This is a genomic window from Acinetobacter halobius (assembly GCF_044130335.1).
GTDB lineage: Bacteria > Pseudomonadota > Gammaproteobacteria > Pseudomonadales > Moraxellaceae > Acinetobacter.
In genome coordinates this window covers 1-57671 of the sequence record NZ_JBIQOD010000019.1, presented here as the reverse complement: position 1 = coordinate 57671, position 57671 = coordinate 1, and the positions used below count along the sequence as shown (strand labels likewise).

58 protein-coding genes, 4 tRNA genes and 1 riboswitch (1 of these 63 running past the window's edge) are annotated in these 57671 nt (G+C 41.1%); of the genes, 37 read left to right on the top strand and 25 right to left on the bottom strand.

Annotation, left to right across the window (positions count from 1 at the left end; translation table 11 throughout):
* A protein-coding gene (locus tag ACE01U_RS14445; protein WP_395579800.1) for a DNA primase crosses the window boundary here: on the top strand, window positions 1-529 show its final stretch. Its footprint begins 1364 nt before the window's first position; the window shows 529 of its 1893 coding nt (coding positions 1365-1893); its start codon lies off the left edge, out of view; its stop codon occupies window positions 527-529.
* A 25-nt stretch (window positions 530-554) separates the two neighbouring features.
* Here ACE01U_RS14445 and hemA read toward each other — a convergent pair whose 3' ends face one another.
* Window positions 555-1838, bottom strand: coding sequence for a glutamyl-tRNA reductase (gene hemA / locus ACE01U_RS14440; protein WP_395579799.1), 1284 nt, complete (start codon window positions 1836-1838; stop codon window positions 555-557).
* Between the two features lie 77 nt (window positions 1839-1915).
* Here hemA and ACE01U_RS14435 point away from each other — a divergent pair, with 77 nt between their 5' ends.
* The 11 genes from ACE01U_RS14435 (at window position 1916) to panD (ending at window position 8003) form a co-directional block, all read left to right on the top strand.
* Entirely contained in the window at window positions 1916-3625 is a 1710-nt protein-coding gene (locus ACE01U_RS14435; RefSeq protein WP_086208256.1) for a tetratricopeptide repeat protein, read from the top strand.
* A 5-nt stretch (window positions 3626-3630) separates the two neighbouring features.
* Window positions 3631-4212: a lipoprotein insertase outer membrane protein LolB gene (lolB, locus tag ACE01U_RS14430; RefSeq protein ID WP_086208097.1), complete on the top strand. Its 582-nt coding sequence runs from the start codon at window positions 3631-3633 to the stop codon at window positions 4210-4212.
* An 11-nt stretch (window positions 4213-4223) separates the two neighbouring features.
* Window positions 4224-5054 carry a 4-(cytidine 5'-diphospho)-2-C-methyl-D-erythritol kinase gene (gene ispE, locus ACE01U_RS14425; RefSeq protein WP_291374843.1) on the top strand — a complete coding sequence of 277 codons (831 nt, stop codon included), beginning with the start codon at window positions 4224-4226 and terminating at the stop codon, window positions 5052-5054.
* A 1-nt stretch (window position 5055) separates the two neighbouring features.
* Window positions 5056-5130, top strand: a tRNA-Gln gene (locus ACE01U_RS14420).
* A 28-nt stretch (window positions 5131-5158) separates the two neighbouring features.
* A tRNA-Gln gene (locus tag ACE01U_RS14415) sits at window positions 5159-5233 on the top strand.
* Window positions 5234-5252: 19 nt separating this feature from the next.
* Window positions 5253-5327: transfer RNA gene (locus ACE01U_RS14410), tRNA-Gln, on the top strand.
* A gap of 89 nt (window positions 5328-5416) precedes the next feature.
* A tRNA-Gln gene (locus ACE01U_RS14405) sits at window positions 5417-5491 on the top strand.
* Between the two features lie 36 nt (window positions 5492-5527).
* The gene (locus tag ACE01U_RS14400; RefSeq protein WP_086208099.1) at window positions 5528-6481 is read left to right on the top strand and encodes a ribose-phosphate pyrophosphokinase; all 954 of its coding nucleotides are present in this window, start codon (window positions 5528-5530) and stop codon (window positions 6479-6481) included.
* Between the two features lie 101 nt (window positions 6482-6582).
* Window positions 6583-6879 carry a 50S ribosomal protein L25 gene (gene rplY, locus ACE01U_RS14395; RefSeq protein ID WP_058870099.1) on the top strand — a complete coding sequence of 99 codons (297 nt, stop codon included), beginning with the start codon at window positions 6583-6585 and terminating at the stop codon, window positions 6877-6879.
* Between the two features lie 18 nt (window positions 6880-6897).
* Entirely contained in the window at window positions 6898-7479 is a 582-nt protein-coding gene (gene pth / locus ACE01U_RS14390) for an aminoacyl-tRNA hydrolase (protein WP_004695508.1), read from the top strand.
* A 143-nt stretch (window positions 7480-7622) separates the two neighbouring features.
* Complete coding sequence (gene panD, locus ACE01U_RS14385) at window positions 7623-8003, top strand: aspartate 1-decarboxylase (RefSeq protein ID WP_004695506.1); 381 nt, start codon at window positions 7623-7625, stop codon at window positions 8001-8003.
* 64 nt (window positions 8004-8067) lie between these two features.
* Here panD and ACE01U_RS14380 read toward each other — a convergent pair whose 3' ends face one another.
* Window positions 8068-8670 (bottom strand): GDYXXLXY domain-containing protein, encoded by a 603-nt coding sequence (locus tag ACE01U_RS14380; RefSeq protein ID WP_086208100.1) that lies wholly within the window; start codon window positions 8668-8670, stop codon window positions 8068-8070.
* Window positions 8667-10451 carry a DUF2157 domain-containing protein gene (locus tag ACE01U_RS14375; protein ID WP_395579798.1) on the bottom strand — a complete coding sequence of 595 codons (1785 nt, stop codon included), beginning with the start codon at window positions 10449-10451 and terminating at the stop codon, window positions 8667-8669. Before ACE01U_RS14375 ends, ACE01U_RS14380 begins: the two co-directional genes overlap by 4 nt.
* Window positions 10452-10712: 261 nt before the next feature.
* Window positions 10713-10875, top strand: a riboswitch (FMN riboswitch).
* Between the two features lie 105 nt (window positions 10876-10980).
* On the opposite strand from ACE01U_RS14375, the gene ribB reads away from it, so the two are divergent.
* Window positions 10981-11640, top strand: coding sequence for a 3,4-dihydroxy-2-butanone-4-phosphate synthase (gene ribB, locus ACE01U_RS14370; RefSeq protein WP_086208101.1), 660 nt, complete (start codon window positions 10981-10983; stop codon window positions 11638-11640).
* A 62-nt stretch (window positions 11641-11702) separates the two neighbouring features.
* On the opposite strand, the gene ACE01U_RS14365 is transcribed toward ribB, so the two are convergent.
* Window positions 11703-12317, bottom strand: a complete 615-nt coding sequence (locus ACE01U_RS14365) for a LysE family translocator (protein WP_086208102.1) — start codon at window positions 12315-12317, stop codon at window positions 11703-11705.
* Between the two features lie 84 nt (window positions 12318-12401).
* Window positions 12402-12887, bottom strand: coding sequence for a DUF1289 domain-containing protein (locus ACE01U_RS14360; RefSeq protein ID WP_086208103.1), 486 nt, complete (start codon window positions 12885-12887; stop codon window positions 12402-12404).
* Between the two features lie 180 nt (window positions 12888-13067).
* Between ACE01U_RS14360 and trhO the strand changes: the two genes are divergently transcribed.
* The 4 genes from trhO (at window position 13068) to ACE01U_RS14340 (ending at window position 15643) form a co-directional block, all read left to right on the top strand.
* Window positions 13068-14000 carry an oxygen-dependent tRNA uridine(34) hydroxylase TrhO gene (gene trhO / locus ACE01U_RS14355; protein ID WP_395579797.1) on the top strand — a complete coding sequence of 311 codons (933 nt, stop codon included), beginning with the start codon at window positions 13068-13070 and terminating at the stop codon, window positions 13998-14000.
* A 209-nt stretch (window positions 14001-14209) separates the two neighbouring features.
* Entirely contained in the window at window positions 14210-14509 is a 300-nt protein-coding gene (locus tag ACE01U_RS14350; protein ID WP_086208105.1) for a hypothetical protein, read from the top strand.
* An 80-nt stretch (window positions 14510-14589) separates the two neighbouring features.
* Window positions 14590-15204: a DedA family protein gene (locus ACE01U_RS14345; protein ID WP_119063160.1), complete on the top strand. Its 615-nt coding sequence runs from the start codon at window positions 14590-14592 to the stop codon at window positions 15202-15204.
* A 22-nt stretch (window positions 15205-15226) separates the two neighbouring features.
* Complete coding sequence (locus ACE01U_RS14340; protein ID WP_086208107.1) at window positions 15227-15643, top strand: ABZJ_00895 family protein; 417 nt, start codon at window positions 15227-15229, stop codon at window positions 15641-15643.
* A gap of 55 nt (window positions 15644-15698) precedes the next feature.
* Here ACE01U_RS14340 and ACE01U_RS14335 read toward each other — a convergent pair whose 3' ends face one another.
* Window positions 15699-15923: a DUF2798 domain-containing protein gene (locus ACE01U_RS14335; RefSeq protein ID WP_119063161.1), complete on the bottom strand. Its 225-nt coding sequence runs from the start codon at window positions 15921-15923 to the stop codon at window positions 15699-15701.
* 92 nt (window positions 15924-16015) lie between these two features.
* On the opposite strand from ACE01U_RS14335, the gene ACE01U_RS14330 reads away from it, so the two are divergent.
* The gene (locus ACE01U_RS14330; RefSeq protein WP_395579796.1) at window positions 16016-16897 is read left to right on the top strand and encodes a LysR family transcriptional regulator; all 882 of its coding nucleotides are present in this window, start codon (window positions 16016-16018) and stop codon (window positions 16895-16897) included.
* A gap of 49 nt (window positions 16898-16946) precedes the next feature.
* Here ACE01U_RS14330 and ACE01U_RS14325 read toward each other — a convergent pair whose 3' ends face one another.
* Both ACE01U_RS14325 and ACE01U_RS14320 read right to left on the bottom strand, forming a co-directional pair.
* Window positions 16947-17471 (bottom strand): YecA/YgfB family protein, encoded by a 525-nt coding sequence (locus tag ACE01U_RS14325; protein WP_086208110.1) that lies wholly within the window; start codon window positions 17469-17471, stop codon window positions 16947-16949.
* A gap of 70 nt (window positions 17472-17541) precedes the next feature.
* The gene (locus ACE01U_RS14320; RefSeq protein WP_004982817.1) at window positions 17542-17751 is read right to left on the bottom strand and encodes a PA3496 family putative envelope integrity protein; all 210 of its coding nucleotides are present in this window, start codon (window positions 17749-17751) and stop codon (window positions 17542-17544) included.
* A 434-nt stretch (window positions 17752-18185) separates the two neighbouring features.
* On the opposite strand from ACE01U_RS14320, the gene rpoD reads away from it, so the two are divergent.
* The 6 genes from rpoD to ACE01U_RS14290 all read left to right on the top strand — a co-directional run bounded on the left by rpoD (window position 18186) and on the right by ACE01U_RS14290 (window position 24763).
* Window positions 18186-20072 (top strand): RNA polymerase sigma factor RpoD, encoded by a 1887-nt coding sequence (gene rpoD / locus ACE01U_RS14315; protein WP_086208111.1) that lies wholly within the window; start codon window positions 18186-18188, stop codon window positions 20070-20072.
* Between the two features lie 125 nt (window positions 20073-20197).
* On the top strand, window positions 20198-20485 hold the full coding sequence (locus ACE01U_RS14310) for a YbeD family protein (RefSeq protein WP_086208112.1): 288 nt from the start codon (window positions 20198-20200) through the stop codon (window positions 20483-20485).
* A gap of 161 nt (window positions 20486-20646) precedes the next feature.
* Window positions 20647-21309 carry a lipoyl(octanoyl) transferase LipB gene (lipB, locus tag ACE01U_RS14305; RefSeq protein ID WP_086208113.1) on the top strand — a complete coding sequence of 221 codons (663 nt, stop codon included), beginning with the start codon at window positions 20647-20649 and terminating at the stop codon, window positions 21307-21309.
* Window positions 21310-21438: 129 nt separating this feature from the next.
* Window positions 21439-21918, top strand: coding sequence for a hypothetical protein (locus ACE01U_RS14300; RefSeq protein ID WP_395579804.1), 480 nt, complete (start codon window positions 21439-21441; stop codon window positions 21916-21918).
* A gap of 1 nt (window position 21919) precedes the next feature.
* Window positions 21920-23104: an iron-containing alcohol dehydrogenase gene (locus ACE01U_RS14295; RefSeq protein ID WP_395579795.1), complete on the top strand. Its 1185-nt coding sequence runs from the start codon at window positions 21920-21922 to the stop codon at window positions 23102-23104.
* A 264-nt stretch (window positions 23105-23368) separates the two neighbouring features.
* Window positions 23369-24763 (top strand): APC family permease, encoded by a 1395-nt coding sequence (locus ACE01U_RS14290; protein WP_395579794.1) that lies wholly within the window; start codon window positions 23369-23371, stop codon window positions 24761-24763.
* 65 nt (window positions 24764-24828) lie between these two features.
* On the opposite strand, the gene ACE01U_RS14285 is transcribed toward ACE01U_RS14290, so the two are convergent.
* Entirely contained in the window at window positions 24829-25383 is a 555-nt protein-coding gene (locus ACE01U_RS14285; RefSeq protein ID WP_151706754.1) for a flavodoxin family protein, read from the bottom strand.
* A gap of 95 nt (window positions 25384-25478) precedes the next feature.
* A complete protein-coding gene (locus ACE01U_RS14280; protein ID WP_227509227.1) occupies window positions 25479-26201 on the bottom strand; it encodes an SDR family NAD(P)-dependent oxidoreductase in 723 nt (240 codons plus the stop codon).
* 176 nt (window positions 26202-26377) lie between these two features.
* On the opposite strand from ACE01U_RS14280, the gene ACE01U_RS14275 reads away from it, so the two are divergent.
* Window positions 26378-26764: a winged helix-turn-helix transcriptional regulator gene (locus ACE01U_RS14275; protein WP_395579793.1), complete on the top strand. Its 387-nt coding sequence runs from the start codon at window positions 26378-26380 to the stop codon at window positions 26762-26764.
* 24 nt (window positions 26765-26788) lie between these two features.
* Here the strand turns inward: ACE01U_RS14275 and ACE01U_RS14270 are convergent, their stop codons facing one another.
* The 8 genes from ACE01U_RS14270 to rplU form a co-directional block, all read right to left on the bottom strand.
* Window positions 26789-27268 carry a tRNA (cytidine(34)-2'-O)-methyltransferase gene (locus ACE01U_RS14270; protein ID WP_110974389.1) on the bottom strand — a complete coding sequence of 160 codons (480 nt, stop codon included), beginning with the start codon at window positions 27266-27268 and terminating at the stop codon, window positions 26789-26791.
* A gap of 32 nt (window positions 27269-27300) precedes the next feature.
* Window positions 27301-28677, bottom strand: coding sequence for a siroheme synthase CysG (cysG, locus tag ACE01U_RS14265; RefSeq protein ID WP_086208120.1), 1377 nt, complete (start codon window positions 28675-28677; stop codon window positions 27301-27303).
* 76 nt (window positions 28678-28753) lie between these two features.
* Window positions 28754-30025, bottom strand: a complete 1272-nt coding sequence (serS, locus tag ACE01U_RS14260; RefSeq protein ID WP_395579792.1) for a serine--tRNA ligase — start codon at window positions 30023-30025, stop codon at window positions 28754-28756.
* 100 nt (window positions 30026-30125) lie between these two features.
* Entirely contained in the window at window positions 30126-30938 is an 813-nt protein-coding gene (locus tag ACE01U_RS14255; RefSeq protein WP_395579791.1) for an RsiV family protein, read from the bottom strand.
* 133 nt (window positions 30939-31071) lie between these two features.
* A complete protein-coding gene (lolA, locus tag ACE01U_RS14250; protein WP_086208123.1) occupies window positions 31072-31770 on the bottom strand; it encodes an outer membrane lipoprotein periplasmic chaperone LolA in 699 nt (232 codons plus the stop codon).
* Between the two features lie 219 nt (window positions 31771-31989).
* Entirely contained in the window at window positions 31990-33804 is a 1815-nt protein-coding gene (locus ACE01U_RS14245) for a YadA-like family protein (RefSeq protein ID WP_395579790.1), read from the bottom strand.
* A 181-nt stretch (window positions 33805-33985) separates the two neighbouring features.
* Entirely contained in the window at window positions 33986-34240 is a 255-nt protein-coding gene (gene rpmA / locus ACE01U_RS14240) for a 50S ribosomal protein L27 (protein WP_086208124.1), read from the bottom strand.
* Between the two features lie 19 nt (window positions 34241-34259).
* Complete coding sequence (gene rplU / locus ACE01U_RS14235; RefSeq protein WP_004695441.1) at window positions 34260-34571, bottom strand: 50S ribosomal protein L21; 312 nt, start codon at window positions 34569-34571, stop codon at window positions 34260-34262.
* Window positions 34572-35036: 465 nt separating this feature from the next.
* Here rplU and sdsA point away from each other — a divergent pair, with 465 nt between their 5' ends.
* The 9 genes from sdsA to ACE01U_RS14190 all read left to right on the top strand — a co-directional run bounded on the left by sdsA (window position 35037) and on the right by ACE01U_RS14190 (window position 46875).
* On the top strand, window positions 35037-36014 hold the full coding sequence (gene sdsA, locus ACE01U_RS14230; RefSeq protein WP_086208125.1) for an All-trans-nonaprenyl-diphosphate synthase: 978 nt from the start codon (window positions 35037-35039) through the stop codon (window positions 36012-36014).
* 33 nt (window positions 36015-36047) lie between these two features.
* Window positions 36048-38102 (top strand): site-specific recombinase, encoded by a 2055-nt coding sequence (locus ACE01U_RS14225; protein WP_086208126.1) that lies wholly within the window; start codon window positions 36048-36050, stop codon window positions 38100-38102.
* Between the two features lie 146 nt (window positions 38103-38248).
* The gene (locus ACE01U_RS14220; RefSeq protein ID WP_086208127.1) at window positions 38249-38860 is read left to right on the top strand and encodes a phosphatase PAP2 family protein; all 612 of its coding nucleotides are present in this window, start codon (window positions 38249-38251) and stop codon (window positions 38858-38860) included.
* A 25-nt stretch (window positions 38861-38885) separates the two neighbouring features.
* Complete coding sequence (locus ACE01U_RS14215; protein WP_086208128.1) at window positions 38886-40130, top strand: efflux RND transporter periplasmic adaptor subunit; 1245 nt, start codon at window positions 38886-38888, stop codon at window positions 40128-40130.
* A gap of 12 nt (window positions 40131-40142) precedes the next feature.
* Window positions 40143-43322: a multidrug efflux RND transporter permease subunit AdeJ gene (adeJ, locus tag ACE01U_RS14210; RefSeq protein ID WP_086208129.1), complete on the top strand. Its 3180-nt coding sequence runs from the start codon at window positions 40143-40145 to the stop codon at window positions 43320-43322.
* On the top strand, window positions 43322-44779 hold the full coding sequence (gene adeK / locus ACE01U_RS14205) for a multidrug efflux RND transporter AdeIJK outer membrane channel subunit AdeK (RefSeq protein WP_086208130.1): 1458 nt from the start codon (window positions 43322-43324) through the stop codon (window positions 44777-44779). The genes adeJ and adeK overlap by 1 nt, the downstream gene beginning before the upstream one ends.
* A 103-nt stretch (window positions 44780-44882) precedes the next feature.
* Window positions 44883-45239 (top strand): YbjQ family protein, encoded by a 357-nt coding sequence (locus ACE01U_RS14200; protein WP_119063175.1) that lies wholly within the window; start codon window positions 44883-44885, stop codon window positions 45237-45239.
* A gap of 3 nt (window positions 45240-45242) precedes the next feature.
* Window positions 45243-45680, top strand: coding sequence for a YbjQ family protein (locus ACE01U_RS14195; RefSeq protein WP_395579789.1), 438 nt, complete (start codon window positions 45243-45245; stop codon window positions 45678-45680).
* A 160-nt stretch (window positions 45681-45840) separates the two neighbouring features.
* Window positions 45841-46875, top strand: coding sequence for an agmatine deiminase family protein (locus ACE01U_RS14190; RefSeq protein ID WP_395579788.1), 1035 nt, complete (start codon window positions 45841-45843; stop codon window positions 46873-46875).
* A 79-nt stretch (window positions 46876-46954) separates the two neighbouring features.
* Here the strand turns inward: ACE01U_RS14190 and ACE01U_RS14185 are convergent, their stop codons facing one another.
* On the bottom strand, window positions 46955-47761 hold the full coding sequence (locus ACE01U_RS14185) for an SDR family NAD(P)-dependent oxidoreductase (protein ID WP_110974400.1): 807 nt from the start codon (window positions 47759-47761) through the stop codon (window positions 46955-46957).
* A gap of 12 nt (window positions 47762-47773) precedes the next feature.
* Window positions 47774-48448: a hypothetical protein gene (locus ACE01U_RS14180; RefSeq protein ID WP_110974404.1), complete on the bottom strand. Its 675-nt coding sequence runs from the start codon at window positions 48446-48448 to the stop codon at window positions 47774-47776.
* Window positions 48449-48631: 183 nt separating this feature from the next.
* Between ACE01U_RS14180 and ACE01U_RS14175 the strand changes: the two genes are divergently transcribed.
* Together ACE01U_RS14175 and ACE01U_RS14170 are read left to right on the top strand one after the other, a co-directional pair.
* Window positions 48632-51526 (top strand): valine--tRNA ligase, encoded by a 2895-nt coding sequence (locus ACE01U_RS14175; protein WP_395579787.1) that lies wholly within the window; start codon window positions 48632-48634, stop codon window positions 51524-51526.
* Between the two features lie 57 nt (window positions 51527-51583).
* On the top strand, window positions 51584-52156 hold the full coding sequence (locus ACE01U_RS14170) for a toll/interleukin-1 receptor domain-containing protein (protein ID WP_314369714.1): 573 nt from the start codon (window positions 51584-51586) through the stop codon (window positions 52154-52156).
* A 17-nt stretch (window positions 52157-52173) separates the two neighbouring features.
* On the opposite strand, the gene ACE01U_RS14165 is transcribed toward ACE01U_RS14170, so the two are convergent.
* The 5 genes from ACE01U_RS14165 to ACE01U_RS14145 all read right to left on the bottom strand — a co-directional run bounded on the left by ACE01U_RS14165 (window position 52174) and on the right by ACE01U_RS14145 (window position 56569).
* Window positions 52174-52788, bottom strand: a complete 615-nt coding sequence (locus tag ACE01U_RS14165; RefSeq protein WP_395579786.1) for a TIR domain-containing protein — start codon at window positions 52786-52788, stop codon at window positions 52174-52176.
* Window positions 52778-53371, bottom strand: a complete 594-nt coding sequence (thcA, locus tag ACE01U_RS14160) for a Thoeris type III anti-phage system protein ThcA (protein ID WP_395579785.1) — start codon at window positions 53369-53371, stop codon at window positions 52778-52780. The genes ACE01U_RS14165 and thcA overlap by 11 nt, the downstream gene beginning before the upstream one ends.
* Window positions 53356-54537 (bottom strand): Thoeris type III anti-phage system protein ThcB4, encoded by a 1182-nt coding sequence (gene thcB4, locus ACE01U_RS14155; RefSeq protein WP_489752747.1) that lies wholly within the window; start codon window positions 54535-54537, stop codon window positions 53356-53358. Before thcB4 ends, thcA begins: the two co-directional genes overlap by 16 nt.
* 87 nt (window positions 54538-54624) lie before the next feature.
* A complete protein-coding gene (locus tag ACE01U_RS14150) occupies window positions 54625-55647 on the bottom strand; it encodes a molecular chaperone DnaJ (RefSeq protein ID WP_395579784.1) in 1023 nt (340 codons plus the stop codon).
* A 160-nt stretch (window positions 55648-55807) separates the two neighbouring features.
* Window positions 55808-56569 carry a ferredoxin--NADP reductase gene (locus ACE01U_RS14145; RefSeq protein WP_086208140.1) on the bottom strand — a complete coding sequence of 254 codons (762 nt, stop codon included), beginning with the start codon at window positions 56567-56569 and terminating at the stop codon, window positions 55808-55810.
* Window positions 56570-56654: 85 nt separating this feature from the next.
* Between ACE01U_RS14145 and gigC the strand changes: the two genes are divergently transcribed.
* Window positions 56655-57533 (top strand): LysR family transcriptional regulator GigC, encoded by an 879-nt coding sequence (gene gigC, locus ACE01U_RS14140; protein WP_086208141.1) that lies wholly within the window; start codon window positions 56655-56657, stop codon window positions 57531-57533.
* Window positions 57534-57671: the final 138 nt, after the last annotated feature.

The window sequence follows — 57671 nt, the reverse complement described above, 5'->3', positions numbered from 1 at the left end:
AACGGGCTCTTTCCGTTATTTATTGAATCAATCCTTTAAAGAAAAACTCGGTTTTGGTCGCCGTTGGACGCCTCAAGTTAGCAACGACGCCTCGTTGTCATTTAATATTCGCACCAAAGATGAAGACTTCGCGCTCGCCGTTTTGATCCATCATCCGTTTTTGTATATTCACTTTGAAACCTTGCGCGCTTATCTACCTGAAGATGAACTTTTGGCACATGTGCTACAAGTCTTAGATGGCATCTTTGATGATTTGCCCGATGACCAAGAACTGGCAACCTATTATGTTTTGGGTGCGTGTAGCCGTTATGCCAATGCAATTGCCGATATTATGCAGCGCACCAACATTGAAGAACTAACCAAAACACCAGAACTGGCGGATAAACTGGCTAGTGAATATGCCCTGTCGCTTGAAGAAAAATATTTAAAACTTAAACTTAAAGCCCCAAATTCATTAATTGAGACACGAAATTTAAAACATAAACTCTTTGAACTGACCAAAAAAATAGGCTTGAGACTGATTACTTAAACCGATTAGATTTTTGTATTTGGATTTACTTTTTAGTTTTACGTCGTTTAGCAAAAGTCTCATTTAAACAATTTTGCATATGTTCAAAATAACTTGGATCTTCAGCTTTAGCTGCTTCACGTAGCATAATCGAGGTTGGATGCAGTAATTTCTGTGTCAGACGATGTGCAAAATCCTGCATCACCTGTTCTGCTTGTTCCCCTTTTGCAATACGAGCTAATGCGAGTTGTAACTCTTCTTGTCTTAACTGTTCACCTTGCTCGCGATAGGCATGAATGGTTTCGCCTGCTAGATTGACTTTTTGCTGTGTCACCAACTCCGTTGCCAGTTGATTCACCATCACCTCAGCTTCAACCGCCGCCTGGCGACGCTGAGCAAGGTTTTCATCAATCACCGATTGCAAGTCATCCACGCCATATAAATAGACGCCATCCAAACTTTCAACTTTCGGGTCTATATCACGCGGAACAGCCAAATCCACCATTAACATTTGTTGATAACGACGCTTTTTTAAGGCCACCTTCACATCTGGATAATGAATGACTTGATGCAAGCTTCCCGTACAACTAGAAATGACATCTGCGCGTGAAAGATTGTTCGCCAGTTGATCAAACTCAATAATTTCAACATCTACCCGATGTGCAATTTCCTGAGCCAAACTTTCAGCCCGCTCACGGGTACGGTTACAAATCAGGATTTTTGCGACTCCCATTTCAGCCAAATGCTTTGCCACCAAACTATTCATTTCACCCGCAGCAACCACCATGACCGTCAACTTTTCAGGTTTACTAAAAACTTGCAAAGCAAGCTGAGCAACAGCATAGCCCATGGATACAGCATGACTGCCAACGGCTGTTTCCGAGCGTACACGCTTCGCTGCATAAAAAGCATATTCAAAAATTCGGTTTAAGTGAGGGGAAACGGTATGTGCCGATTTAGCGAGCGACAGTGCAGATTTAACCTGTCCCAAAATTTGCGGCTCACCAAGCATAAGTGAGTCTAAACCACTTGCAACACGCATTAAGTGTGTCACGGCCTGCGCGTTTTCATAACGATATACATGATTCAACAGTTGTTTAACATCTATACCATTTGCTTGGGCGAGCCAGTTTAATACCATATCTGAGTTTTCAGACATAGCATACACTTCTGTTCTGTTACACGTAGACACCACCACCATTTCATTTAAGTCATGGTTTTGGCCTTGTTGCTCAAGCAGTTGCGTTAACTTTTCAGGGTTAAATGCAATTTGTTCACGCAACTCTACGGAGGCGGTTTGATGGTTGACACCCAATGCAAAGAAAGACATATCAGATCATCATTTCGCTAAATTTATGCTATTGTGCAATAACGGTGTCATAAAAAGCATACTTGGATCAAGAAAAATTGCGTCAAACACATTGCCGACTGAGCGGCGCGAGAATTAAGCAATATTCTACCACATTCTTACTCGTCGGTAGCATGGCATCTAGTGCTCATCTTAGAGCAGCTGGAGAATTTTCGCTATCTAATTATGATGCAATTCAACAAAGTATGATTGCCGAATTTGCACTGGCCTACCAAGATAATGCAACGGCATTGCATAATTATACGGTCCTTGCGATTAAAAGTAATTCCACGACCATTAAACAACGCGCTTTAAATATTGCCCTTGAACAAAATGACTTACGTGCCGCACTCGACATTGCGACGCATTGGGTGGTGCAAGAACCCACTGACGTTCCTGCATTATTTTATCTATCCCACATTGCACTGAAAGCGCATGAATATGAGCTTGCTGCTGAAACATTAGACAAAATTCTCAATATCGACGCAAATGCCGATTTGGAACAAATTTTTGCAGGAATTGCCCCAGAAGAACCTGAAGATCAAGAAGTCTTAATTCAAGCCTTGCGTTCAAGTAAAGAGCGCAACAACCCCTCTATTTTAGCTCTGATTGCAGGTTTAGAAGCGCAAAATGGGCAGCTTGAACAAGCACTAATCACGATCAATAAAGCCCTAAAAAAGCGTGGTCGTGTTACAGGCTATATTCTTATGAAAGCCAATTTACTCAGTGCTCTGGGTCTAGAGGAAGAAACGCGTAATTGGTATGCAAAATCGAGTCGTAAGCACCGTGACAATGTCGAAGTTCGCTTAGCAGAAGCTAAATACTTAATTAAAGTAAATGCTTCCAATGAAGCCTTAGGCAAACTTGAAAGTCTTATTAAAAAGTGGCCTGATAATGAAGATGCCTTATTTATTGCCGGTTTAACCAGTATTGACCTAAAACAGTACGAAAAAGCAGAAAAATATTTGGTTGAACTACGGAATTCAGCCGAATATCAAAATGAAGCCTACTACTACCTTGCTGTAAATGCTGAACGAAAGCAACACTTTGAAACAGCAAAGGCCTACTATCGTTTAGTCGATGGTAGCTTGTATACGGTGTCACGTCGTAGCCTCATCAGTATTTATAGTGAACAAAATAAACTCAATGACGCACTGCGTTTTTTAACCCAAGAACGGGTCAATTATCCGCAACATGCAAGTTTTTTGTATCAAGCACAAGCCGATATTTTAAAGCGTATGAATAACAAAGCTGCTGCTATGCGTCTATTGGATGAAGCGATTAAAAATATACCCGATGACCCTGAGCTGGTCTATTCTGAAGTGCTGATGCTAGATGCACATACAGACAAGGAAAAACTTGAAAAACTGCTCAATCAACTTTTAAGCATTGAGCCCAATAGCCCGACATACTTAAATGCATACGCTTACACTTTAGCATTACAAAACAGACGCTTAGATGATGCTCGAAGATTTGTTGAACACGCTTTAGAGTATGCCCCTGAGCAAGCTTCCATCTTAGATACTCTAGGCTTTATTTGTTATTTACAAAATGACTTTAGCACCTCAGCCAGAGTCTTAGAAAAAGCCTACATTCTCAGTGGTAGTGTCAATATTGGAGTGCGTTATGCACGTTCTGTATATATGTTAGGTGATCTGCAAAAATTCTCTACGGTGTTACAACAACTCAAACAAAAACATCCAAATGATCCTCAATTGGATCAACTCAATACTTTATTGTTACCCCAACAACTGAAAAAGAGCTCATAGTTTTTATGCGTATTTTCTCAAATCTGAGTTTAAGCCTACTTGCTGCAAGTAGCTTGGCACTAACAGGCTGTCAACAATTTACCAAACCGCAGCTTGATCCAAACACCATACAAACCGAAACAGATCAACAATTTAGCTTACAAGGTAAAATTGGGGTACGTACACCTGAACAAACAGGTAGTGCTTTTTTTACCTGGGTACAACAGCAACAAGAGTTTGATATTGAACTGAGTGGCATTTTAGGTGTGGGTAAAACACAAATTACAGGCCGTCCGGGTGAAGTCAGCCTCAATAGTGCTAAAACTGGGTTGATTCAAGCAGAAACCCCCGAAGAACTCTTAAAAATAGCCACAGGTTGGCAAGCACCGATCACCCATTTGGTCAATTGGGTTCAAGCCAAACCTGCGACAGTTCAGGCTCAAATAAAAAGAGATGCTGAAAAACGTGCAACTCAAATTGTTGAAGATGGCTGGAACGTGGAACTGAGCTATAACGAGCAAGCTAAAATGCCAAATCGGTTGATTTTAAAACAAGCACTTGAAAATGGTGCAGAAAACCGTATTACAATGGTCATTCAAAACCGTTAATTTGCTTCGTTATGATCCGTGTCCCAGCTCCATCAAAACTGAATTTGTTTTTGCACATTACAGGTCGACGTGAAAACGGCTACCACGAGTTGCAAAGTATTTTCCAACTGGTCGATTTATGTGATTGGTTAGAATTTGAGTCTCGTCCGGATCAACAGATTTATATTGAAGGCTTAAACAGTGTCGATTTGAATCAAAATTTGATTTATAAAGCGACGCAGATACTTAAACCGTATGCACAAACAGCTACCGGTTTATCTATTCATCTTGAAAAAAATATTCCAATGGGTGCAGGCTTAGGTGGAGGTTCATCGGATGCTGCAACGACATTAATCGTGGTCAATCAACTGTGGCAGTGCGGACTCAATACTGAACAATTAGCAGACTTAGCCGTTCAGTTGGGTGCGGACGTTCCCATCTTTGTACATGGCTTAAATGCATGGGCTGAAGGCATCGGTGAACACTTAACATTCATAGACTTAGATCAAAAACAATACATTGTGTTAAAACCTGACTGTTTTATCAGCACTCAACTGCTTTTTTCACAAAAAACGTTGACAAGAAACACGAAGAGCTCTACATTTTGCGCCTATCAGTTAAAGCCGTCTGATTTTGGAAATAATTTTGAGCCTTTGGCAAGAAGTTTATATCCAGAAGTAGATGAAGCGATGCAATATCTCGACCAGTTCGGTGTTGCAAAACTTACAGGTACAGGTGCTTGTGTTTTTACTGAAGTAACGAATGATATAAACATTGATGATGTTCTGGCAAATGCACCATGTAAAGCTTACTTGGTCAATAGTTTGAACGAGTCACCAATGCGACATTTCAAAGTTACCTGATAGGGGTATCGCCAAGTGGTAAGGCACCGGTTTTTGATATCGGCATCCGTTGGTTCGAATCCAGCTACCCCTGCCATTTTATTTCACCTGTAGATGACTGTACTAGGGGTATCGCCAAGTGGTAAGGCACCGGTTTTTGATATCGGCATCCGTTGGTTCGAATCCAGCTACCCCTGCCATTTTACAGTGATCAAATTTAGGGGTATCGCCAAGTGGTAAGGCACCGGTTTTTGATATCGGCATCCGTTGGTTCGAATCCAGCTACCCCTGCCATTTTCTAAAAAAGACAGAGCATACTTTGCTGTTTGACTGTTAATTTACCTTGACAAAAAGACGCAAAAATATTAAAGTTCTGCCGCATTAGGGGTATCGCCAAGTGGTAAGGCACCGGTTTTTGATATCGGCATCCGTTGGTTCGAATCCAGCTACCCCTGCCATCTAATTTCCAAATTGCCAACCGCCAAGGGTGCTTCATGCCCAATCTTGTCGTTTTTAGTGGATCTGCACATCCACAATTCGCCCAAAAAGTCGTAAGCCACCTGCACATCCCTCTAGGTGCTGCATCTGTAGGTCAATTTTCTGACGGTGAAATTGCTGTCGAAATTACTGAAAATGTTCGTGGTAAAGACGTATTTATCGTACAGCCTACTTGCGCCCCAACGAATGATAACCTTATGGAAATCCTCGTCATGGCCGATGCTTTGCGTCGTGCAAGTGCTGGCCGTATTACCGCAGTGATTCCTTATTTCGGTTATGCGCGTCAAGATCGTCGTCCTCGTTCATCACGTGTTCCAATTACTGCAAAAGTTGTCGCAGATATGCTGACAACTGTAGGAATTGACCGTGTGGTAATGATCGACCTTCACGCTGACCAAATCCAAGGTTTCTTCGATATCCCTGTAGACAACATCTACGGTACACCAGCGCTTTTAGCTGACCTTCGTCAACAATCACATGATAACCTCATGGTGGTTTCTCCAGACGTTGGTGGTGTCGTTCGTGCCCGTGCTGTTGCTAAACAAATGGGCGATATTGACCTTGCTATCATCGACAAACGTCGTCAAAAGGCAAATGAATCACAAGTCATGCACTTGATTGGTGATGTTAAAGGCCGTGACTGCGTCATCGTAGATGACATGGTGGATACTGCTGGTACGTTATGTAAAGCTGCTGATGCATTGAAAACATTTGGTGCGCGCAAAGTGGTTGCTTATGCAACTCACCCTGTTTTATCAGGTAAGGCTATCGAAAACTTGAAAAATTCTGTGATTGATGAATTGGTTGTTACAGACACCATTCCTCTTTCTGAAGAAGCTCAAGCTCTTGGTAAGATTCGCCAAGTTTCAGTTGCGAGTATGGTTGCTGAAACAATTCGTCGTATTAACAACGAAGAATCTATTAGCGCAATGTTTGATTCTTATCTATAATATAGCGCTGAATTTTAAAAGCCCTGCTCTGTGCAGGGCTTTGTCTCACTAGGTCGGTCGCAGATCTAGTTTATTTAAAACTTAAATTAAGGATGTCTATCATGGCAAACTTCGTATTAAACGCTCAAGCGCGTGAAGCAGCTAACCAAGGGAAAGGTGCGAGCCGCCGCCTTCGTCATGCTGCTCAAGTTCCAGCAATCATCTACGGTGGTGCTGCTGAACCTGTAGCTGTTACTTTAGAACTTCGTGAGCTTGTTAAAGCTTTAGAAAGCAATGCTTTCTTCGAAGAAGTTGTTGAAATCAAAGTTGGCGATAAAGTTGAAAGCGTTAAAATCAAAGCGTTACAACGTCACCCAGCTAAAAACACACCTATGCACGCTGACTTCGTTCGCGCATAAGTGTTATTGGTGTAATTAGTGTCAAATATTTCACTGATTGTTGGTTTGGGCAACCCAGGTTCTGAGTATGCCCAAACCCGCCATAATGCAGGCTTTTGGTTTGTTGAACGCCTTGCAGAACAATATGGCATTACGCTAAAAAAAGACCCAAAATTCAATGGAATGAGTGGGCGTGGTAATATCGAAGGTCAAGACGTCCGTCTGTTATTACCCACAACCTTTATGAACCTTGTTGGTAAAAGTGTTGTTCCCTTCGCAAAATTCTACAATATTGCTCCAGAAGCAATACTGATTGCTCACGATGAACTCGATATGAACCCTGGTGTCATTCGCCTAAAAACAGGTGGTGGTCATGGTGGACATAATGGTTTACGTGACATAGTTCCTCATATCGGCCCAAACTTCCATCGCTTACGCATTGGAATTGGCCATCCAGGCTCAAAAGAACGTGTTTCAGGACATGTCCTGAGCAAAGCACCAAGCAATGAACAAAATTTAATGGATGACGCAATCCATCACGCATTAGCTCGCACTAAAATGCTAGTGAATGGTGAGATTCAGCCAGCCATGAATCAAATCAATGCTTACAAACCGAACTGATAAGTCAAAAATTTGTTGAACGCTACTGCTTGCCATAGTGTCTTTTTAAAGGCAAAATGCGCTTGCCTGATTGCTTATCCAGCAAGTTCAGTTTGATTTAACCATAAGATAACGATCTTAGGTCCACTCAGGAGACGCTCGTCATGCTATCTCGTTTATTAAAAGCAAAAATCCACCGTTGTGTTGTTACTCAAGCTGAACTCCATTATGAAGGCTCATGTGCAATTGACGGTCTTTTATTGGATTTAGCCGGTATCCGCGAATATGAAGAAATTCACATGTGGAACGTGACAAATGGTAAGCGTTTCAGTACCTATGCAATTCGTGGTGAAGAAGGTTCTGGTATTATTTCAGTCAATGGTGGCGCAGCACATCAAGCTGATGTAGGCGACCTAATGATTATCGCGACCTTTGGTGATTTTACAGAAGCTGAAGCAAATGCACATAAACCACGCTTGGTTTATGCAAATCCAGATAACACTGTAAGTCACATGGCAAACTGTATTCCAGTACAAGTGGCTTAAACCCAATAGATTAAAAAAATCCGCTGCGTGCGGATTTTTTTATCAGCAGAATCATACCATTGTATCAAGTTGGATCAGAACGAAATCCGCTCAGCCAATCCCGTTTACTCTCACAGCCTAAATCTTGTAGCTGATTACCTTTCAATGCCGTAAGTATCGCATTGCCCTGCTCATCGACTTTAAACTCAGCATATTCTGCCTGCTGATAACAATCGGCTAAACCTTCTGCAAATAAAAAACTTCTCGATGCAGGATAAAGCTGGTTATAACGATTATTCGGGTTTTGTAAAATCAGTCGAGCTGTCCGAACATTTTTAGGCGACTCAAAATAGCTATGGATCACGCGCCTATGTGCATCGAGTTCAACATAAGTGAGCACCGAAGACTTGTTGTTAATCACTTCATCAAAATAATGACCTGAAAAAATCTGATCTTCTTGATTGATGTTGGCTTGGTTGTTACTTTCTGGGTTTGAATGCTGTGGCGCAAAATAAAGTTGATAATTTAGTGCCATATAATCACCCTGAATAATCGAACGTGGGTCTACAGGTTGCAAACGCACATATATGCTTTGACTATGGTTTATGTGCCATTCATTTTTAAAGATTAAGCCTAAAAATACCGCGATGCTAAGTAGTGCCAAAACAAGAGGAATCATTTTTTTCATACCCCAAACTCCTCTTTTTGCTTAAATATAGTCAAGCTCAATGTCAGTAAGAGCAACATCAGCCCTGACAAAAACATGCTTAAACTTTTAATCAGAAAGGTCACATCAAGGGAATAATATAAAAACCCTAAAATTACAGCGAAAGTTGCCAGTGCAAATCCATAGATCACTTTATCTTGTGTTTTTAATGCCCATGAAATGATGGCCAAACAAATAAAAATATCGAAATAGCCATAAAAAATCAGTCCTGCTGCGAAAGCAACCAAAATGAAGTGCGCAAATAAATGAAACTGCTTTTGAATATGTAAAAAGACAAAAAGTACAAACCATAAAATCGGCAGACCAAAAGCCAATATCGGAATGTGCTCAATTTTCGCTAATTCATATTTCCCAAATAAAGTATAAAAGCCCATGGAAAATAGAATAACTCCAAGTGCTGCAAGCAATACACTACGTTGATATTCAGTTGGCTGTATAAATTTTATAGTCAGAATTCCCAGATAAACAACATAATTCCAAAGCGCTAAATAGACAAAATTCTCAACAATATTACGCCAACTGAGATGTGCATTAATATCCCAAATACACGCCACACCTGCTACATATAAACCCAAAATTTGAACAAAAACAAAGAACCAATGTGTACGCATAAAATAGGCGAGTGCAAGCATCACCAATTGTAAAAATAGAATAGGTATAATTTGATTCATCAAATCAACGGTGTGAAAAATCACCGCAATTTGCCCTGCAACCCAGAGACAATAAGCAAATTGTCTTAAAAACAAACTTTGTTTAGCTTTCAACAAATAAGCTGCCAAAGCTACAAAGACAATACCCATAATTAAAGAGAAATTCCCCCAAAAGGTCAGCATCAACGTAGCAAAGACGATGCCCGCAATCCAAGCTCCTACCGCAAGTGGAATAGCATTGAAGCGACTATGTGGAATAAATTTAATCAACAGATAAGTGATAGAAGCAAACCACGCAAAAATAATCAGTGCGATAAAAAATAATTCAAAAATTTCATTCTGACCAAACCACTCCGTCACCGCTTTCACAATGACCAAGGTAAAGCTAATGCCCAAGCCAACGGCTGAAAGTGCGCTACATAGCTGATCTTTATTTTGATAATAGTAAGCCAGTGAAATGCCCAACAAGAGAAAAGACACGATGAAATAAAGAATGTTTTTATCTGCATAGAGATACATCGCCATATGCCAAACCGAGAGAATGGCAAACCACAGCAAGAATAAATAACGGAGTTTCGAATAATATTTATTGCAGAGATAGAATTGAATCAGTGCAAATACATGAATACTGATTAAGAAAAGATCTGGATATTGATCTCCCCAAAAGGTTTGAATAAAAAACAGAAACAATGCCAATTGGCTGGTCATACATAAAAGGAAAAACATCCCGATATTCGGACGATATAACCACGGTAAAAGCAGCACAGACCAAAGTAGAAATAATAAATAGCTGTCAGCACCCGTTTGATAAATTTGACCAATCACAGCCAAGCTTAAACCAATCATCAAACCACAGATACTATGTAAACACTGCACTAGAAAATCATGTTTTGTCAGCCACAGGCTGCAAACTGCGCTAAGGAATAACAACAACTGAGGAATAGCCAGTTGAATATTCTTTGGCAACATAAACCAATTGGCAGCAACCAAATACAACATACTGACCGCAATCAGTGTAAAACCAAAAACTTGAAGATGCTTGATGAAGGACTCAGCATTCCAAGGATAATCGTATTGTTGAATTTTAATCACTCCCACCCCCTCTCTTATTTTTATCTTGATCATTTCAAATCATTCAATCTGTAGAAAACGTCTTATTCATGTTTATGGTTCTTCTCAAGTATTCATTTTTAAACATTAAACTCATACTAAGTGAAATCATACACAGAGAGTGTTGGTCTTTAGCAAACCAATAACATAAACAACCCTATAGCAAAAATTGTTCTATGTATAAAACTGATCATTCTAAAACTCCCCCTGTTTTTATAAATATTTAGCACTATAATGGGCTTACATCGCTTCAGGGCGGGGTGCAATTCCCCACCGGTGGTAAGTTCAGTTGAATGACTCAGACTGAATCAGCCCACGAGCCAGCCAAGCAGAAATCATCTGTTTGGCTCGCAGATTTGGTTCAACTCCAAAGCCGACGGTATAGTCCGGATGAAAGAAGACGACGTGACCAATAGAATCTCAGGTGCAAACCTGTGAGGATTTATTGCTACGCCAATTTTTCAAAGTCCTGAAATGTTCAACCGTACTTTAATTTTACGCGAGCGTTTCAATGTCTAGTTTGATTCAACCCGAAATTTTCTTTTCAGCCCTTTCTCCAGCTGAACAACGTATCCAACAAGCTTTAGAAGATATCCGCCAAGGTAAACCTGTTTTGGTGATGGATGACTTTGACCGTGAAAACGAAGCCGACCTCATTGTGGCTGCCGAAACTCTCACCGTCGAAACAATGGCACGTATGATTCGTGATGGTTCTGGCATTGTCTGTTTATGTCTGACCGATGAATTGGCCGATCACTTAGAGCTTGTGCCTATGGTGTCAGATAACTCGAGTCAGTTCAAAACAGCATTCACTGTAACCATTGAAGCTGCAACTGGCGTGACTACTGGTGTGTCTGCACAAGACCGCACTACCACAGTCAAAGCCGCGATTAAGGATGGGGCTATTGCCAGCGACTTAAACCGCCCCGGTCATGTATTCCCACTTCGTGCACGCCAAGGCGGTGTGCTCACCCGTCGTGGTCATACCGAAGGGACAATTGATTTAGCACGTTTAGCAGGCTTGAAGCCAGCAGGTGTCTTGTGTGAACTGACCAATGCCGATGGAACTATGGCCTCAGGCATTCAAGTGTTGGCTTATGCACAAACGCATCAGTTGACCGTAATCACCATTGAAGAATTGGTGCAGTATCGCATTAAACACGGAGTCTAATTTTTAAGCTCACAATCAAAAAGCCTCCGTGTTGGAGGCTTTTTGATACAGTACCATCAACATCAAGCAAAGACAGTATAAATACCATAGAGCGCAATGCTGACCAATATCGCGCCACAAACACCTAACAGCTTATTGTACAAAGCGGACTGCGAGAGTTTATTAAAACCCAAATAAACCAAAGACAAGGTGCTGAAGTCTAGAATAATCCAGAGAATGGTCAATAGTACAAGGCTGACATCGACATCGCTGGTAACCCCGATGAACTGTGGGAAAAATGAAGCAAAGAAAATAATATCTTTCGGATTGGAAATACCCACCAAGAAACCTTGCTTAAAACCTCCCTGTACCGCAGTTAACTGCACAGGTGCAGTATCAGGTTCTTGCGCAACAGCTTCTTTTAAAATTTGAAAGCCTAAATAGGCAATATATAAGCAGCCTAAAACTTTAATGGCATTTAGCCAATGCTCTGCAATATTTAAAAAGCCTTTTAAAATCAGCACTGACAAAACAATAAGGACTAAAGAGGCTAAGTTCGTCCCAAAAATGGTTTTTAAGGCTTGTTTATATCCACCTTTTAGACCTGCACTGGCAACCAGTAACATCACTGGGCCAGGTGTTGCAATCATGACCACCACAGCCATACAGTACAGCATGAGTTCAAATACATTTACCATCTAAAAATCCTTTCCCCCAGCCCACGCTCACATACTCTATTTCAGTGACATGAGTATTCTTTTTTATACAAAAACAAAGAGGACTTATTCGTCCTCTTCGGTATGGATGAGATGTTGCCGAATGGCATCAGCGCGTAAAAAAGCCAAATCATAACTGGCTGTCGCAAGGGCAAGAACACGGCGTTCAAATTCTTGCCAAAGTGGTTTCACTTGCTGTGCCTGAATACCTAAACCACTCTCTTCTGTAAAACTCTTATTCTTTTCACACACTTTCAAAGCATGATAAAGCTTACGTCCTTTTGATGCATCGGGACGCAAACGAACACGTTTGGATAAAACAAAAGCTTCGACCTGCTGTACATCTGCAAATGGCAACATCGGTACTAAAATTTGATCTAGTTGTGCATCTAAGCGTTGCCAAACTGAACTATGCTGCTCCGAAGTGTAGGTATTCCACTGAATTACCTCATGATTAAAACGACGGCAGCCACGACACACAGAATCACCAAATACCGTTGAACAACGCCCTGCACATGGGGTCAAAGAGGCAATTCGACGATCTGTACTCAAAACATACTCCTGATAAGCAATCTACCAAAACAAAATAGATTTTGTCTTCGGCAACTGAATATACACGCTCACCTACAACTTGAGAAGCCATTTAAAATGTTTACTTATCTCGCATCTTGGTTGAATTCCATGTAAAATGTGGGCCTTAAAATTATCTATCAAAATACATTGGAGTACTCAATGAACGCTACTGTAGAACAGCTTGCACCTGTAGAACAGCAAGCGACGACTGGTTGGGTTGTTGCCGCACTTTATCAATTCAAAGAAGTTCAAGATCCTACTGATCTGCAACAACGTCTTTTAGACTTGGTAAAAACCATCAACCTATGTGGTACTCTGATTGTTGCTGGCGAAGGTATTAACGGTACTGTTGCTGGTAATCGCGCTTCGATTAACACTATTCATCAATTCCTTCTAAATGAAGGTTTCAACGATATGGAATACAAAGAGTCTGACAGTGCAGACAAACCATTTCGTAAGATGAAAATCAAACTTAAAAAAGAAATCGTCACTTTAGGTGTGGAAGTTAAACCACGCGATTTAGTCGGTCACTACCTTGATCCGAAAGAGTGGAATGAACTGATTGCGCGCGATGATGTCATTTTGGTCGATACCCGTAATGACTATGAATACAAAGCAGGAACGTTTAAAGGTGCCATTGACCCGAAAACGGAAACCTTCCGCGAATTCCCTGATTATGTAAAACAAAACTTAGAACAGCATAAAGATAAAAAAATTGCGATGTTCTGTACAGGCGGTATCCGCTGTGAAAAATCTACATCATTACTTCTTCAAGAAGGTTTCAATGAGGTTTACCATCTTAAAGGCGGGATCTTAAAGTACTTAGAAGAAACCCCTGCTGAGGAAAGCATGTGGGAAGGTGAATGTTTTGTATTTGATGGTCGTACAGCTGTCACACATGGTGTCGAAGAAGGTCTAAACATTAAATGCCATGCTTGTGGTTGGCCACTTCTTCCAGTAGAAGCTGAAGAAACCAGTTATGAACACGGCGTATCATGCAAATACTGCATTGATAAAACCACTGAAAAACAAAAAGAAGGCTTCCGTATGCGCCAGTCACAAATTGCAGCAGCAAAACGTAAACGCCTTTGATCATTTGCTCGCTTTATCCAAATAAGCCCTCATTTGAGGGCTTATTTTTTTATATAGTTCACGTTTTTAAAATTATTTAACAATTTTGTCATGGCGTTCTGATAAATCTAATTCATACTGTACAAATAATAACCTAAAGTGGTGTACTAAAAGTCTCCACATAACAATAAAAATGACGTTCCTAAACGACGAAACATAGGATAATTGCTATGCATAAAATGATCCTTTCGCGCCATCGCGATCTAATTCGTAATGCTGCAGCCAACCGTATTGAACAATATCACCATACCAGTTTCAATCAGATTAAAGCCAAGCTTGAACAACGTACACATTTGTTTATTGTGGTTTTGGGCATGTTGATTGGTTCAAGTATCTCACTTGGGATTGGCTATCACTTAGACTCAACGATCTTCAATTATGGGCTACTCATTCTTATTCCGATTGTATTCGCTTACACTTTACGCAAAGTATATATTCACACCCTGACACATACGCGTTTTGATGAATAGCAAAACAATACATTGCAAATCTTTACCCACATGCGATAAGTCCTTAAGATAACTTATCGCATTTATTTTTCACACGTTTTATGAATCTCACCGAGTGGATCATCGCTATCATGGAACAATTGGGCTATGTCGGAATTGCCCTACTCATGTTCCTTGATAATGTCTTCCCGCCCATCCCATCCGAGATCATTATGCCCTCTGCAGGTTACTCAGCATCTCAGGGGCAGCTCATTTTAACTGGGGTCATTATTGCAGGATGTATCGGTTCATTGCTTGCAGCAGCTCTACTGTATTGGGTTGGTTATCAGTTTAAACAAGACAGCATCTTTAGATGGGTTGACCGCTATGGAAAATACTTATTTATTAAATCCAGCGATATCAAAAAATCTTTAGACTGGTTTGAACAATATGGACACCGTATTGTGTTCTTTGGTCGGATGATTCCTGCGGTACGTTCACTGATCAGTATTCCCGCAGGGATGAGCCGTATGCCCTTTTGGAAGTTCATGTTTTATAGTGGACTCGGTACGATTATCTGGACAACATTTTTAGCAACAGTCGGTTATTACTTTGGTGAAAACCAAGCATTGATGCATCAAATTTTTAGTAAAGTCGGTTATGTGATTATTACCATTGTTGCTGTGCTTATTTCATGGATTCTATACCGCAAACATTTACGCAAAACTCGCAGTTAATTTTTTTATTTTGGGGAAATACATGAAACACTACTTACTGCACTTCGCCGCAGTATATAGCATTGCTTTAGTACTCTTAATCACAGTACTCATCTTTGGTTTAAACCTTGGTGGTTTTACCTTAATTCCAACCTTAGTAGCCTGTGCTTTGATCACTGTGGGACACTTCGTTAAAAAAGAAAAACGCGTTCCAAGTAATCATGAAAAGATTCAGCTGGTGTGGGGCTCAAGTGCTGTTGCCATTATCATTGGCAGTTTTTTTGTCCTATTCTTAGTTGTGATGAATCCCAATGCTGAAGCCATTATGAAATCTGTCGATAATGCTGGCATCGGACTCACAGCAGTAGTGATGTTGTGTATGGTCGCGATTCATGGTGCTATTTTCCATATTGCTTATGGATGGTATGCAACATTTTATGATCAAAAACATAACCATTAGGCTGAATAATGGACATAACCTATCGAAATAAAACTTGAGCATGTCCATTTTTAGACTACTTTTGTACACCCAAAACCTTTTGACTGATTAACAATACAGGCCGTGCTAAAAGCATTACACAAATGAAAGCAGCAGGCCAAGCCATTAACCATGCATGTAACCAATGTTGGATAAAGTCGGTAATGAAGCCTAAATTTAGCCAAGTCACCCATAATGTCATCAAGAAAGACAATAGCATTGACATTAAAGCTGTATTAAACAAGCGAAATCTGAGTGTCATATTTTTTTCCTCAATCAACGACTGAGAAATTGTGACTTAATTTCATATTTGATAGAATCGCTATAAATTGAAACATTAATTCCAAAAATGAAATGCTTGATGATCTTTCACTCTTTATTGCTATCGTTGCAGCAGGCAGCTTGAGTCAAGCCGCTAAAAATCAGTCTATTCCAACAGCAACATTAACCCGACGCCTACAACAGCTCGAAAAAACATTAGGATGTAAACTACTGCACCGCACAACACGAGGTATTCAACTTACCCATGAGGGACAAAGCTATTACGAAAGATGCCAACCCCTTATTTCTAGTTTGCAGCAAGCGACTCAAGAACTAAGCCATCATATTTTAGACCCTATTGGTCAAGTAAAATTATTAGCACCAATCAATCTCGCCAATACAATTCTTAAAGCTTTCTGGGCGAGTTTTTTACATAAATACCCAGATATCCGCTTAGAAATTTGTTTAGACAACAAAAAGGATCATCTTTTAAGTACGGGGGCAGATTTAGCTTTACGAATAGGTCAACAGCAAGATACTTCGTATATTCAAAAATATATTTGTAGTCTTCAAACGATGATTGTGGCCTCACCGCAATATCTTGCTCAAGCCCCAAATATTTATCATCCGAACGATTTAAAAAATCATAGCTGGATCATCGCGCAACCATTATCCACTATAAAATTACAACGTAATCATGAACAAATAGAGTTCAAATTAGAAAATTTTAGAGCGCAGATTACAAATGAAATGCAGATTTGTACAGAATTAGCCTTACATGGCTTAGGCTTGTGCTATTTACCAGAAAATGTGTGTAAAGCGGAAATAGTGTCGGGACGTTTGATAAAAGTGTTACCTGAGTGGCAAACACCTGTTCGTGATATTTATGCAATATGGCCATCACAAAAATTACTACCAACGCGTGTTCGCGTGGTTGTGGAGGACTTGGTTGCATACATGGCTAATCTCGGATAGCACAACAAAGCGCTCGCTACCCGAGTTAAATATAAAATAAATGTTTAGCTTAATTTGGTGTGTGATACATCAAATAAAGTTCATTTAAGTTCTCTGGAATTTCTTCTGCAAGTTCATCCATTAACTGACCGTTACGACGGAAGGTTTCCATCTGCGGGTCTTCTTCATCAATCCCACTAAACACCATAATTGGTAAGGTAAGATCGACCAGCTGTTCTTCAAACTCAGGCGTGAACCAAGCATCTTCGTTTAAAAACATTGCATCAACAAAACCAACGCTCCAGTCGCCCAAGCTTGATTCTACATCTGCTTCTTCAATTTCAAAAGGAAACTCAATTCCCTCTTCATTGGCAAGGTTTTGACGAATAGACTCAAGCCAAGCTTTCACTTGCACGATGATCTCGGCAGGCACTTTCTTTTGATTATTATCAAAAAGTTCATCCAACCATTTTGCAAAAGTAGGACCAACTGCAATTGCACACAAAAAACCATGAGTCGCTGCAAAATCTAGACCATACTCATTTTGGTCACCATCTAGATATTCACTCAATAAGTCTAAATCTAAAGCACTCATTTCAAATCCAAATTCAGAAACTGATTAGGGCATTAGCATAGCATTTTCAGACACGATGCTACATCTGATTTTAGTCTTCTTCGTCGTCAAAATCGTCGTCATCGTCGATGTCGTAATCAAAATCTTTAAGCTCACGTTCCAAACGGCGCTGTGCAAGAAGGTCATCAATCAGGCGACGTTTTTCTAATGATTCTTTCGCACTAATTTTACTTGATGACTCATCAAAATTAACATCATCATCAGCGTAGTTATCATCTAGTTCAAAATCTGTAGAAGACACTAAAACTACCTCATAGTGAAAAAATGTGAAGGGTCTTAGGCGCTATTTATATGGGTTACAGAACCTTGTCAAGTTTTATTTGCATTTAGAGCAATTAATTCGATTTTTGCTCTTTATTTTTAAGCAATTTTTATGGCATGATATAATCCACCTTGCGTCTGTTTAGTTTTACGGCTTGTTTGTGTCGAATAAACGCCAAATATCCTTTATTTCATATTTGGGTTTTAAACTTAAGCGCGTGAGGGATGAACTTGAAAACAACAATTTCACCCCCATCTAAATTACTGAATTTATATTTTAATATTTTATCAGGTCGCACTTTTGCTGAATTATCCTGATGAAATAGACAGCTATTGACAGCTAAATTTATGAAGCAAATTGTGCTAAAATGCACGGTTTTCCACTGCCACAGATTCAACGAAGAGTAAGCAAAGATGAGCGATATGACTTCCCCTACTTCGCAAGTAGCGGCTCTGATTAGCCGAGGCAAAGAGCAAGGTTACCTAACTTACGCTGAGGTTAACGATCATCTCCCAGACTCGATTACTGAAAGCGAACAGATTGAAGACATTATTCAAATGCTTCAAGACGTGGGTATTCCTGTGCATGAGCGTGCACCTGAATCTGACGATGCAATGTTTGAAGGTGGTAATGAAGCTGCCGATGAAGTTGCTGAAGAAGAAGCCGCAGCTGTTCTCGCTTCTGTAGAAAATGAACCTGGTCGTACTACAGATCCAGTCCGCATGTATATGCGTGAAATGGGTACAGTTGAACTGTTAACGCGTGAAGGCGAAATCAGCATTGCTAAACGTATTGAAGAAGGCATTCGCGACGTTCTTCATTCGATTGCTTACTGGCCGAATGCGGTTGAAGTGGTATTACAAGAATACAAAGATTATGAAGCAGGCGAACGTCGCCTTGCAGACATCCTTTCTGGTTATTTAGATCCAGAAACAGATGAAGACATTCCAGAAGTCCTCGAAGAAGAATCTGAGATTGATGACGAAGAAGAGTCTTCGAGCAAATCAACCAAAGATGTGAAACTGGATGATGACGAGGAAGAAGAAGAGTCTGAAGGTGATGATGATTCTGAAGGCGAGTCTGGCCCAGATCCTGAAATTGCAAAAGTTCGTTTTGACGAATTGGCAGCCGCTTGGAAAAATACCCAAGCGGTAATCGAAAAGCACGGTCGTTCAAGCAAACCAGCTGAAGATGCATTAGAAGCACTAGCAACTGTGTTTATGATGTTCAAATTTACACCTCGTTTATTTGACATCATTTCAGAAATGATTCGTGGTACGCATGAACAAATTCGTACCTCTGAACGTGAAGTAATGCGCTATGCAGTTCGCCGTGGTCGTATGGATCGCACGCAATTCCGCACCTCTTTCCCAGGTCAAGAATCAAACTTTGCTTGGTTGGATGAACAAATTGCGAAAGCGTCGCCAGATCAAAAAGGCTATCTTGAAAAAGTACGTCCAGATGTTTTAGCGTTCCAACAAAAAATTGCAGACATTGAAAAAGATTTGGGCCTTGATGTTAAAGGCATCAAAGACATTTCAAAACGTATGGCTGTAGGCGAAGCAAAAGCACGCCGCGCGAAAAAAGAAATGGTAGAAGCGAACTTACGTTTGGTAATTTCGATCGCGAAAAAATATACCAACCGTGGCTTACAATTCTTGGACTTGATCCAAGAAGGTAACATCGGTTTGATGAAAGCGGTAGACAAGTTTGAATACCGTCGTGGTTATAAGTTCTCGACTTATGCAACGTGGTGGATTCGTCAGGCCATTACTCGTTCGATTGCCGACCAAGCGCGTACCATTCGTATTCCAGTACACATGATCGAAACCATTAACAAGATCAACCGTGTATCACGCCAACTTCTACAAGAAATGGGCCGTGAACCAACACCTGAAGAACTCGGTGAACGTCTGGAAATGGACGAAGTTAAAGTGCGTAAAGTGCTGAAAATTGCCAAAGAACCAATTTCGATGGAAACACCGATTGGCGATGATGAAGATTCGCATTTGGGTGACTTCATTGAGGACTCAAACATCACTTCACCTGTCGATGCTGCAACGTCTGAAGGCTTAAAAGAAGCGACACGTGAAGTGCTTGAAAACTTGACTGAACGTGAAGCGAAAGTTCTAAAAATGCGTTTTGGTATCGACATGCCAACCGACCATACTTTAGAAGAAGTAGGTAAACAGTTTGATGTAACGCGTGAGCGTATCCGTCAGATTGAAGCGAAAGCATTACGTAAGCTTCGCCACCCTTCTCGCTCAGAACACTTACGTTCATTCTTGGAAAACGACTAATTTATATGGACGCGATGGAGACTTGAAATTTTATCAATTGTCTCCATTTAAGTCTTTAAGCGCAACACCTAACGCCTGCACTTTCGCAGGCGTTTGAAATAAAGGGGGGACTGACGCTCATGACTATGTTAGACCGCACACCATCTCGTGAATTACAAGAACATCTTTGGGTATTTCCTATGGACTACCCAATTAAACTCATTGGCCTTGCTGGCGATGACTTACGTGTTGCTGTAGTTGAAATTTTAGTAAAACATTTTCCAGAGTTTGATGCTGAATCGGTTCAAACTCAGCCATCACGTACTGGTAAATATCACTCTTTGACTGCACAATTGCGTTTTGAAGAGTTAGAACAAGTGCATCAGTTATATGCAGATCTTGCAGCTTGTCCGTTAATTAAGACTGCACTGTAATTCAAATGATGTATCAATGAGACACGCTTACGAGCGTGTTTTTTTGTGCCTATATTTTAATCTCAAGAATTCAACTTATTCACTAAAGAAATCCCCCTACACTATTGATCTTTTCTTTATAATTTAACCCATACTTTTTGTTTTATAAGGACGCAAGTGCCGTGTCGTCAGATGTCGTTCTCAAACCACAACTCATTATTCGTCAGTTTGATGGCCTAACTCCCTATGCTGACCGCTTTATTGAAATGAAGACATTGACTGAACAACGTGATGTGGATACGCCTGATGAACTTTGGATACTGCAACATCATGATGTTCTCACCCAAGGTCAAGCAGGAAAACCTGAACATATTTTGATGAACAGCAACATCCCTGTTGTTCAATCCGACCGTGGTGGTCAAGTGACATGGCATGGTCCCGGTCAATTGGTTGCCTATTTTATGTTTGACCTCAACCGTCTTGGCTGGAACGTCCGTACTTTAGTATCTTATGCTGAAAACTTAATGATTGAGTTACTCAAAAAATATGAGATTGAAGCCTATGCCAAAGCTGATGCACCTGGCGTCTACGTTGATGGACGTAAAATTGGCTCACTAGGTTTTAAAATACGTAAAGGCCGTAGTTATCACGGTTTATCCTTAAATATTGACTGCGATTTGTTCGGATTTCAGACCATCAATCCATGTGGTTATGCAGGTTTGGAAATGGTGCGTATCTCAGATCTCAAAACCGACTACCCACGTTTTGAAAACTTATGTGCCGATATTATTGAAACTTTAAAGCACAGCGGTTACTTTAAAGATGTTCAAGTACAGCATGTATAAAGGCTTTGCTTTTCATGGAAAAATAAATTAGAGTATTTACTCTAAACTAATAATTATTTTTAGAAAGGACAGCGAGTGATTAACCTCAATTCAGTGAAACCCGCTCTGCAATTAACCTATGTCAAACTTATGATGGATGTGATTGGCCGAGGATTGGTCATGGCCAGCCAAGTCGATAGTGAAATTCAGCAAGAAGTTGCAAAATTTCCAGCCAATTTCACTCTATCTATGAATGTTTTTCCAAATGGGCCTGCTTTTTTAGCCAAAGTGACCGAAGACCATCAACTTGAACTGCTGACACCTGGCAGTCTAAAAGCAGATTTAACGATTACGTTTAAACATTTAAGTCATGCCTTTTTAGTATTTTCATTTCAAGAAAGTACAGCACAAGCATTTGCCCATGATCGTATGATCGCAGATGGCGATATTTCTTATGCAATTCGCCTCGTCCGCTGTCTAAATAAAATGGAATCCTTGATTTTACCAAAAATGGTTGCAGAACTTGCAGTCAAAGAATACCCAACAGAACTGAGCTTAAAAGAAAAACTCACAGGCGCTGCAAATATTTACCTCAAAGTAGCCCAATCATATTTAAAACGGAGTGCATAACATGGCGAAGCCTTATTACGAATTTTTTTGTCCTGTAAAAGTGATCGCTGGTCATGCTGCTTTGGAACACATTCCGTTTGAACTGGCAACATTAGGCGCAACCCGACCTTTAATCATTACTGACAAAGGCGTACGTGCCAACAATTTACTTGCACCGATTGAAGCAGCTTTTGAATCCACCGACGCAGTGATTGGTGCTATTTTTGATGATGTTCCGCCTGATTCAAGCTTAGAGACAGTACGTAAAGCGGCCAATTTATACCGTGAACACCAGTGTGATGCCATTATTGCTGTCGGTGGGGGGTCAGTGATTGATACCTCTAAAGCCACCAATATTTTGGTGTCTGAAGGTGGCGATGATTTACTCAAATACTCTGGGGCACACAACCTACCTAAGCCACTTAAACCCTTTTTTGTGATTCCAACCACGTCAGGCACAGGTTCTGAAGTTACCATGGTCGCGGTGGTGTCTGATCCAGAGAAAAATGTCAAACTACCTTTCGCATCGTACTATTTAATGCCACATGCTGCGATTCTTGATCCACGCATGACCCAAACCTTGCCACCGCACCTAACCGCGATGACCGCAATGGATGCCATGACCCATGCTGTCGAAGCCTATACTTGCATGGCACACAATCCGATTTCAGATGCCTATGCTACGGCTGCAATTAAAAAAGTCAGCAATCATTTGTTTAATGTACTGGATAATCCAAGCGACGCGAACGGTCGCTTAGAACTGGCTCAAGCCTCCACTATGGCAGGTATTGCATTTTCAAACTCAATGGTCGGTCTTGTTCACTCTCTAGGCCATGCTTTAGGTGCAGTTGCCCACTTACCGCATGGACTATGCATGAACCTGTTCCTTCCTTATGTGCTTGAGTTTAATAAAGAAGTGAATGGAGACAAGATTGCAGACCTCCTATTACCGCTTGCAGGGCCAGATATCTATGCGCAGACTCCTGATCACTTACGTGCAGACAAAGCCATCAGTACATTACTTACGATGCGTGATCGCTTATTCACATTAACCAAATTACCGCGTACGTTGAGTGAAACAGGAAAAGTGACTTTAGAACAACTCGATGAGGTCGCAGAAAAAGCCCTCAACGATGGTTCAATTATTTACAACCCGAAAGAAGCCAGCTTAAAAGATTTAAAAGCAATTTTAGAAAAAGCTTGGTAATTGGCATAAAATCAGCCAATATAGCGACAATCTTAGCCTGATGCTTTTTTAAACATCGGGCTTTTATTTGCCATAAGGAATAATGCTATGCATAGACTTATTGGCATAAAAACTGCTAAAAAATCTGAAAAAGTTACTGACAAAAGATGCCAAATTAATGTAGATTGGCGCACTTTTGAAATTAAACATAGGGGGGATCGTTCGTCTCAAACGATCCTTATAAACATGACTGATCCTTGATCAACGATAAAGAGGATAACGCCGTTGACTAATATTTCTGGGACTCAATCGGCAGCTAAACTGCAAAAAACGCTAGGTCTCTGGCACATCATTATTATTGGTTTAGCTTATATTCAACCAATGACATTATTTGATACTTTCGGTTTAGTATCAGAAGAAAGTCATTATCATGTGCCAACGTCATACATCATTGCTTTAATCGCAATTTTATTCACGTCGATCAGTTATGGTCACATGATTCGTCGCTACCCTTCCTCGGGTTCAGCCTACACCTATGCACAAAAATCCATCCATCCAAATGTTGGATTTATGGTGGGTTGGTCATCATGGTTAGACTATTTATTGTCTCCAATGGTCAACATCATTCTTGCTGTGATTTACCTAGAAGCCTTATTCCCTGATGTAAACCATTGGGTTTGGGTAGTAGGCTTAACTGCATTTATGACGGCGGTCAACTTACGCGGTGCACGCTTCGTTGCAAACTTTAATGGCTTAATCGTTTTGGTACAGTTAGCAGTTATCGCATACTTTACCTGGATGGTTTACAGCTTACTTGCAAGTGGCATCAATGCTGATGGTACTTTGATCAATGCGAAATATCAGTTATGGAGCTTAGAGCCATTTTGGAATGAACTTACTACACTGGGTCCCCTAATTACTGGTGCGACTTTACTGTGCTTCTCATTCACTGGTTTCGACTCACTTAGCTCACTTGCAGAAGAAACAAAAGATACCGAGAAAACGCTACCTAAAGCGATTTTCTTAACAGCACTCTTTGCAGGTGTGATCTTTATTATCAGCACCTACTTCATGCAGATTTACTTCCCGAACGATCCTAAGACGTACTTTGAAGATGTTGCTGCAACACAGCCTGACATTTTACAAGCCGTTGGTGGCGTGGCGTTTAAAACGGTGGTGTTGTACTTCGCAATTGTGACTGTTATGGCATCAGGTATTTCGGCACATGCAGGCGTTTCACGTTTAATGTATGTAATGGGCCGTGATGGCGTGATTAACAAGAAGATTTTTGGTCATATTAGTCCGAAAAGCTTCACACCATCTTATAATATTTTAATTGTAGGTGCTGTGGCATTAACCGCGGGCTTCATGGACTTGGACATCGTCATTTCGATGATCAGTTTCGGGGCTTTAACGGCATTTACCTTTGTAAACTTATCCGTTATTTCGCGTTATGCTCTGCGTGATGGTCGCACAAAGAATATTAAAGATATCTTGAGCTTTGTGGTCATTCCAATGTGTGGATTCCTCAGTATCTTTGCCATGTGGTTAGAGATTGAAGAAACTGCATTGAAATTTGGTTTGTGGTGGGCAATGTTTGGTATTTTATACTTAGGTTATAAAACCAAAGGCTTTAAGCAACCAGCACCACAACATAATGAATTTGATGATCACCCATAATCTCTCATTCAAAAAGAAAAAGACGCCAAGTGCGTCTTTTTCTTTTTAAGGATATAGCTAAAAAACTAACCCTTAAATTGTTGAGTAATTTTGGCAATGCGTTGTGCATAAACTTTTGCAGTCTCTAAATCTCCTGTTGGGATCTCATCCACACTTGCATCTGAAGGCGTTTGCACCAATAAGCCTACAGAACCACCCAAGTTATTCACATCTTGACGGGTTGCAGCTTTGCTGTTGGCTGGCAATAAACCCAAGCTCACCCAAATACCACCATGCTGCGATGCAAGTGTTTGCAATTGGATTAAGGTCACTTGCTTATCCCCATTAAGGCTTGCACTATTGGTAAATCCACCAAAAATCTTATCTTGCCATGCGCGGGTAAACCATTTCTTTGAAGATGCATCAGCAAACTTTTTAAACTGCCACGGTGCAGTGCCCATATAAGTCGGTGCACCAAATACAATTGCATCAGATTGATCCAGTGTCAGCCAATCTTGCTCCTGAATGTCTCCATTTGGATCAATCTCTACCAGATTTGCACCAATTTCTTGCGCAAACGTTTGAGCAATCACTTTGGTATGACCATAACCTGAAAAATAAACAACAGAAATTTTCGACATTTTAGTTTCCTCTTTTAAATCACATCATTTGCATGGGCCAATCAATTGTGACATCGCACCATGTAAACCATTAAAAATAAATCATATGTAATATTTTAAACGCTTGCCTGATCAGGCTTAAGTTTCACATAACTTGCCACTTCAGCACTTAAACCTTGTTTAAGCTGTTGAGTCTTTTCTCCAACTAAAACCTCATAAGCATTTTGCTGGATGCCGTGGAAAATTTCTTGAGCCACTGTTTCCGGTGCAATCTTCGGAATAGGTAATGAACGAGTCAGATCGGTATCAATAAAACCCACATGTACGCCCATCACCTGAATATTAAATTGAGACAACCACTGGCGACTTGAGTTGGTATAGGACCATGCTGCTGCTTTGGAAATAGCATAACTAGTCAAAACAGTGCTTGGCTCCCATGACACATCTGAGAGAATGTTGACCACATAAGCCTGTTGGCTCTTTTGCAAGATTGGAGCAAAAATTTGGGTCACTCGCATCAAACCCAATAAATTAGTTTCCAAAATCTTTTGCGTAGTTGTAATGATATTGGCGTCAACAGGATGCTCATTCAAAAGTGCAATGCCTGCATTATTCACAAGAATCGTGGTATCTGCACATTGTTCGGCAGCCTGCTGTATAGATCCCTCATCATTCACATCGAGTTGAATCGGGATTAACCCTTCTTCGTGAAAACTACCGATCTGACGCATCCCCACATAAATTTTTTTAGCGCCCTGACGACGAGCTTCCCGAGCGATGGCTAGTCCCAAGCCACGATTTCCACCCGTAATAAAAACAACCGCCTCTGAAACATTCATCCTATGATCCATCCAATTAGCCAGTATCTTGCGAAAGCATCGTCTAATGACAACGCTGCATTAAGTCTGTATTCATGATACACTTATGAAACCTAGTATCAATTAGTTACCACTTGGTAACTGGTCAAATTCACTGTTTCAGATGAAGATAGAACGTAAAAGGAACATATTTACAGATGAATAAACCCATGAAATTTAATATTTTTCATCCAGACTGCCCTGCTCGTCTTTTTTTTGAAAAATTTGCAGACAAGTGGATTTTATTGATTGTATATACGTTGGATCAAGAATCGCAGCACTTTAATGAGCTCAAGAAAAACGTTTTAGGTATTTCACCTAAAGTGCTTTCGCAAAAATTGAAGATATTAGAGCGCGATGGTTTTCTGACGCGAACCATTCATGAAGATAACGTGATACGAGTGAAGTATGCCTTAACTGAGATTGGCAAAGACTTTGCTCAAAATGCCTATCAAATGAAAGATTGGGTCGAAGCTAATATGCTTAAAGTTTTAAAATCCAGAGCGGGATTCGATCAAAAGCTAGAAAAAACAGAACCTGCTTAAGCAGGCTCTGTCACAGCAATTTGATTAGGCTAAAGGCTTGAAACCCTGCTGACGCCATGCTTCATACACAATCACGGCGGTCGCATTGGATAAATTCAAACTACGCGAGTTTTCAGCCATAGGTAGACGAATCCAATGCTCTCGTGGAAATAACATACGAACCTGTTCAGGCAGACCACGTGTCTCAGGCCCCATGAGTAAAGCCACGGGTCGATTCAAATCCGAAGTATGTGGCGTTTCTGTTCCTTTCGTGGTTAAAGGATAAATCGCATTGATATCAACCCCTCTTTTTGCTAAATCTGCTAAACACTCATCGAATGTTTCCCAAATTTGCATGCGTGCCCACTCATGGTAGTCCAAACCTGCGCGTTTTAGTTTTTTATCATCCAGCTCAAAGCCGAGAGGCTTAACCAAATGTAGCTGCGCTCCAGTATTGGCACATAAACGAATGATATTGCCTGTGTTTGCAGGAATTTCGGGCTCGTATAAAACAACATGGATCACAGCTTTTCTCTACTCTTTCAATATGGCAAAAGTTAATCTTGCCACTGTAATTGTTCACGCAAGCTCACTACATCGCCAATGATGGTCAATGTAGGTGCTTGAATATGATGCTCTTCAACTTTAGATGCAATATCGGCCAAAGTACCTACTACGACTTTTTGCTCAGGCGTTGTTCCTTTCGAGATCAACGCAACTGGCATGTCTGGGCGTTGACCATGCGCAATCAGTTTTTCACAAATTTTTTCTAAACCAACCAAGCCCATGTACAATACAAGTGTTTGATTTTGATAAACCAACTCATCCCACGGTAATTCAGGTGAACCCTCTTTTAAGTGCCCCGTAAGGAAACGTACGCTTTGTGCATAATCACGATGGGTAAGTGGAATGCCTGCATAAGCGGAACAGCCTGAAGCTGCGGTAATCCCTGGAACCACTTGAAATGGTACACCCGAGGCAAAAAGTTCTTGAATTTCTTCGCCACCACGCCCAAAAATAAATGGATCACCACCTTTTAAACGACAAACACGCTGACCTTTCGAAGCATATTCCACCAACAAGGCATTGATACCTTCTTGTGGCACAGCATGGTTAGATCGCGCTTTACCCACATAAATCTTAGTTGCATCACGGCGGCAAAGTTCCATAATCGCAGGGGAAACCAAACGATCATAGATCACCACATCAGCTTGTTGCATCAAACGCAAAGCCTTGAGGGTCAGCAGCTCAGGATCGCCAGGACCTGCACCCACCAAATACACCTCACCTTTTGGTGTTTTCCACTCTGCCAACGCTTGTTCGATTAAACGATCTGCTTCAGCAAGGTTGTCATGAAAAACCTGTTCTTTCAGCGGACTTGCATATAAGTCTTCCCAAAAAACACGGCGCTCATCAGGACTGGAAATTTTCGCTTTCACTGCGGCACGCCATTTTCCTGAAAACTCAGCCAACTTGCCCATCCCATGTGGAATACTGGTTTCAAGCTGGGTACGAATTTGGCGAGATAAAACAGGAGATGTCCCATTGCTGGCAACTGAAATCACCAAAGGGGAACGATCGACAATGGCAGGAACCATAAAACGACAATGCGGTGGATCATCAACACTGTTGACCAGTATTTTTAGCGCTTCACAGTCCTCAAAGACTTGAGTATTCACCGCATAATCATCTGTTGCAGCAATCACTAAACGATAGTCATTGAGTTGAATCTGCGCAGGATATAGCGCTTGGATATATTGCCCTTGGCTTTCTTCAACCAGTTGCAATAAATTTGCATCAATATCAGGAGCGATGATATGAATCACCGCCCCTGCTTTATGTAACAACACTGCCTTACGGTAAGCAATATGCCCACCACCGACAATCAGACAAGGTTGCTGCTGCAACTTTAAAGAGATTGGAAAAATATCCACACACGACCTCAATGAGTTTTATCTGACTGTCTTAAAGCAATTATTGTGCACAAAATGGTGCAGTACATCGACTTTATTAGTCAATGTACTCAGCACCGCCCATATATGGACGAAGCACGGTCGGAATTTCAATCGAACCATCAGCACGTTGGTAGTTTTCCATGACCGCAAGTAAAGTACGACCCACAGCCAAACCTGAACCATTCAGCGTATGGACAAACTCAGTTTTCTTTTGGTCTGCACGATAGCGTGCTTTCATACGACGCGCTTGGAAGTCACCCATGTTTGAACATGAAGAAATTTCGCGATACGTATTTTGGCTTGGTACCCAAACTTCAAGATCGTAAGTTTTAGTTGCACCAAAGCCCATATCACCACCACAAAGAATGATCTTACGGTATGGCAAACCTAGTGCTTTCAAGATCCCTTCAGCATGACCTGTAAGCTCTTCAAGCGCTTGCATTGAGTCTTCAGGTTTAACAATTTGCACCATTTCTACTTTGTCGAATTGGTGCTGACGAATCAAACCACGTGTATCACGACCGTATGAACCTGCTTCACTACGGAAACATGGCGTATGCGCTGCATATTTCAGTGGTAAACGGTCTGCATCAATGATTTCATCACGCACGAAGTTAGTTACAGGCACTTCCGCAGTTGGAATGAGGTAATACTCTTTTTCACCTTGTAATTTGAACAAATCTTCTTCAAATTTAGGCAATTGGCCTGTACCACGGAGTGAGTCAGCATTGACTAAATACGGCACATACGCTTCGGTATAACCATTTTCTAAGGTATGCGTATTCAACATAAACTGGGTAATCGCACGTTGTAGACGCGCAAGTGGTCCTTTAAGCACACTGAAACGAGAACCTGTCAATTTGGTCGCTGTTTCAAACTCAAGACCGCCCATCCACTCACCAAGATCCGTGTGATCTTTAACTTCAAAATCAAACGTACGTGGCGTACCCCATGTGAGGATTTCCACGTTATCGCTTTCGTCTTTTCCTTCTGGAACAGACTCATCTGGCAAGTTTGGAATGCTGAGTGATTTCGCTTCAAGTTCAGCTTGTAATTCAGACAAAGCCACTTCCGCCGCTTTGATTTCATCACCAATTGCTGACATGCGCGCCATAATTTCAGATGCATCGCCACCAGCTTTCTTAATTTGGCCAACTTGTTTTGCACCCGAATTACGTTCTGCCTGAAGAGATTCAGTTTTGGATTGAATCTCTTTACGGCGAACTTCTAGTGATGCCCATTCTTCAACATTCAGTTGTACACCACGTTTTGCTAAGGCTAAATTTACAGCCTCAATATTATTTCTGAGTAATTTCGGGTCGATCATAGCCAATCTTTTGCAAAGAAAAAAACTGGCTATAGTGTAAGCGCTTCAAGCCAAAAAATACAGTCACGCGATCACTAGCTGTGGCTTATTACAGCAATTTTCATGGCTTTTCTTTACTCGCTTTTTCTCGCTCAGCGGCATAATCGACAAAACTTGGTAAATATTCCGACTTAATTAAGCCGCTAGCTTGTGGATACGGTAAAACCAATTCAGACATCCCTTCTGCATAAGAGGCTAATTCATATAAGGGATAAACAAAGACAATACCCTTAGCACTCATATAATAATTGTCCGTTAGCTTCAATTGCTCACGTGAAATATTATGCTCGGACAACCACATGCTGTTGGCACTATACAATGCATCTAATAGTTTAGACTCGGTCTTCTCCACCACAATATCACTCAGTGCAACCCGTTTTCGAGTTGCTAAATCTAAAGTAATGTATTCGTTATGATACATACCGTGTGCTGCACGTGCTGGATAGTAATAATCCATCAAAACAAAATCTGCATATTTGCCACGCTGCGCCACATAACGGACATCCGACAAAGTTTCACTAAGCATACTCTCGTCTGGCTGCTTTACTGACTGCTTGGTTTTTTCAAATGCCACAGGATTGGCTTTTTTCATACGTTCATCAAAATACTCATTGATCCACGGAACATTGGTTTCCAAACTGTACAACTGGTATTGGGTACAACCTTCTTCATCACAAGCAATAGAATGCGCCAATGGTAATGGTCTAACTTTTGCCTCAATCAGCGGTAAGCTCTGTGCAACTTTAGCTGGCTTAGCGGTCTCTTCACTTTTTGTCGCAGCACTGTCATTTTGTGGCTGACAAGCACTGAGTAAACCCACGCATAGCACCGCAGCAAAGACTGATCGCATTTTATTGTTATAAAGTGATGTCATTACTTTTCCTCAGTCATATATTCATTTATCAAAGACTATACAAAGCACAGGAAAAACTTCCCACCACGTTATGTAACTGGACTGCATCCGATAAAAAAACCACCCAAAGGTGGTTTTCACGGACTGTTCAACATTATTGATCAATAATGTCGGTGCCTTTAGGCGGTGTAAAATTAAAGGTTGAAGCTGGAATGCTGGCATTGACTTTAGTGTTATTAAACCGCACATAAGTCGTTTGCCCCAAAGAGTCTTCTAAGATCATTAGCGTTGGTGCGCTTTTTGCACCAAAACTGATCGTCAAGCTTTGAAATGCACCATCATCACTCTTTGGATATAAGGTATAGTAGGTTTTGCTCTTATTTGGTTGAGTAATACGATACGACTTACGGATTTGCTCGGTATTCCCTGACAATAATAGTGCAGGTGTATTCGCCACCTGTTCATCTAAAGTCTGTCGAACTGCTTGCTGTAAGTCTGGATCATAAATCCAAACCGTTTTACCCGAGGTAACAATCGTTTGTTTCGCAGGACTGGTGGTTTCCCAATAGAATTTCCCAGGACGCTCAACTTTCATCACCCCTTTAAAGGTCTGATTCATGTGCTGAGCAGATAAACCTTGTTTCTTCGGCGCCTTAGATGCATTCGTCACTTTAGTGGTTTGCTCAAAATTAGAGCTGATACTTTGAATACCACTCAACTGCTTGACTAAACTCGTCGTCGCTTGTTGCTCCGATGCTGCAACCGAAGCTGCAAATACTGTACTGCTCATAACAGGGCCCAGCGCTACCACGCCTACTGTCATCGCACATAAAGTCTTACGAAGCATTTTCATAATTTCACCTTTTATAATTTGCGCAGTCGCAATTTGTTAGATGAGCTATCTTAAATCAAATTTTATGGCTAATAATTGAGAATATAAGAAGATTTGTATATTTATTGGTGCTTAGTGTTGTGAAATATCCATCATGATGGAGAACTTAGTTGTATTTTAGACATTAAAAAGCCTCTGAATAAGCAGAGGCTTTTTAGCTTAAATCAAGATCAATCATTGTTATTTCCATTGCCAACCAATTGCAGCACCTGCACCGAAGTCACCTTCACTATTGGTTGTCACTGCGACTTTGTACACATATTTATTGTTTTCGGTCACACCACTAAGACCGAAAGCATAGCCTTGTTCACCTTCCCAAGTACCCACACCAGCACTCAACATATTGTAACCTGCATCTGTCGGTTGCGGTAAAGATGCTATCGCAATACTTGATGCAACTGCTGCATAGGTTCGGTCCTCAAGTTTTCGCATGTCTCGATTCAAAGCATTTACACGACTATCAGTATATGCATTCGCTTGATTGAGAGTTTGCTCCCCGACTTGGTTCACGTAGGTTTTTGCTTCATTCAGGATGTAGGTATCCGCTGCATCCATCACCTCTTTTGTTATGCCATTTGTGCCATCTGCACCTTTAAGGCTAGCCAACCATTGGGTTACAGTTCCATCAAAACCATCCCCAACAGCAACTTGATAGGCACTAAACCCCGAAGCACCAGTCATACCCGTGTTACCTGTATCACCTTTTAAGCTGGCAAGCCACTCGGTAATTGTGCCATCAAAACCATTTACTTGCGCAACTTGGTAAGCACTGTAACCCATTGCGCCTGTTGTACCAGTATCTCCTTTCACACCTTTCATCCCAGTCGCACCTGTTGCACCAGTGTTACCTTTCACACCTTGGATGCCTTGTTCACCCTGTAAGCCTTGGAGACCCTGTTCACCTTGCATCCCAGTTGCACCTGTCGCTCCAGTATCACCTTTCACACCTTGGATGCCTTGTTCACCCTGTAAGCCTTGAAGACCCTGTTCACCCTGTAAGCCTTGAAGACCCTGTTCACCTTGCATCCCAGTCGCGCCTGTTGCCCCAGTATCACCTTTCACACCTTGGATGCCTTGTTCACCCTGTAAGCCTTGAAGACCCTGTTCACCTTGCATCCCAGTCGCGCCTGTTGCCCCAGTATCACCTTTCACACCTTGGATGCCTTGTTCACCCTGTAAGCCTTGGAGACCCTGTTCACCTTGCGCTCCAGTTGCACCTGTTGCTCCAGTATCACCTTTCACACCTTGGATACCTTGTTCACCCTGTAAGCCTTGGAGACCCTGTTCACCTTGCATCCCAGTTGCACCTGTTGCTCCAGTATCACCTTTCACACCTTGAATGCCTTGTTCGCCCTGTAAGCCTTGGAGGCCCTGTTCACCTTGCGCTCCAGTTGCACCTGTTGCTCCAGTATCACCTTTCACACCTTGGATACCTTGTGCACCTGTCGCTCCAGTATCACCCTGTAGACTTTCAAGCCATTGTGTTTCACTACCTTCAAATCCATTATTGACTGCAACTTGATAAGCGCTTGCACCATTTTGTCCATCTATACCGTCAGCCCCATTGATACCATCTTTACCATTAAGACCATCTATACCATCCGCTCCTTGCAAGCTTAATAACCATTCTTGCTCAGTTCCTACAAATCCATTATTTAAAGCAATTTGATAGGCACTATCTCCATCTTGACCATCTGCACCCGCAGGCCCAGCAGGTCCAACCTGACCACCACAATAGTCATTCTTAAAATAGCAATTATTTTCACTCCCACCAGCCCACACACCATGTGCTGTAATGAGCATCGCACCCAACAAAACTGCTTTTAAAGTGAATTTTTCTCGATGAAAATCATGATGAAATAAAAAACAACGTCGCTGAATAATGTCTTTTACTGCGGCACTGATATGGCTTTGCTCTTGTTTGAACTTATGCCCAAGGGTTTCTGCCATATGGCTGCCTGAATCAGGCCAGACATTTTTATCTATTCTGTCCATATCTATCTGCCTTTTCTTCTAGTTTTACAGTTCTATTACACGCTTATTTTATGTGATACACATCACTATTTATTGTGATTTTGAGACTTAAATTATAGGCAAGCAGAAGTAAAAAACAGATCCTTGTTATTAAAAGACAAAAAAAAGCCCACTAAATTGTGGGCTTTTTTACTATTAAAACTTACGCTTCAACAGTTACGTAGCGACGGCCAAATTGACCTTTCACTTCGAATTTAACTACGCCATCAGCAGTAGCAAACAAAGTATGGTCACGGCCCATACCTACGTTTGTACCAGCGTGGAATTCTGTACCACGTTGACGAACGATGATGTTACCAGCAGTTACAGTTTGACCACCGTAAACTTTAACACCAAGCATTTTAGGGTTCGAATCACGACCGTTCTTAGTCGAACCACCGGCTTTTTTAGTTGCCATGTCTCATTACTCCTCGTGATTAGCCTGAAATAGCTGTAATTTTCAACTCAGTGAACCATTGACGGTGACCTTGTTGTTTACGGTAGTGTTTACGACGACGCATTTTTACAATACGGATTTTGTCGTGACGACCATGGCTAACTACTTCAGCAGTTACAGTCGCACCAGCAACAACTGGAGCACCGATTTGAATGCTGTCGCCATTTACTAGCATTAGTACGTCATCAAACGTAATAGTTGCGCCAGTTTCAGCTTTCAACAATTCAACTTTAAGGGTTTCACCCTCTACAACACGGTGCTGTTTACCACCGCTTTGGATTACTGCGTACATAATGTACTCCAAACATGCCCGTGTCGTCGTGCCGATAAAGGAATATACCGATCTTAATACGAACGCCACTGGGGTTAATCAAGGGCAAGGATTTTAAGTGATATTTGATCAAACAACAAGAGATTTGCCAAACTTATTCGACTAAATTAACGATTATTTAATAATCGGGAAAAACTCAATCAACAAATTACAGTTCAACTCTGGCTAGAGTTTGCTTACAATGAAATAGATTTTTAAAATCAATTCGCTATAGTATGAAGGAATTGATTCGAAGGTATAAATAGACGTACAAATACGGTACGCTTATACATCGGGGAAATAAGGAACTGTCTTTCTAAAATATAGCCTCGCACAATGCTAGCCTTATTTATGATTGAAATGAATGATTTAGACATGTGCCCTTATTTTAAACCATAATTGTATTGCTGATTTTTATCACTTTATATAGATGAGGCTTCTCTTCAAATGACCGTCGATTTTAAGCAAGATATTCTCGCCCCAGTAGCTCAAGACTTTGCCATGATGGACACATTTATTAATGAAGGAATTACCTCTAAAGTGGCTCTAGTCATGGCAGTGAGTAAACATGTGGTTGAAGCAGGTGGTAAACGCATGCGCCCAATTATGTGTTTATTGGCAGCAAAAGCCTGTGGTGCAGAAGATTTAGAACGCCAACGTAAACTTGCTGCAATCATTGAAATGCTTCATACCGCAACTCTAGTTCATGACGATGTAGTGGACGAGTCTGGTTTACGTCGTGGTCGACCAACAGCGAACGCGACTTGGAACAATCAGACTGCAGTTCTGGTCGGTGACTTCCTCATTTCACGTGCCTTTGATCTGTTGGTCGATTTGGGCGACATGACTTTACTCAAAGATTTTTCTACAGGAACCTGTGAAATTGCGGAAGGTGAAGTACTACAGCTTCAAGCCCAACATCAGCCTGAAACCACAGAACAAACTTATTTAGATATTATTCACGGTAAAACGTCACGTTTATTTGAACTGGCAACTGAAGGTGCTGCTATTCTTTCAGGTACGCCACAGTATCGAGAAGCACTGCGTTTATTCGCAGGTCACTTCGGCAATGCCTTCCAAATTATTGATGATATTTTAGATTACACCTCAGATGCTGAAACATTAGGTAAAAATATTGGTGATGATTTGATGGAAGGTAAACCAACTTTACCTTTAATCTCAGCATTGAAAAACACAACGGGCGCAGAGCATGATGTCGTTCGTAGAAGTATTGCCACAGGTGGAACGGCAGATCTTGAACAAGTCATTGCAATTGTGAACAATTCTGGTGCACTGGACTATTGTCGTCAGCGTGCGCACGAAGAAACCGAAGCTGCTTTAGACGCTTTACAGGCTTTACCTGAAAGCCAATATCGTCAAGCTTTGGTTAATCTAACCCAACTGGCTTTGCATCGAATTCAATAACAAATCATGCCTTAGAACGTTTTTAACTTGCTTATGCATATACAATTTAATGATCTTTTCTCTCAAATGCAGCAGCAACTTGAGCATCCTCAAGTTGCTTTAAATGACCAACTTTTAATTGAGTTGGTGGAACGTATTCGCCCTACTGACTCATATCAAACTGATGAAATTCATCAAAAAATACAAGCATTAATTCATGCTTTGTTGATTACGCCTGATGCAGGCTCAACATTGCAAAGCTTCATCTTAGGCCTGATTTCCCAATACAAACAAACCAGTCTGTATGCCGATACTGGCATTTTGTCTTTAGATGGTTTTTGGAATCAATTGTCGCAGCGTTTAGGCGCACATTTTTTACCGCTGATTAACGACGAGACGCAGTTGCAAGATTTAGTCCGTCGTGTTTTCCCCAACCGAAGTGATAAATATTGGCTTGATAACATCAAAGACAGTGACTGGCTACAACTGCTGAACCTGCTCAATCATGGCCATGCCAATCAAAAAGAAAAAGTCAAAATTCGCAGTGAAGTGATTAAAGCCATCACGGTGCTGTCTTATCGGATTAGTGGTATTGGTTTATATCCTGAATTTATTAATGCACATCCTGAACTGACTGAATATGAATCGCCTTTCTTAGTTCAGAATCGCGAAATGATCGAATTCATTCAACAGTATAAAAAAGCTCATCACGACGCCGATGTTTCCAGTGTGGTTGCACCACCCGATGCATCTCAGGCATTGGTTATGATTGAGCAGTGTCGTGATGTAGTTCTAAAAATTCGTCGCTCAACCAAACGCATTGGGGTAAGTGTGAGCCTAACTTATCTCATATCCTTATTAGAACAGTGCTTAGACCGCGTTGAACTGTTGCTCAATTTGATTGTAGAAGAAGGCGAAGCGCACTATAAAGCCATTAGCAACCTTCTGGTCGATATTACCGCTGCAATTTATAGCGAACGCAGTGTTCGTTCTCTACTCACTACCAACAGTGAACTCATTGCGTTACAGGTAACTGAAAATGCCAGTAAAACAGGTGAACACTATGTAAGTACAGACAAACAAGGCTTTTTGGCCATGTACAAATCGGCAGCAGGTGCAGGGGTTATTATTGCCATTATGGCAACGCTCAAAACCTTGTCGGCACGTATGGTCATGGCACCACTCATGCAAGCCTTTATTTACAGTATGAATTACTCACTAGGTTTTATGCTGATTCATGTCTTGCACTTTACTGTAGCGACTAAACAACCCGCGATGACTGCTGCAGCCCTTGCAGCAACAGTACAACACCGCAAAGGTTCTAAAACCGCCCAAATTGCTGAATTAGCAGCATTGATTATCAATATTATCCGTACCCAGTTCATTGCTATTTTGGGTAATATCTCGATTGCCATACCCGTTGCAGCCTTTATTGCATGGGCTTGGGCAACGGGGCTACACGAACCGCTGATGACACATGCAAAAGCCAGCAAAGCACTACACGACCTGAATCCATTTACCTCTTTAGCCATTCCCCATGCTGCTATTGCTGGCGTGTGTTTATTTTTGTCAGGTCTGCTGGCGGGCTATTTCGATAATATGGCCGTCTACCGCAAAGTTGGTCCTCGCTTAAAAGCACACCCCCGTCTCAAAACCATCATGCGACAAGAACGGCTCGATAAATTTGCAGGTTATATAGAACGTAACTTAGGTGCGTTGGCAGGTAACTTCTTATTCGGGATTATGCTAGGAAGTATGGGAACCATTGGCTACATTTTGGGGTTACCTTTAGATATTCGACACATTGCCTTTGCTTCAGCAAACTTTATTCAAGGGCTAATGAATATTAATGGCAGTCCTGAAATTGGCTTGATTATTGTATCTTTCCTTGGGGTATTGTGCATTGGTCTAACAAACTTATTCGTCAGTTTTACCTTGACTATTATTGTAGCTTTACGTGCACGTCGAGTTCGTTTTGAACAATGGAAACCTTTAGCAAAATTGGTACTCACCCATTTTCTGACTCGCCCAAGTGATTTCTTTTGGCCCCCAAAAGTACCACTTGAAGTTGAAGAAAGTTCAAACAGTACAAAACACCATACAAAATGATTTTGTACCCATTTTGAGCACTTGTTAGACTATGAACAAAATTTTATGCATTATTAATCAACACTTGAATTAAAGTGTACTGATGAGTACACTTTAACCCAGTAAATAACCGCGCTCAAATCGGTTCAAATGACACGAGTTTTAGCATGCCTTATTTGTTGCTTTTTATCGGTATTATTCTATTTATAATCAGCATATTAGTATTATTTTTTCAACCATTAACATCGCTAGATTTAACAATAGTTGAAAATTTCAGTACGTTGAGAACTGAGCCTATAAATAAGTTTGCAATACTTTTATCTGCACTCGGCGGCATGCCATTTGTATTATTTTTAACCTGTCTATGGTGTTTCCATCGTGCATGGTATAAAAAGTATAAAGATGTCATTTTTATAGGTTTAGGCGTAGTTGGAAGCATTGCTTCTGTTTGGCTACTTAAATTTTTAATTTCAAGACCACGCCCACCAGAAATGTTTCACCTAGTGACGAGCTATGGTGCTTCCTTTCCAAGTGCGCACAGTATGTATGCTGCCACTTTGGCGTGTCTTGCCATTTTCTTAAGTCGCCCATTTCCTGCACATCGTTTTATTGTCTGCATTGCTCTTTTATGGATGCTGATGATGGGAATTTCAAGAGTCTATCTTGGGGTACATTTCCCGTCCGATGTCCTTGCGGGATGGAGTATCAGTATTATATGGATTTCACTGCTCTACATTATGTATGGCAGATACAACCAATCAAATACAAATTATTTTTAGATAAAAATCTAATCGAGGTGGAACAATGATGTCGGCAAAGCTTTGGGCCCCAGCCCTTACCGCTTGCGCATTAGCAACGAGTATTGCACTTGTTGGTTGTAGCAAAGACCCAAAGGATGCGCAGCAAGCTGGCGCTTCTCAACAAATGCCACCTACTGAAGTCGGTGTCATTGTTGCACAACCGCAAAATGTAGAACAATCTGTAGAGTTATCTGGCAGAACCACGGCATTTGAAGTCTCTGAAGTTCGCCCACAAACGAGTGGAATTATTCTAAAACGTTTGTTTGCGGAAGGCAGCTATGTACGTGAAGGACAGGCACTTTATGAACTTGATTCTCGTACTAATCGCGCAACATTTGATAATGCCAAAGCAGCATTATTACAACAAGAAGCAAATCTAAGCTCACTTAAAACCAAACTCAATCGTTATCAACAACTGGTTTCAAGCAATGCTGTTGCGAAACAAGATTATGATGACTTAGTCGGTCAAGTGAATGTTGCAGAAGCACAAGTCGCTGCTGCACGTGCACAAGTTAAAAATGCTGAAGTAGATTTAGGCTACTCAACCATTCGTTCACCTATTTCAGGTCAAACGAACCGTTCAACAGTTACAGCAGGCGCATTGGTTACAGCAAATCAAACCGACCCTTTGGTGACGATTCAGCGTTTAGACCCAATCTATGTTGATATCAACCAGTCAAGTTCTGAACTTCTACGCTTACGCCAACAACTAAGCAAAGGTAGTTTAGACAGCAGTAATAACACTCGCGTAAAACTTAAACTAGAAGATGGAAGTGAGTACCCAGTCGAAGGACGTTTAGCGTTCTCTGATGCAAGTGTCAATCCTGATACAGGGACTGTGACCATCCGTGCAGTGTTCCCGAACCCAAATCACTTATTACTTCCTGGTATGTTTGCCAACGCTCAAATCGTGCAAGGGGTGATCCCAAATGCGATTTTAGTGCCACAAATTGCTGTGACACGTACACCTACTGGTCAAGCCATCGCGATGATTGTGAATGACAAAGGTGTTGTTGAGTCTCGCCCAATCACCACATCTGGCATTCAAGGCCAAAACTGGATTGTGACTCAAGGTCTTAAAACAGGTGAAAAAGTTATTGTTGACGGTATAGCGAAAGTTAAAGCTGAACAAAAAGTTGTTACGAAACCGTATCAACCTCAAGCAGCAGCGCCTCAAGCTCCAACAACTGAGGCTAAAAAGACAGAAGCTGGTGCGAAAACAGAACAAAAAGCTACTTCAAACACATAAGGGGTAGACTGAATGGCTCAATTTTTTATTCATCGCCCCATTTTTGCGTGGGTGATTGCACTGGTGATTATGTTGGCGGGTGTTATTACGCTAACAAATATGCCAGTTGCCCAGTATCCGACAATTGCACCGCCCACGGTGACAATTTCTGCAACGTACCCAGGTGCCTCTGCACAAACGGTTGAAAATACCGTGACTCAGATCATTGAACAACAAATGAATGGTCTGGATGGCTTACGTTATATCTCTTCTAACAGTGCTGGTAATGGTCAGGCATCTATTAACTTGAACTTTGAGCAAGGCATTGATCCAGACATTGCACAAGTTCAAGTACAGAACAAGCTACAATCTGCAACTGCACTCTTACCTGAAGATGTGCAACGTCAAGGTGTGAAAGTCACCAAATCTGGCGCAAGCTTTATGCAAGTTGTGGCATTCTATTCTCCAGATGAAAGCCTTTCTGCATCTGACATTAAAGACTATGTAAACTCCAACATTTCCGAACCGCTCAGTCGTGTTGCTGGGGTGGGTGAAGTACAAGTTTTTGGTGGTTCATACGCGATGCGTATTTGGCTTGATCCAGCGAAAATGACCAGTCTGCAAGTTACACCAAGTGATATTGCAACTGCCATTAATGCGCAGAACTCACAAGTTGCTGTGGGTCAACTCGGTGGTGCTCCATCAATTCAGGGACAAGTTCTGAATGCTACGGTCAATGCGCAAAGTATGTTGCAGACCCCTGAGCAATTTAGAAATATTTTCCTCAAAAATACAGCATCTGGCGCTCAAGTGCGCTTATCTGATGTTGCACGTGTTGAACTTGGTTCAGATAACTATCAATTTGACTCTAAATTCAATGGCAAACCAGCTGGTGGTGTAGCGATTAAACTGGCAACTGGTGCAAATGCACTAGATACAGCAGCGGCTGTAGAAAAGCGCCTCAGTGAACTTCGTAAAAACTATCCAGATGGTTTAAAAGATAAACTGGCTTATGACACAACTCCATTTATTAAGCTTTCGATTGAAAGTGTGGTTCACACTTTAATTGAAGCCATAATTTTGGTGTTCATTGTCATGTTCTTGTTCCTACAGAACTGGCGTGCAACGATTATCCCAACACTTGCTGTTCCTGTGGTTGTATTGGGTACCTTTGCTGTCATTAACATTTTCGGTTTCTCCATCAACACACTCACCATGTTTGCAATGGTCTTAGCGATTGGTCTTCTAGTCGATGATGCGATTGTTGTGGTGGAAAACGTCGAACGTGTCATGCAAGAAGAACATCTCGACCCTGTTGTTGCCACTGAAAAGTCAATGCAACAGATTTCTGGTGCCTTAGTCGGTATTACCAGTGTGTTAACAGCTGTATTCGTACCAATGGCTTTCTTCGGTGGTACTACAGGTGTTATTTACCGTCAGTTCTCGATTACACTTGTGACAGCAATGATTCTGTCATTGATCGTCGCATTAACATTCACCCCTGCCCTATGTGCAACCTTGTTAAAACAACATGATGCAAACAAACCAGAAAGTAATAATATTTTTGCGCGTTTCTTCCGTTGGTTTAACAACAGCTTTGAAAAGCTATCCGTAAAATACCAAGGTGGTGTCAACCGTATGACCCATCATAAAGTATTTTCTGGTGTGGTTTATTTACTGGTGATTGCAGGCTTAGTTGGCCTATATAAAGCTTTACCATCATCATTCTTGCCTGACGAAGACCAAGGTGTGGTCATGACACTCGTACAGCTTCCACCAAGTGCAAGCCTTGAACGTACCGATAAAGTCATCACCACAATGACAGACTATTTCATGAATAAAGAAAAAGAACATGTAGAGTCCATCTTTACTGTTTCTGGTTTCTCATTCACAGGTGTTGGTCAAAACGCAGGTCTTGCCTTTATCAAGCTGAAGGACTGGAGTGAGCGTACTTCACCTGAATCACAAATTGGTGCCATCATCCAACGTGGTATGGCATTGAATATGATCGTGAAAGATGCCTCTTACATCATGCCATTACAGTTACCTGCAATGCCTGAATTAGGTGTATCTGCTGGTTTTGACATCCAATTAAAAGATGCGAGTGGTCAAGGTCACGAAAAACTGATTGCTGCACGTAATGCGATTTTAGGTATGGCAGCACAGGATAAACGCCTTGCAGGTGTGCGTCCAAATGGTCAAGAAGATACGCCTCAGTATCAAATTAGTATTGACCAAGCACAAGCAGGCGCAATGGGTGTAAGTATTGCTGATATCAATACAACCATGAGTATCGCTTGGGGTGGTTCGTATATTAATGACTTCGTAGACCGTGGTCGTGTGAAAAAAGTCTATGTGCAAGGCGAAGCAAATGCACGTATGATGCCTGAAGACTTGAACAAGTGGTACGTACGTAATAGTAGCGGCACAATGGTTCCATTCTCAGCATTTGCAACAGGCGAATGGACTTATGGTTCCCCACGTCTAGAGCGTTATAACGGCGTATCATCAGTCAACATCCAAGGTACTCCTGCACCAGGCGTTAGTTCGGGTGATGCCATGATCGCAATGGAAGAAATCATTGGCAAATTACCGTCAATGGGCTTAGATGGTTTCGACTATGAATGGACGGGTTTATCTTTAGAAGAGCGTGATTCTGGTAGTCAAACAGGACCATTACTCATTCTTTCAATGTTGATCGTATTCCTTTGTCTTTCAGCTTTATATGAAAGTTGGTCTATCCCTGTTTCAGTATTGCTGGTTGTACCACTTGGTATTATCGGTGCATTTACTTTAACGTGGTTAGGTATGATCATCAAAGGCGATCCAAACCTGTCATTTAACATCTACTTCCAAGTCGCAATTGTTGCCGTAATTGGTCTTTCTGCGAAAAATGCAATCTTGATTGTAGAGTTTGCAAAAGAGTTGCAAGAAAAAGGTGAAGACTTATTTGATGCAACCCTTCATGCTGCAAAAATGCGTTTACGCCCAATCATTATGACCACCCTTGCCTTCGGTTTTGGTGTACTCCCTCTTGCCCTTTCAGCAGGTGCAGGTGCAGGTAGTCAACACTCTGTCGGTTATGGTGTACTTGGTGGTGTAATTAGTTCTACACTTTTGGGTATTTTCTTCATTCCAGTATTCTTTGTTTGGATTCGCAGCATTTTCAAATACAAACCGAAGAAACAAAATAATCAGGAGCAAACATCGTGATGCAAAAAGTATGGTCTATTTCAGGTCGTAGCATTGCGGTATCTGCACTTGCGCTTGCTTTGACTGCATGTCAAAGCATGCGTGGTCCAGAACCCGTCGTTCAAGCGGATATCCCAACAGGATATATTGGTTCAGCTACAGGACCGTCTATTGCTGAGCAAGGTTATAAAGATTTTTTTGCTGATGCACGATTGGTACAAGTCATTGAAATGGCTTTGGCCAATAACCGTGACCTACGCACTGCAACTTTAAATATTCAACGTGCACAACAAGCGTATCAAATTACTGAAAACAACCAACTACCCACTATTGGGGCAAGTGGTAGTGTGCTTCGTCAAGATACGCTAAGTACGACTAAGCCAGTCACAACCTATAATGTTGGCCTTGGTGTCACCGCTTATGAGTTAGACTTTTGGGGGCGTGTACGTAGCTTAAAAGACAATGCTTTGGACAGCTATTTAGCGACCCAAAGTGCGCGTGATGCAACACAAATTTCGTTGATTGGTCAAGTTGCGCAAGCATGGCTCAGCTATTCATTTGCCAATGCTAACTTAAAACTGGCAGATCAAACGCTTAAAGCACAGCTTGAGTCATACAATCTGAACAAAAAACGTTTTGATGTGGGTATCGACAGTGAAGTTCCCGTTCGTCAAGCGCAAATTTCAGTTGAAACTGCACGTAATGATGTTGCCAACTACAAGACTCAAGTGGCCCAAGCGCAGAATTTATTGAACTTGTTGGTAGGTCAGGCTGTACCAGCTAACTTATTGGCACCGCAACCAGTTAAACGCATTACTCAAAGTACAGCTTTAACTGCTGGATTACCAAGTGACTTGTTGAATAACCGTCCTGATGTTCGCTCTGCTGAGTATCAATTGTCTGCTGCAGGTGCCAATATTGGTGCGGCAAAAGCACAATTATTCCCAACAATTAGCTTAACAGGTACAGCAGGTTATGCATCGACAGATTTAAGCGACTTGTTTAAATCAGGTGCCTTCGTTTGGTCACTTGGCCCAAGCTTAGATATTCCTATCTTTGACTGGGGTACACGTCGTGCCAATGTGAAGATTTCAGAAACTGACCAAAAAATTGCGTTGTCAGATTATGAAAAAACCATTCAAACGGCTTTCCGTGAAGTGAATGATGCATTAGCTGTACGTGAAAATATTGGTGATCGTCTATCTGCACAACGTCGTCTTGTGGATGCCACCAATACCACCTATAAGCTGTCAACAGCACGCTTCCGTGCAGGGATCGACAACTACCTGACTGTACTCGATGCTCAGCGTACTTCGTACTCGGCGGAACAAGGTCTGTTATTGCTTGAACAAGCAAACTTAAACAACCAAGTTGAAGTGTATAAAACTCTTGGTGGCGGTGTGAAAGCCAATACAGCTGATCAAGTGGCGAAACAGCCCTCTTCTTCAGATGTAAAATATAACAAAACTGCAAACTAACGCTTGCGGTATGAAAAGCTCACTTCGGTGGGCTTTTTTATTGCTTTTTCATCGGCTTTTTCCTATCTTCAAAGACAATACTCACTTTTAAATAATGGACATTATGCTTTTAAGTAACCTTGAGTCTGTACCTGGACATACGATTTCTCAGCAACTGGACGTGGTTTATGGCAGTACAGTTCGGAGTAAACATGTCGGACGCGATTTTCTGGCAGGCCTGAAAAATATCGTCGGGGGTGAACTCACGGCCTATACTGAACTTTTAGAAGAATCACGCCAAGAAGCCATGAATCGTATGATTGCAAAAGCACAAGGCCTAGGTGCAAATGCCATCGTAGGAATTCGTTTTTCAACTTCAAATATTGCCCAAGGTGCATCAGAATTATTTGTGTATGGCACTGCCGTCCGTGTCACACCGTTAAACAACCATCTCCCCGATCCATTTCCAACACAGGCCTAAACGATGGAAAGTTTAATTTTCCAACTGCTGATTTTTGCGGTGCTGTTTAGCGTCGGTTTTGGTTTTGGTCGTTATAACGAACGCAAACATTTGGCGGAACTTGAACAGAATGAAAAGCGACTTGCCTACATCACTGTGGGTAATCTGCGCAAAGTGAATTTTGCACAGTCTGGACACATGATCAGTAGCAATGTGGTGATTTCACATGATTACTTCAAATACATACTGGCCACTGTGCAAAACTTTTTGGGCGGTCGGCTGACCAGTTATGAAAGTGTGGTAGATCGTGCCCGTCGTGAAGCTATTGTCCGACTTAAGCTTGAAGCAGAAAAGCACGGCGCAACACACATCGCTTGTATTCGACTGGCGACTACAGAAATGGGAATGCAAGGTGGTATGGTCGAAGTCTTTGCTTATGGGACCGCCATTCAAATTCCTTAAAAAGCGACTATGAACCAATCCTCCATTCACTAAACTCAAACAGCATGAGTGCGCAAAATCGCTCATGCTCGATCACCTTCTATCGTACAGCTAGAGCATAATTCTCTACACTGAACAAATAAAAATGGACTTCACCTACACTGTAAATAGGTCACAGATAATGAAATCTTTAGCACTAAAAATAAGTATGGCTGTACTCAGCATGATCCCACTTATAGCCAAAGCTGAATTAATTGTACTGGCATCCCCTCAAAGTAATGATGCTTACTATGCAAGAATGATTGATGATATTTTCGATTTCCACGTCGATTATGCAAAAAAAATTATTAAAAACGGAGACAATGTCGTTGTTCTGACAGACAAACAGCTCTACCCCGACTATGTCAAAGCCTTGGGAAAAAAGCATGTAGCAATCGCACCGATGCATGACATTTGGATGCGTGACTTCACCAGCGCCAATCCAGCTCAGCCCGTCATATTTCGCTACACGGCCGCAGGACAAGGTGGGGCTAAAAAAGGTCAGGCTATTTCAGATGAAGTGCAGGATGAATTTAAATACTACAGTCAAAAAGCAGGCTTACAGTTTACTCAGACCAAACTGTTGAATGATGGTGGTAATTGGGTGGAAGATGGTTATGGCAATGTCGTCCTCAGCACCAAGTTTTTAGCAGATAACAAGTTAACCGAAAACGAAGCGCGTAAGAAACTCATGGCACTGACAGGAGCCAAACAAATTGCATTCATTGAAGCCGATGAACAAGGCGGCTTGGAACATGCGGACGGTGTGGTCAGTTTTGTCGACCAAAATACACTGGTAATTAACTCCTACCCTGAAGATCCCGACTATGCCAAGCAGCTTAAAGCAGATCTAAAACGCGGCATTCCTAATGTCAAAATTCGTGAAATCATCACCCCTTATGATGGCAGTGAGATTTATGATGAAAAGTTTGGTTCTGCATGTGGCTTATACACCAACATGCTGGTCACACCTGAGCGGATCTACTTCCCGCAATTTGGCATTAAAGAGGATGCTATCGCTTTAAAGCAAATTCGTAGCGTTACCAAACGTACCGTGATTCCAGTACAGTCTGCGAATGTCTGTCATATGGGCGGTGGCGTGCGTTGTATGTCTTGGCAAGTGCGTGGGAAAAATGCGGAATTATTTTTAAATTATTTAAATAAAATCAGTAAGTAAAAGTCTGATCCCAAACTATATCTATAAGAAAACATCAATTCAACGGGCAGGGAACATATTTCTCCCTGCCCGTTTCACTTTACTTCACTTTCATCTTACGAATCATTTTATACAATGTTTTAGGTGATAAACGAGACACCAGAACACCCATTTTCTCCTTACGTCCACCGACTACGATATATTCTTCACCTTTCAGCAAAGCACTTACTACGGTTTGCGCAAAAATATCTGGTTCTAAACCATTTTCAATCGCTTCATCTTGATGACCTTGCGGTTTACCTGCGCCATTTAAAGCATTAAACGAGACATTGGTTTTAACAAAACCTGGGAAAATCACCGATACATCTACGCCCTCATTGGCCACTTCGGCACGTAGGCTATTTGCCCACATGTGAATAGCAGCCTTGGCCGCTGAATAACTGGCACGATACTGCGTCCCCAATAAACCCGCCACACTTGACACAAAGGCAATACGACCTGATTTTTGTGCTAAGAATGTCGGCAGAACTGTTTTGGTTAAAAACACTTGCGAGAAATAATCGACTTCCATAATTGCGCGTTCAGTTTGCATGGTCGTGTCGGCAATCAAGGCACGTTGACTTAAACCGGCATTATTAATCAGCCAATCAATCCGACCTTTTTTCTGGAGTACTTGCTCATAGGCATGACGCACCTGCGTCTCATCGGTAATATCCGCACAAATAGAAATGTGTTGATCTGGATTAAGCAGCCCAACGCGGACTTTTTCGAGTTCATCCAAACGTCTTGCCGTGAGTACGACCTCAGCCCCCTGTAAGGCACATTCTTTAGCCAGTGCTTCCCCTAACCCTGAAGATGCTCCTGTAATCCACACCACTTTCGCATCTAAACTGTTTAACTGTGCCATGTCCTTATTGCCTCATACCGAAGTTTTATTTGTAGGTTGATCATTTAAAAAAGTTAGAAAATGATCAAAATATTGACTCATCATCTGCGCATCATAAATACGACCTAATTTGTCAAAGCGTTTATAACCCAATTGAGTGGTAAAACTAATCACCCCATTAAGTGTTTTATCCACCACTACATTAAATTTCAACATTTTCTTCGGTTCACGGATCAAACTGGTCACCCCCTGATCCACAATTTGAGTAAATGCTTTTAAAGCAGGTGATACATATTGATTATTGCCTTTATCCATCTGCTCCGCACAACCCAAAAGCTCATTCACCAAAGTCTTTTCGACAGGATAACTTAGAAAATGGGTTCCTTCAGCATCGTACATCATACGATCTAAATAATTCACCATAGGCGTTAGGCGATCATTAGAAAAAAAGGAGACAGACCACGGCATGTACTTACGCATCGTATCCACAATCTGCTTGATGACTTTTTCCGACTCTCCATCGCCCGAAGTTGAGAGTCGGGCTAAATCCCCAAAGACCTGATCAATTACTTCACACGAAATATCTGCTAGAACTTCACCGAGTGGTTTTGCTAAATTTTGGCTTTCGCCTGCATTGAGCTGTTGATGAATATGGGTAAAGCGCTGGTGAGTTTCGGGTTTTAATTTTAAAGAAATTTGATAAGTCATCGTGATCCCCCCTTTTTTTGATTTTTACTGCGAACAATGCGCACTCTAGGTGTAAGCACATCATAAAGCGCTCTGCTTCATGTCGCAATTGCTAGATCAACGCATTTGCTTTACATGCCCCCATTTACGATTTCTTTGCTACAATAGATGCAATTTTTTATCTACTTTTGAACTGTTTGAACTATGACTGATTCAGCGCAAAATATCGCTACAACTTACGATCCGACCGAGATCGAGAAAAAATGGTACCAAACTTGGGAAGAGCGTGGCTATTTTAAGCCCTCTGAAAAAGGTGAGTCATTTTGTATCATGATTCCGCCACCAAACGTCACCGGTAGCTTGCACATGGGTCATGGTTTTAACAATGCCATTATGGATGCGTTAACTCGCTACAACCGCATGTCAGGTAAAAATACCTTATGGCAGCCGGGTACAGACCATGCGGGTATTGCAACGCAAATGGTAGTTGAACGTCAATTGGGCGCTCAGGGTGTCAGCCGTCATGACCTCGGCCGTGAAAAATTCATTGAAAAAGTTTGGGAATGGAAAGAACAATCAGGCGGCACGATTACTCGTCAAATCCGTCGACTAGGTTCTTCAGTGGACTGGTCGCGTGAACGCTTTACCATGGATGAAGGTCTATCGAATGCGGTCAAAGAAGTGTTCGTTAAACTGCACGAAGACGGTTTGATTTACCGTGGCAAACGTTTGGTGAACTGGGATCCAAAATTACAAACGGCGCTTTCTGACCTCGAAGTTGAGTCAGATAAAGAAGAAGCAGGTTCATTGTGGCACTTCAAATATTTCTTTGAAGATAAAAACCTACGTACCCATGATGGTAAAGACCACATCGTTGTAGCGACCACACGCCCTGAAACATTGCTCGGTGATACTGCGGTTGCTGTGGCACTGGATGATGAACGCTATACGCACCTTGTGGGTCAGAACATCATTCTACCGATTACAGGTCGTGCTGTTCCAATCGTGAAAGATGAATATGTCGATAAAGAATTCGGTACTGGCTGTGTGAAAATCACGCCTGCTCATGACTTTAACGACTATGAAGTCGGTAAGCGCTGTGAATTGCCTATCATCAATATCTTCAACAAAAATGCAGAAGTATTGGCTGAGTTTGAATACATCGCGAAAGCGGGTGAGCAAATTTCTAAAACCATCCCTGCCCCTGCGGACTATATTGGTTTAGAGCGTTTTGCTGCACGTAAAAAACTGGTTGAACAAGCTGAAGTAGAAGGCTGGTTAGATCAAATCCAACCTTATACGCTTAAACCACCTCGCGGTGACCGTTCAGGTGTGATCGTTGAGCCATTATTGACAGACCAATGGTATGTAAAAATTGCACCATTGGCTCAACCTGCTATTGAAGCCGTTCAAGATGGTCGCATCAAGTTCGTGCCTGAACAGTACAGCAACATGTACATGGCGTGGATGAACAACATTCAAGACTGGTGTATCTCTCGTCAACTTTGGTGGGGTCACCGTATTCCCGCTTGGTACGATGCTGAAGGCAACATCTATGTGGGTCGTGACGAAGCTGAAGTGCGTACCAAAAACAACATCCCTGCTGATGTTGTGCTTAGCCAAGACGAAGACGTACTCGATACATGGTTCTCTTCTGCGCTGTGGACATTCTCAACTTTGGGTTGGACTGGCGATGCCAAGAAAGATGCGGAAAACTATTTCCTCAATACCTTCCACCCAACGGATGTATTGGTGACTGGTTTTGACATCATCTTCTTCTGGGTTGCTCGTATGATTATGTTTACGATGCACTTCATGAAAAATGAAGATGGTACGCCACAAGTTCCGTTTAAAACGGTATACGTTCACGGCCTAGTTCGTGATGGCGAAGGTCAAAAAATGTCGAAGTCTAAGGGTAACGTACTTGACCCATTAGACTTGATTGACGGTGTTGACCTTGAGACTTTGGTACAAAAACGTACTACAGGTCTGATGAACCCGAAACAAGCAGCGAAGATTGAAAAATCGACCCGTAAAGAGTTCCCAGAAGGCATTCAAGCCTATGGTACAGATGCAGTGCGTTTCACTTTCTGTGCGCTTGCCAACACAGGTCGTGACATTAAGTTCGACATGAAACGTGTTGAAGGTTACCGTAACTTTGCCAACAAAATCTGGAACGCAACCCGTTTCGTGATGATGAACTGTGAAGAGCAAGTGATTGGCACTGAAGTTCGCCAAGACCTTTGGGAATTGCCTGAACAGTGGATCGTAAGCCGTTTGCAAAAAGCCGAAGCTGCGGTACAACAAGCTTTCGCAACTTACCGTTTAGACTTGGCTGCACAAGCGATTTACGAGTTCATTTGGAATGAATACTGTGACTGGTATGTCGAACTGACTAAACCTGTTCTGAACGATGAAAACGTATCGGCTGAGCGTAAAGCTGAAGTTCGTCGTGTACTTCTTGCGGTGATGGAAGCATCTTTACGTCTGGCACACCCAATCATGCCGTATTTGACTGAAGAAATTTGGCAAACACTTGCACCGAAACTTGGTATTTCTGCTGAAACCATCATGCTGGCGCAGTACCCTGTTGCTAACCCTGAGCGTGTAAACGAACAGGCTGAAGCCGATATGCAATGGCTTCAAGGTTTGATTGGTGCGGTACGTAACATCCGTGGTGAAATGGGCTTAGGTAATGCACGTTTGTTGCCAGTTCTACTTCAAAACACCACTGATGCTGAAAAAGCACAGATCACCCGTATTGAAGCGTTGTTTAAAGCTTTAGCGAAAGTTGAAAGCATTACTTTCCTAAATGATGCTGAACAACCACCATTGTCTTCGTCTTCTGTTGTGGGTCATGTGTCTGTATTCGTTCCGATGAAAGGTTTAATCGACCCGAAAGCGGAACTCGGTCGCCTACAGAAAGACTTAGACAAAGTGCAAAAGCAGCATGACCAAATTGCAACTAAATTGGGCAATGAAGGTTTTGTGGCAAAAGCACCTGCGGCTGTGGTTGAAGGTGAAAAAGTTAAACTTGCTGAGTTTGCTGACCAGTTAGCGAAGATTAAAGCGAATATGGAGCAAATTGCAGCACTTTAATGCTTTCAAATGATTAATATTTAAACTAAAATCCCTTCTAATTAGAGGGGATTTTTTATGCGTTTTTTTACATTTAATGAAATGAAAGCTTATGCTGAAAGTGAAGCATCTCGCTTCAACATAAGTATGGAAAGCTATTTTAATGAATCTCTAAAACAACAAAATCTGAAAAATAACTTTGATATTTTTCTTTCACACTCTTCTAAAGATAAAACTCTAATTTTAGGTATCAAAAAATTTATAGAAGAAAGTGGCTACACCGTATACATAGATTGGGTAGATGATCCTCAACTTGATCGTGCGCATGTAAATGTAACAACAGCAAATGTGCTTCGTACAAGAATGAAACAGTCCAAATTTTTAATATATGTCGATTCAAATAATGCAACGACTTCCAAATGGATGCCGTGGGAACTAGGCTATTTCGACGGCTATAAGCCAAATAAAATTGGTATTTTACCAGTCAGATATAATTCAGAAGGAACATATACAGGACAAGAATATTTAGAGCTATACCCAAAAATTGAAAAAAACAGCCTAAATGCCCTTTATGAACTGAAATATTCTGAAATCAATGGAAAGTCATTTAGAACATATTTTTCAAACGGTTCAGGCGTGTCACTTATATGAACACACCTGAATAAAAGCTAAAAATTAACTCTCAAATTATATTTTTCTACATGGCTTTGCTTTTTAAGTGCTTTCTCAATCCAATTATCAAATTGACTTAGAAACTGAGCCCATGTGCAAGTAACAATATAGTCTTGCTCATATATACCGTATGAATAGGTTGGTTTAAGATTATTTTTATTCAATTTAATAATTTCAAAACCAAAACCGTAATTGTTAACATAATTATAGTTACCTAAATAATCAGGTAAAACTACTACTAGTATTGCATTTGGATTGCTATAACTTCCTTTTCTATTTTTAGTTCTCAATGAATAAGAAATTTCCCATGGAATCCATTGATCTTTTTCAGCAGGGTAAAAAGTTTTCATATTCGGAGAAATAAGAACAATAGTAATAGAACTATCAAAAATTTTATCTGCTAATTTAGAATAAATTGTTGATTCTTTAAAAGTTGCTAAAGACTCTCCGTCATTTTCGCCTTTATTAATATGACCATATTTAGGAAGAACCTTTTGCTGAATGATATCAACATAATGGCGTGGCGTTGTTTGATCCCAATATGGAGTGCTACTTAACCTTTGTACACTAGAATCTGCATATTTATATGAAATAAAAATCTTATTTCCCATCTACAATCCCCTGAAATAATTCGTCAAATAAGGGTAAATAACAAAAATCTCTTAATAATCTCTCATCATCAAACTTATCTTTAAAATATAAAATTTTTGAAGCTGCACCTGTTGATGCTATTGGAAAAACAGGCACATATGGATGAGTTTCTCTAAATAATTTATATTCATCTTCAACTCCCTCCATTCCTCCAATAAAAATAGCAGCACAGAAATCATTTTTAGTAATCATTTCTTTGCGCATTAGTTGCAGACTGGAAGCTTTATCATCTAAGGCATCCGTTCGAATAATTTTTTCAACATATTCATTTTCAGGTGGGAAAAATTCCGCAAAAAAATTAGATTGATATAGTGTGACGTGGTCTTCAACTTTTAACTGTTGTTTTTCCAAGACCAATTTAATTAATGGGGTAATAGAAGGATGACCTCCCCATATCAATTCTGCTTTCGGTAAAACTATTCTAGCTAGAGCAATCACAGCATCACGTATAGCAGTATTGTCAGCAGTATCAAAATATTTTGGATCTCTATCTGCTAATGGAATACTTGCCGATAAAAATATTTTTTTTAACTTACTAGCCATTCTGACACCTTACTAATTTCTTTGGTTTTTACTGGCAAATGCTCATTTAGCCAATTTAAATGTCGTAGCCAGATTTCTCGAATATGAATCTCATCATATAGAATGAAAATCTTATCTAGCTGATCTTCGTAAATAGCTTTAATGAGAGTTTGTGATTCTTCACAATTTAATGCTTTAGGCATACCAATCGCAGGAACGACTATCGATTTTTCACCATCTTTTTCAAGCTCGATAAATTTATGACTTGAAAGGGTTGCTGTTACGTTATATTTGTCAGCATAACGCATAAAGCTAGAGATCAAATTATCTTGTCGGGAAGCTAAAGTTCGAGCTCTTAATGATTCCGTAAATTTGACAATCTGTAGCAGACTCTCTTCTTTCAAATTAGCATTTTTATTTTCAAAATCATCATTAATAAAGTCTGATTCGTTTAGTTTAAATACCTCAGAAAGCTCTGTACCCGAGACTACGTCAAAATCTGGCCAAACTACTTGAACTAAACCTAATGAAGCTGCGTTAGCATTTGCAAGTTCCTGTTTTGTCCATTCACTTTCTAAATAGTTTTTTGTACTTAGGAGTACAACAACATCACTGTCAATCATTCTTTGCCATAACTCATCTTGAAATGGCTCAGATTTGCGAATTGAATGAGTATCAAGGAATACGTCAAAGTTGTGTTGCTCAAGATATTCATATAACTGAATTGCAACACCTGATGAATCACTACGTTTATAGCTTACAAATGCACGCCGCTTTGCCTTGAGTAAATTAAAAGCCTCTAATGCATTATTCACAACTTTTTCAATAGCCAAATCTATTGGCAACCCTAAAAGACTTAACCCATTATATTTTTGAATTAACTCAGGCACTAAATTGTTAAATTGTGATAAATCTTCATCAATCAATGGAAGTAATAAAGTCGCATCCATTACCAATTTATTAACAATGTCTTCATCTAAAAAACTTGTGTCAGTTCTTTGCCCCATGTAAATGCAAAATGCAGGATTTGCATCTGTATATTCTTCAAAATTATATCTATCAAGAATTTTAAAGAATGTCCTATCAATTCCTAATTCATCAATTCTTTCAAAAAAAACATCTTTAATTTTTGGAAGTAATCGATGATCAATTGCTCCCATAAGTATTAGTTGGTAATAGTGCTTCAAAGTAGCCTCTTTATTTTTGATAATTGATTAAACATATGTATGCATAAAGTTATTTTTCAAGACAAAGCTCCTATTATATTTAATTTTTTATAAAACCCCATGCTCCAACAACATCTCTACTCCACTCACTTTTTTCATATGCTTTAAACGCTCTTTTTCCCACTTCAACTGCTGCTTTAACTCAGCACAGTCCGCATCTATGGCTTTATAGACATCACTAATATGCACATGCTCCGCTTTCACTTTCTTCGCCAACTGAAAAAAATCTAAAATCTCTTCAATTTGACTTTCAAGTTGCTGACTTTGTACATCCAACGCCAGCTTATAAAACTTCACTTGCTCCACAGATAACTCTTTCGCGCCAACACCTTTATTTTGTTCAAGCTGTAACTGAAGTTTGAGTAAGTAAAATAAATCCTGCTCTGCATAGGCTTCATTGACCTTCTGCAAAAGTTCAGTCTTATCTAACTTCTTCGCTTCATCAGACTCACGGTCAGGGTGAATCATCGCGGTAATTTTTAAATATACGGTTTTCAAAGACTGCGCTGCCATTTTAACCGCTTGCTCACGTTTTTCTTGTTGTTTTAACTGCTTGGCACGTTCCCGCTTTGCTTCATACTGGGCAGAATCATATTCATAATTTTCCCAATCCACATCCACGTTTTGTTCTACCGTTTCAACGAGGTCATGACTTTGTATTGAGTTTGCTTTGGCTTTCTTCGAGCATATATGTTCTGCATGCTGTATATAGAAAGTATCCACTTTCTCTACCTGCTCTTTTTGAGCGGAAGTTAGCATCTGTGATTTTTTTAGCATCTTGGCTAAAACGGCTATTTTGGTGTCGATCTGCACCAAATCTAATTTGCTAAAGGCATCGCTGGCTAAATGATTCCACATAGTATCCAGCTGTGTAAACAAAACCGTATGTAATTCGCTATACACAGTTAAAAGCTTACTGCATGTATAGTTTTGAATGTCGGCTTGCGCATTTTGCCATGTTGCCAGTTCTTGTTTTTGTTGTTCAATGCGTTCAATCAAACGATTTAATTTTTTCTGCTGCGGGCTAAGCCTCACCTCTGGTTGAGCCGTCGTTTTTAACGCTGAAGACATAACCCATCCAACCCAGTGCAAAAGAGGAATTATAGCGCGATCTGAGCGTACAAGCAGTGATCTCTCTTTTAAGCCAAGTTTAAAATCTGAGTGATTCAAATGCTAATCTAAGAATAAAAAAAGCCCATCATTCGATGAGCATTTTATTAGCGAAATAGCTTTACCAATAGTTTTCGACCGCAATATTTCCTTCACCACGGCGATTCATAGTCAGGCCACGTGCTTTTAATGCCTCTTTGGTGTCTTCGACCATTTGCGGGTTACCACACAACATCACATGACTGGTTTCAGGATTCAAACTCAAACCAACTGCTTTTTCAAGCTCACCATTTTCAATCAGTACGGGTAAGCGGTCATGTAGTGGCGCATGCGGATCACGCGTAATAATCGGCACAAATTTAAAGCCTGTATGGCCCTCGCCAAAGGTCTCTGCAATTTCCTGAATACGTGTTGCATAGGCCAGTTCAGAAGCTGTACGTACGCTATAAACCAGTGTAATGCTCTCGTACTTCGACCACGTCTCAAAGTCTTGTAACATCGAAATAAAAGGTGCTAGCCCTGTCCCTGTGCCCAGTAACCATAAGTCTTTTGGTAGTGGCAACTGATAACGCGCCAAAGTCAAAAAGCCGTACGGGATCTTTTCAAGGTAGATGTCATCATCAACTTTTAAGTGTTGTAAATTTGAGGTAAAGGCACCTTCTGGCACCACAATCGAGAAAAATTCTAAAGTTTCATCAAAGGGAGAGGACACCACCGAATACGCTCGAACTACCAATTCATCACCCACTTTGATGCCAATACGGGCAAATTGTCCTGCGCTAAACTTAAAATGTGCAGGTCGCGTCATGGTGAAACTAAAAAGTGTATTGGTCCAACGGTGTACGGATAAAACCTTTTCTAGGCTAAATTTTTCAATTGACATGATTTCAGCGTGGCATCAAAGACGTTGCTCATGTTAGCATGACCACATAATTTGTTAATATTTTTTAAATGTTAAGGCTATATTCATGCGCATGACTTTACGCCAGTTGGCGGTTTTTGTAGCAGTTGCTCAAGAAGGCACAGTAACCAAAGCCAGTGATGCGGTTCGACTCACCCAGAGTGCTGCGAGTATGGCTTTAGCTGATCTAGAAGACGGTTTGGGGGCACCTTTATTTGACCGTCTAGGTAAGCGTCTTCAACTCAATGATCTGGGTCGTTTCCTGCTGCCACAGGCTTTAGAAATTTTGGGTCGCTGTGATGCTTTCGAGCAAGCCGCTAAAGGTGAGTTACAAAGCATTGATTTACGTTTAGGTGCAACTCTAACCATCAGTGACTACCTCATGCCTGACCTGATGGCTGACTTCTTACAAATTCAACCTCAAGCCCATTTACAGCTACAAGTTGGTAATACCCGTCAAATGATTGAGGCAGTGAATCAGTTCCAACTGGATTTGGCCTTGATTGAAGGCTCTTGTCACTTACCACAACTGCAATGCATTCACTGGCGTGACGATGAATTAGCCGTCTGCTGTGCACCCAACCACCCTCTTGCACAACTAGACCGTACTTTGACCGCAGATGACTTTAAATCGGTCGAGTGGATCTTGCGTGAAGAAGGTTCAGGTACACGTGAAGTATTTGATAATGCTATTTTGAAAGACTTGCCTGATGCCAATATCCGTCTGACCTTGGGTCATAATGAAGCGATTTTAAAAATCGTGGCGGGTGGTTTAGGGATGTCCTGTATTTCAAAACTGGCAACTGAACCTTTGCGTGAAAAAGGCCAGTTGGTGGTGCTTGATACACCGTTTTGGTCTCTCACCCGTCCACTGTTCATGTTGGTGCATCGTCAGAAGTACCAAGGCCCAGGACTCAAAGCTTTCATGAAGTTTTGCGAAAAATAACTAAGCAAAAAGCACCCGAAGGCACTGCTGTCCCATAGTTAGAGTTAAATAAAAAAACCTGAGTCCAAAGTAGTTAAAATATAAGTGCGAACAAACACTTCAACTACAAGGATTCAGGTTTTGTCACATCAGAATACT

Excerpts from the sequence above, each read along its gene's own strand:
- hemA (WP_395579799.1), bottom strand. The coding sequence starts at position 1,838 with ATGTCTTTCTTTGCATTGGGTGTCAACCATCAAACCGCCTCCGTAGAG.
- lolB (WP_086208097.1), top strand. The coding sequence starts at position 3,631 with ATGCGTATTTTCTCAAATCTGAGTTTAAGCCTACTTGCTGCAAGTAGC.
- ispE (WP_291374843.1), top strand. The coding sequence starts at position 4,224 with ATGATCCGTGTCCCAGCTCCATCAAAACTGAATTTGTTTTTGCACATT.
- ACE01U_RS14400 (WP_086208099.1), top strand. The coding sequence starts at position 5,528 with ATGCCCAATCTTGTCGTTTTTAGTGGATCTGCACATCCACAATTCGCC.
- rplY (WP_058870099.1), top strand. The coding sequence starts at position 6,583 with ATGGCAAACTTCGTATTAAACGCTCAAGCGCGTGAAGCAGCTAACCAA.
- panD (WP_004695506.1), top strand. The coding sequence starts at position 7,623 with ATGCTATCTCGTTTATTAAAAGCAAAAATCCACCGTTGTGTTGTTACT.
- ACE01U_RS14380 (WP_086208100.1), bottom strand. The coding sequence starts at position 8,670 with ATGAAAAAAATGATTCCTCTTGTTTTGGCACTACTTAGCATCGCGGTA.
- ribB (WP_086208101.1), top strand. The coding sequence starts at position 10,981 with ATGTCTAGTTTGATTCAACCCGAAATTTTCTTTTCAGCCCTTTCTCCA.
- ACE01U_RS14365 (WP_086208102.1), bottom strand. The coding sequence starts at position 12,317 with ATGGTAAATGTATTTGAACTCATGCTGTACTGTATGGCTGTGGTGGTC.
- trhO (WP_395579797.1), top strand. The coding sequence starts at position 13,068 with ATGAACGCTACTGTAGAACAGCTTGCACCTGTAGAACAGCAAGCGACG.
- ACE01U_RS14350 (WP_086208105.1), top strand. The coding sequence starts at position 14,210 with ATGCATAAAATGATCCTTTCGCGCCATCGCGATCTAATTCGTAATGCT.
- ACE01U_RS14345 (WP_119063160.1), top strand. The coding sequence starts at position 14,590 with ATGAATCTCACCGAGTGGATCATCGCTATCATGGAACAATTGGGCTAT.
- ACE01U_RS14340 (WP_086208107.1), top strand. The coding sequence starts at position 15,227 with ATGAAACACTACTTACTGCACTTCGCCGCAGTATATAGCATTGCTTTA.
- ACE01U_RS14335 (WP_119063161.1), bottom strand. The coding sequence starts at position 15,923 with ATGACACTCAGATTTCGCTTGTTTAATACAGCTTTAATGTCAATGCTA.
- ACE01U_RS14330 (WP_395579796.1), top strand. The coding sequence starts at position 16,016 with ATGCTTGATGATCTTTCACTCTTTATTGCTATCGTTGCAGCAGGCAGC.
- ACE01U_RS14325 (WP_086208110.1), bottom strand. The coding sequence starts at position 17,471 with ATGAGTGCTTTAGATTTAGACTTATTGAGTGAATATCTAGATGGTGAC.
- rpoD (WP_086208111.1), top strand. The coding sequence starts at position 18,186 with ATGAGCGATATGACTTCCCCTACTTCGCAAGTAGCGGCTCTGATTAGC.
- ACE01U_RS14310 (WP_086208112.1), top strand. The coding sequence starts at position 20,198 with ATGTTAGACCGCACACCATCTCGTGAATTACAAGAACATCTTTGGGTA.
- ACE01U_RS14300 (WP_395579804.1), top strand. The coding sequence starts at position 21,439 with ATGATGGATGTGATTGGCCGAGGATTGGTCATGGCCAGCCAAGTCGAT.
- ACE01U_RS14295 (WP_395579795.1), top strand. The coding sequence starts at position 21,920 with ATGGCGAAGCCTTATTACGAATTTTTTTGTCCTGTAAAAGTGATCGCT.
- ACE01U_RS14285 (WP_151706754.1), bottom strand. The coding sequence starts at position 25,383 with ATGTCGAAAATTTCTGTTGTTTATTTTTCAGGTTATGGTCATACCAAA.
- ACE01U_RS14280 (WP_227509227.1), bottom strand. The coding sequence starts at position 26,201 with ATGAATGTTTCAGAGGCGGTTGTTTTTATTACGGGTGGAAATCGTGGC.
- ACE01U_RS14275 (WP_395579793.1), top strand. The coding sequence starts at position 26,378 with ATGAATAAACCCATGAAATTTAATATTTTTCATCCAGACTGCCCTGCT.
- serS (WP_395579792.1), bottom strand. The coding sequence starts at position 30,025 with ATGATCGACCCGAAATTACTCAGAAATAATATTGAGGCTGTAAATTTA.
- ACE01U_RS14255 (WP_395579791.1), bottom strand. The coding sequence starts at position 30,938 with ATGACATCACTTTATAACAATAAAATGCGATCAGTCTTTGCTGCGGTG.
- lolA (WP_086208123.1), bottom strand. The coding sequence starts at position 31,770 with ATGAAAATGCTTCGTAAGACTTTATGTGCGATGACAGTAGGCGTGGTA.
- ACE01U_RS14245 (WP_395579790.1), bottom strand. The coding sequence starts at position 33,804 with ATGGACAGAATAGATAAAAATGTCTGGCCTGATTCAGGCAGCCATATG.
- rpmA (WP_086208124.1), bottom strand. The coding sequence starts at position 34,240 with ATGGCAACTAAAAAAGCCGGTGGTTCGACTAAGAACGGTCGTGATTCG.
- rplU (WP_004695441.1), bottom strand. The coding sequence starts at position 34,571 with ATGTACGCAGTAATCCAAAGCGGTGGTAAACAGCACCGTGTTGTAGAG.
- sdsA (WP_086208125.1), top strand. The coding sequence starts at position 35,037 with ATGACCGTCGATTTTAAGCAAGATATTCTCGCCCCAGTAGCTCAAGAC.
- ACE01U_RS14225 (WP_086208126.1), top strand. The coding sequence starts at position 36,048 with ATGCATATACAATTTAATGATCTTTTCTCTCAAATGCAGCAGCAACTT.
- ACE01U_RS14220 (WP_086208127.1), top strand. The coding sequence starts at position 38,249 with ATGCCTTATTTGTTGCTTTTTATCGGTATTATTCTATTTATAATCAGC.
- ACE01U_RS14215 (WP_086208128.1), top strand. The coding sequence starts at position 38,886 with ATGATGTCGGCAAAGCTTTGGGCCCCAGCCCTTACCGCTTGCGCATTA.
- adeJ (WP_086208129.1), top strand. The coding sequence starts at position 40,143 with ATGGCTCAATTTTTTATTCATCGCCCCATTTTTGCGTGGGTGATTGCA.
- adeK (WP_086208130.1), top strand. The coding sequence starts at position 43,322 with ATGCAAAAAGTATGGTCTATTTCAGGTCGTAGCATTGCGGTATCTGCA.
- ACE01U_RS14200 (WP_119063175.1), top strand. The coding sequence starts at position 44,883 with ATGCTTTTAAGTAACCTTGAGTCTGTACCTGGACATACGATTTCTCAG.
- ACE01U_RS14195 (WP_395579789.1), top strand. The coding sequence starts at position 45,243 with ATGGAAAGTTTAATTTTCCAACTGCTGATTTTTGCGGTGCTGTTTAGC.
- ACE01U_RS14190 (WP_395579788.1), top strand. The coding sequence starts at position 45,841 with ATGAAATCTTTAGCACTAAAAATAAGTATGGCTGTACTCAGCATGATC.
- ACE01U_RS14185 (WP_110974400.1), bottom strand. The coding sequence starts at position 47,761 with ATGGCACAGTTAAACAGTTTAGATGCGAAAGTGGTGTGGATTACAGGA.
- ACE01U_RS14180 (WP_110974404.1), bottom strand. The coding sequence starts at position 48,448 with ATGACTTATCAAATTTCTTTAAAATTAAAACCCGAAACTCACCAGCGC.
- ACE01U_RS14175 (WP_395579787.1), top strand. The coding sequence starts at position 48,632 with ATGACTGATTCAGCGCAAAATATCGCTACAACTTACGATCCGACCGAG.
- ACE01U_RS14170 (WP_314369714.1), top strand. The coding sequence starts at position 51,584 with ATGCGTTTTTTTACATTTAATGAAATGAAAGCTTATGCTGAAAGTGAA.
- ACE01U_RS14165 (WP_395579786.1), bottom strand. The coding sequence starts at position 52,788 with ATGGGAAATAAGATTTTTATTTCATATAAATATGCAGATTCTAGTGTA.
- thcA (WP_395579785.1), bottom strand. The coding sequence starts at position 53,371 with ATGGCTAGTAAGTTAAAAAAAATATTTTTATCGGCAAGTATTCCATTA.
- ACE01U_RS14150 (WP_395579784.1), bottom strand. The coding sequence starts at position 55,647 with ATGTCTTCAGCGTTAAAAACGACGGCTCAACCAGAGGTGAGGCTTAGC.
- ACE01U_RS14145 (WP_086208140.1), bottom strand. The coding sequence starts at position 56,569 with ATGTCAATTGAAAAATTTAGCCTAGAAAAGGTTTTATCCGTACACCGT.
- gigC (WP_086208141.1), top strand. The coding sequence starts at position 56,655 with ATGCGCATGACTTTACGCCAGTTGGCGGTTTTTGTAGCAGTTGCTCAA.